Annotated in this window: 53 protein-coding genes (1 of these 53 only partly in view); 32 read left to right on the plus strand and 21 right to left on the minus strand. The window is 63.3% G+C overall.

Going from position 1 to position 56,343, the window contains the following annotated elements:
- The 3 genes from ACLBKT_RS14560 to ACLBKT_RS14570 all read left to right on the plus strand — a co-directional run.
- The coding region (locus tag ACLBKT_RS14560) for a glycoside hydrolase family 2 TIM barrel-domain containing protein (protein WP_410183709.1) at positions 1–643 on the plus strand (643 nt) is incomplete at its 5' end.
- The gene (locus tag ACLBKT_RS14565) at positions 640–1,944 is read left to right on the plus strand and encodes a glycoside hydrolase family 28 protein (protein WP_410183710.1); all 1,305 of its coding nucleotides are present in this window, start codon (positions 640–642) and stop codon (positions 1,942–1,944) included. The genes ACLBKT_RS14560 and ACLBKT_RS14565, both read left to right, overlap by 4 nt.
- Entirely contained in the window at positions 1,941–3,227 is a 1,287-nt protein-coding gene (locus ACLBKT_RS14570) for a mandelate racemase/muconate lactonizing enzyme family protein (protein ID WP_410183711.1), read from the plus strand. The genes ACLBKT_RS14565 and ACLBKT_RS14570 overlap by 4 nt, the downstream gene beginning before the upstream one ends.
- Here the strand turns inward: ACLBKT_RS14570 and ACLBKT_RS14575 are convergent.
- The 4 genes from ACLBKT_RS14575 to ACLBKT_RS14590 all read right to left on the minus strand — a co-directional run bounded on the left by ACLBKT_RS14575 (position 3,194) and on the right by ACLBKT_RS14590 (position 11,003).
- Positions 3,194–4,129 carry a DUF2608 domain-containing protein gene (locus ACLBKT_RS14575; protein WP_410183712.1) on the minus strand — a complete coding sequence of 312 codons (936 nt, stop codon included), beginning with the start codon at positions 4,127–4,129 and terminating at the stop codon, positions 3,194–3,196. The two genes, ACLBKT_RS14570 and ACLBKT_RS14575, sit on opposite strands and share 34 nt — an antisense overlap.
- A gap of 113 nt (positions 4,130–4,242) precedes the next feature.
- Positions 4,243–6,912 (minus strand): TonB-dependent receptor, encoded by a 2,670-nt coding sequence (locus tag ACLBKT_RS14580; protein WP_410183713.1) that lies wholly within the window; start codon positions 6,910–6,912, stop codon positions 4,243–4,245.
- Between the two features lie 138 nt (positions 6,913–7,050).
- On the minus strand, positions 7,051–9,144 hold the full coding sequence (locus tag ACLBKT_RS14585; RefSeq protein WP_410183714.1) for a hypothetical protein: 2,094 nt from the start codon (positions 9,142–9,144) through the stop codon (positions 7,051–7,053).
- Entirely contained in the window at positions 9,141–11,003 is a 1,863-nt protein-coding gene (locus ACLBKT_RS14590) for a glycoside hydrolase family 2 protein (RefSeq protein ID WP_410183715.1), read from the minus strand. Before ACLBKT_RS14590 ends, ACLBKT_RS14585 begins: the two co-directional genes overlap by 4 nt.
- 173 nt (positions 11,004–11,176) lie before the next feature.
- On the opposite strand from ACLBKT_RS14590, the gene manD reads away from it, so the two are divergent.
- From manD to ACLBKT_RS14615, 5 genes are read left to right on the plus strand one after another with little or no spacing between them, the layout of a single operon-like run.
- A complete protein-coding gene (gene manD, locus ACLBKT_RS14595; RefSeq protein WP_410183716.1) occupies positions 11,177–12,385 on the plus strand; it encodes a D-mannonate dehydratase ManD in 1,209 nt (402 codons plus the stop codon).
- A gap of 4 nt (positions 12,386–12,389) precedes the next feature.
- Positions 12,390–13,322, plus strand: a complete 933-nt coding sequence (locus ACLBKT_RS14600) for a sugar kinase (protein WP_410183717.1) — start codon at positions 12,390–12,392, stop codon at positions 13,320–13,322.
- Entirely contained in the window at positions 13,319–15,067 is a 1,749-nt protein-coding gene (locus tag ACLBKT_RS14605; protein ID WP_410183718.1) for a glycoside hydrolase family 2 TIM barrel-domain containing protein, read from the plus strand. The genes ACLBKT_RS14600 and ACLBKT_RS14605 overlap by 4 nt, the downstream gene beginning before the upstream one ends.
- Positions 15,064–16,434 carry an MFS transporter gene (locus ACLBKT_RS14610; RefSeq protein ID WP_410183719.1) on the plus strand — a complete coding sequence of 457 codons (1,371 nt, stop codon included), beginning with the start codon at positions 15,064–15,066 and terminating at the stop codon, positions 16,432–16,434. Before ACLBKT_RS14605 ends, ACLBKT_RS14610 begins: the two co-directional genes overlap by 4 nt.
- Positions 16,418–17,614, plus strand: a complete 1,197-nt coding sequence (locus ACLBKT_RS14615; RefSeq protein WP_410183720.1) for a mandelate racemase/muconate lactonizing enzyme family protein — start codon at positions 16,418–16,420, stop codon at positions 17,612–17,614. The genes ACLBKT_RS14610 and ACLBKT_RS14615 overlap by 17 nt, the downstream gene beginning before the upstream one ends.
- Here ACLBKT_RS14615 and ACLBKT_RS14620 read toward each other — a convergent pair.
- Positions 17,611–18,375, minus strand: a complete 765-nt coding sequence (locus ACLBKT_RS14620; protein WP_410183721.1) for a FadR/GntR family transcriptional regulator — start codon at positions 18,373–18,375, stop codon at positions 17,611–17,613. The genes ACLBKT_RS14615 and ACLBKT_RS14620 overlap by 4 nt on opposite strands.
- A gap of 233 nt (positions 18,376–18,608) precedes the next feature.
- The gene (locus ACLBKT_RS14625; protein WP_410183722.1) at positions 18,609–19,445 is read right to left on the minus strand and encodes a toprim domain-containing protein; all 837 of its coding nucleotides are present in this window, start codon (positions 19,443–19,445) and stop codon (positions 18,609–18,611) included.
- Positions 19,446–19,632: 187 nt separating this feature from the next.
- Here ACLBKT_RS14625 and ACLBKT_RS14630 point away from each other — a divergent pair, with 187 nt between their 5' ends.
- Positions 19,633–20,514 carry a lytic transglycosylase domain-containing protein gene (locus ACLBKT_RS14630; RefSeq protein WP_410183723.1) on the plus strand — a complete coding sequence of 294 codons (882 nt, stop codon included), beginning with the start codon at positions 19,633–19,635 and terminating at the stop codon, positions 20,512–20,514.
- Here ACLBKT_RS14630 and ACLBKT_RS14635 read toward each other — a convergent pair.
- The 5 genes from ACLBKT_RS14635 to ACLBKT_RS14655 form a co-directional block, all read right to left on the minus strand.
- Entirely contained in the window at positions 20,494–20,769 is a 276-nt protein-coding gene (locus ACLBKT_RS14635) for a hypothetical protein (RefSeq protein ID WP_410183724.1), read from the minus strand. The two genes, ACLBKT_RS14630 and ACLBKT_RS14635, sit on opposite strands and share 21 nt — an antisense overlap.
- A 9-nt stretch (positions 20,770–20,778) precedes the next feature.
- Positions 20,779–22,254: a hypothetical protein gene (locus ACLBKT_RS14640; protein WP_410183725.1), complete on the minus strand. Its 1,476-nt coding sequence runs from the start codon at positions 22,252–22,254 to the stop codon at positions 20,779–20,781.
- A gap of 370 nt (positions 22,255–22,624) precedes the next feature.
- Positions 22,625–22,900 carry a hypothetical protein gene (locus ACLBKT_RS14645; protein WP_410183726.1) on the minus strand — a complete coding sequence of 92 codons (276 nt, stop codon included), beginning with the start codon at positions 22,898–22,900 and terminating at the stop codon, positions 22,625–22,627.
- Positions 22,901–22,930: 30 nt separating this feature from the next.
- Positions 22,931–23,368 carry a hypothetical protein gene (locus ACLBKT_RS14650; RefSeq protein ID WP_156444247.1) on the minus strand — a complete coding sequence of 146 codons (438 nt, stop codon included), beginning with the start codon at positions 23,366–23,368 and terminating at the stop codon, positions 22,931–22,933.
- A gap of 85 nt (positions 23,369–23,453) precedes the next feature.
- The gene (locus ACLBKT_RS14655) at positions 23,454–23,843 is read right to left on the minus strand and encodes a hypothetical protein (protein ID WP_410183727.1); all 390 of its coding nucleotides are present in this window, start codon (positions 23,841–23,843) and stop codon (positions 23,454–23,456) included.
- 355 nt (positions 23,844–24,198) lie between these two features.
- On the opposite strand from ACLBKT_RS14655, the gene ACLBKT_RS14660 reads away from it, so the two are divergent.
- The 20 genes from ACLBKT_RS14660 to ACLBKT_RS14755 all read left to right on the plus strand — a co-directional run bounded on the left by ACLBKT_RS14660 (position 24,199) and on the right by ACLBKT_RS14755 (position 44,293).
- Positions 24,199–24,516 (plus strand): hypothetical protein, encoded by a 318-nt coding sequence (locus ACLBKT_RS14660; protein ID WP_066531399.1) that lies wholly within the window; start codon positions 24,199–24,201, stop codon positions 24,514–24,516.
- Between the two features lie 89 nt (positions 24,517–24,605).
- Positions 24,606–24,890 (plus strand): type IV conjugative transfer system protein TraL, encoded by a 285-nt coding sequence (traL, locus tag ACLBKT_RS14665; RefSeq protein ID WP_054136666.1) that lies wholly within the window; start codon positions 24,606–24,608, stop codon positions 24,888–24,890.
- Position 24,891: 1 nt separating this feature from the next.
- Entirely contained in the window at positions 24,892–25,458 is a 567-nt protein-coding gene (locus ACLBKT_RS14670) for a type IV conjugative transfer system protein TraE (protein ID WP_066110835.1), read from the plus strand.
- Complete coding sequence (locus ACLBKT_RS14675) at positions 25,455–26,270, plus strand: type-F conjugative transfer system secretin TraK (RefSeq protein WP_410183728.1); 816 nt, start codon at positions 25,455–25,457, stop codon at positions 26,268–26,270. Before ACLBKT_RS14670 ends, ACLBKT_RS14675 begins: the two co-directional genes overlap by 4 nt.
- Positions 26,271–26,275: 5 nt before the next feature.
- On the plus strand, positions 26,276–27,565 hold the full coding sequence (locus ACLBKT_RS14680) for a TrbI/VirB10 family protein (protein WP_410183729.1): 1,290 nt from the start codon (positions 26,276–26,278) through the stop codon (positions 27,563–27,565).
- 8 nt (positions 27,566–27,573) lie between these two features.
- The gene (locus tag ACLBKT_RS14685; RefSeq protein ID WP_410183730.1) at positions 27,574–28,419 is read left to right on the plus strand and encodes a DsbC family protein; all 846 of its coding nucleotides are present in this window, start codon (positions 27,574–27,576) and stop codon (positions 28,417–28,419) included.
- Positions 28,416–29,126, plus strand: a complete 711-nt coding sequence (locus ACLBKT_RS14690) for a hypothetical protein (RefSeq protein WP_410183731.1) — start codon at positions 28,416–28,418, stop codon at positions 29,124–29,126. Before ACLBKT_RS14685 ends, ACLBKT_RS14690 begins: the two co-directional genes overlap by 4 nt.
- A 6-nt stretch (positions 29,127–29,132) precedes the next feature.
- Positions 29,133–31,706 carry a type IV secretion system protein TraC gene (traC, locus tag ACLBKT_RS14695; protein ID WP_410183732.1) on the plus strand — a complete coding sequence of 858 codons (2,574 nt, stop codon included), beginning with the start codon at positions 29,133–29,135 and terminating at the stop codon, positions 31,704–31,706.
- Positions 31,703–32,068 (plus strand): hypothetical protein, encoded by a 366-nt coding sequence (locus tag ACLBKT_RS14700; RefSeq protein WP_162892720.1) that lies wholly within the window; start codon positions 31,703–31,705, stop codon positions 32,066–32,068. The genes traC and ACLBKT_RS14700 overlap by 4 nt, the downstream gene beginning before the upstream one ends.
- Positions 32,065–32,631 carry a TrbI F-type domain-containing protein gene (locus tag ACLBKT_RS14705; protein ID WP_410183733.1) on the plus strand — a complete coding sequence of 189 codons (567 nt, stop codon included), beginning with the start codon at positions 32,065–32,067 and terminating at the stop codon, positions 32,629–32,631. Before ACLBKT_RS14700 ends, ACLBKT_RS14705 begins: the two co-directional genes overlap by 4 nt.
- A 109-nt stretch (positions 32,632–32,740) precedes the next feature.
- Positions 32,741–33,217 carry a S26 family signal peptidase gene (locus ACLBKT_RS14710; protein WP_410183734.1) on the plus strand — a complete coding sequence of 159 codons (477 nt, stop codon included), beginning with the start codon at positions 32,741–32,743 and terminating at the stop codon, positions 33,215–33,217.
- Between the two features lie 68 nt (positions 33,218–33,285).
- On the plus strand, positions 33,286–34,107 hold the full coding sequence (traW, locus tag ACLBKT_RS14715; protein WP_410183735.1) for a type-F conjugative transfer system protein TraW: 822 nt from the start codon (positions 33,286–33,288) through the stop codon (positions 34,105–34,107).
- A 74-nt stretch (positions 34,108–34,181) separates the two neighbouring features.
- On the plus strand, positions 34,182–35,174 hold the full coding sequence (traU, locus tag ACLBKT_RS14720; protein WP_145923718.1) for a conjugal transfer pilus assembly protein TraU: 993 nt from the start codon (positions 34,182–34,184) through the stop codon (positions 35,172–35,174).
- A gap of 61 nt (positions 35,175–35,235) precedes the next feature.
- Positions 35,236–35,922, plus strand: a complete 687-nt coding sequence (trbC, locus tag ACLBKT_RS14725; protein ID WP_410183736.1) for a type-F conjugative transfer system pilin assembly protein TrbC — start codon at positions 35,236–35,238, stop codon at positions 35,920–35,922.
- A gap of 65 nt (positions 35,923–35,987) precedes the next feature.
- Positions 35,988–37,655: a conjugal transfer protein TraN gene (locus ACLBKT_RS14730; RefSeq protein WP_410183737.1), complete on the plus strand. Its 1,668-nt coding sequence runs from the start codon at positions 35,988–35,990 to the stop codon at positions 37,653–37,655.
- 3 nt (positions 37,656–37,658) lie between these two features.
- Positions 37,659–38,036 carry a hypothetical protein gene (locus tag ACLBKT_RS14735; RefSeq protein ID WP_410183738.1) on the plus strand — a complete coding sequence of 126 codons (378 nt, stop codon included), beginning with the start codon at positions 37,659–37,661 and terminating at the stop codon, positions 38,034–38,036.
- Positions 38,033–38,836 (plus strand): conjugal transfer protein TraF, encoded by an 804-nt coding sequence (locus ACLBKT_RS14740; protein ID WP_410183739.1) that lies wholly within the window; start codon positions 38,033–38,035, stop codon positions 38,834–38,836. Before ACLBKT_RS14735 ends, ACLBKT_RS14740 begins: the two co-directional genes overlap by 4 nt.
- Positions 38,836–40,278 carry a conjugal transfer protein TraH gene (locus ACLBKT_RS14745; protein WP_410183740.1) on the plus strand — a complete coding sequence of 481 codons (1,443 nt, stop codon included), beginning with the start codon at positions 38,836–38,838 and terminating at the stop codon, positions 40,276–40,278. The genes ACLBKT_RS14740 and ACLBKT_RS14745 overlap by 1 nt, the downstream gene beginning before the upstream one ends.
- Positions 40,279–40,290: 12 nt before the next feature.
- A complete protein-coding gene (locus ACLBKT_RS14750) occupies positions 40,291–43,077 on the plus strand; it encodes a conjugal transfer protein TraG N-terminal domain-containing protein (RefSeq protein ID WP_410183741.1) in 2,787 nt (928 codons plus the stop codon).
- Positions 43,078–43,600: 523 nt separating this feature from the next.
- Positions 43,601–44,293, plus strand: coding sequence for a hypothetical protein (locus ACLBKT_RS14755; RefSeq protein ID WP_410183742.1), 693 nt, complete (start codon positions 43,601–43,603; stop codon positions 44,291–44,293).
- A gap of 10 nt (positions 44,294–44,303) precedes the next feature.
- Here the strand turns inward: ACLBKT_RS14755 and ACLBKT_RS14760 are convergent, their stop codons facing one another.
- The 6 genes from ACLBKT_RS14760 to ACLBKT_RS14785 form a co-directional block, all read right to left on the minus strand.
- Positions 44,304–44,963 carry a hypothetical protein gene (locus tag ACLBKT_RS14760; RefSeq protein ID WP_410183743.1) on the minus strand — a complete coding sequence of 220 codons (660 nt, stop codon included), beginning with the start codon at positions 44,961–44,963 and terminating at the stop codon, positions 44,304–44,306.
- A gap of 30 nt (positions 44,964–44,993) precedes the next feature.
- Positions 44,994–45,203, minus strand: a complete 210-nt coding sequence (locus ACLBKT_RS14765) for a hypothetical protein (protein ID WP_410183744.1) — start codon at positions 45,201–45,203, stop codon at positions 44,994–44,996.
- Between the two features lie 172 nt (positions 45,204–45,375).
- On the minus strand, positions 45,376–45,813 hold the full coding sequence (locus ACLBKT_RS14770) for a response regulator (RefSeq protein WP_410183745.1): 438 nt from the start codon (positions 45,811–45,813) through the stop codon (positions 45,376–45,378).
- Entirely contained in the window at positions 45,810–48,149 is a 2,340-nt protein-coding gene (locus ACLBKT_RS14775) for an ATP-binding protein (protein ID WP_410183849.1), read from the minus strand. Before ACLBKT_RS14775 ends, ACLBKT_RS14770 begins: the two co-directional genes overlap by 4 nt.
- Positions 48,149–48,811 (minus strand): response regulator, encoded by a 663-nt coding sequence (locus ACLBKT_RS14780; protein ID WP_410183746.1) that lies wholly within the window; start codon positions 48,809–48,811, stop codon positions 48,149–48,151. Before ACLBKT_RS14780 ends, ACLBKT_RS14775 begins: the two co-directional genes overlap by 1 nt.
- Positions 48,808–49,845, minus strand: coding sequence for a sensor histidine kinase (locus ACLBKT_RS14785; protein ID WP_410183747.1), 1,038 nt, complete (start codon positions 49,843–49,845; stop codon positions 48,808–48,810). Before ACLBKT_RS14785 ends, ACLBKT_RS14780 begins: the two co-directional genes overlap by 4 nt.
- A 146-nt stretch (positions 49,846–49,991) precedes the next feature.
- On the opposite strand from ACLBKT_RS14785, the gene ACLBKT_RS14790 reads away from it, so the two are divergent.
- Positions 49,992–50,579 (plus strand): phosphoribosyl-AMP cyclohydrolase, encoded by a 588-nt coding sequence (locus tag ACLBKT_RS14790; protein WP_410183748.1) that lies wholly within the window; start codon positions 49,992–49,994, stop codon positions 50,577–50,579.
- A gap of 98 nt (positions 50,580–50,677) precedes the next feature.
- Positions 50,678–51,355, plus strand: coding sequence for a DUF2490 domain-containing protein (locus ACLBKT_RS14795; RefSeq protein ID WP_410183749.1), 678 nt, complete (start codon positions 50,678–50,680; stop codon positions 51,353–51,355).
- 99 nt (positions 51,356–51,454) lie between these two features.
- Here ACLBKT_RS14795 and ACLBKT_RS14800 read toward each other — a convergent pair whose 3' ends face one another.
- Genes ACLBKT_RS14800 through ACLBKT_RS14815 form a run of 4 tightly spaced genes read right to left on the minus strand, consistent with a single transcriptional unit; the run spans position 51,455 to position 55,813 of the window.
- Positions 51,455–51,766: a DUF3325 domain-containing protein gene (locus tag ACLBKT_RS14800; RefSeq protein ID WP_410183750.1), complete on the minus strand. Its 312-nt coding sequence runs from the start codon at positions 51,764–51,766 to the stop codon at positions 51,455–51,457.
- Positions 51,763–53,334, minus strand: a complete 1,572-nt coding sequence (locus ACLBKT_RS14805) for a PepSY-associated TM helix domain-containing protein (RefSeq protein WP_410183751.1) — start codon at positions 53,332–53,334, stop codon at positions 51,763–51,765. The genes ACLBKT_RS14800 and ACLBKT_RS14805 overlap by 4 nt, the downstream gene beginning before the upstream one ends.
- A 12-nt stretch (positions 53,335–53,346) precedes the next feature.
- Positions 53,347–53,634: a hypothetical protein gene (locus ACLBKT_RS14810; protein ID WP_410183752.1), complete on the minus strand. Its 288-nt coding sequence runs from the start codon at positions 53,632–53,634 to the stop codon at positions 53,347–53,349.
- A gap of 4 nt (positions 53,635–53,638) precedes the next feature.
- On the minus strand, positions 53,639–55,813 hold the full coding sequence (locus ACLBKT_RS14815; RefSeq protein WP_410183753.1) for a TonB-dependent siderophore receptor: 2,175 nt from the start codon (positions 55,811–55,813) through the stop codon (positions 53,639–53,641).
- Positions 55,814–56,027: 214 nt separating this feature from the next.
- On the opposite strand from ACLBKT_RS14815, the gene ACLBKT_RS14820 reads away from it, so the two are divergent.
- Positions 56,028–56,343, plus strand: the start of a protein-coding gene (locus ACLBKT_RS14820) for a recombinase family protein (protein ID WP_410183754.1). Its footprint extends 338 nt past the window's final position; 316 of the gene's 654 nt are visible here — the first part of the coding sequence; its start codon is at positions 56,028–56,030; its stop codon lies off the right edge, out of view.

The following is a 56,343-nucleotide window of genomic DNA, read 5'->3' on the forward strand; positions in this document are numbered from 1 at the left end:
CGCCCGCCAGATGATGGGCGAACTCTCGCCCCCCCACCCTCCCCCCGCCAGCGTGGTGATGTGGTCGGTCGCCAACGAAACCCCCCAGTCCGAGGCGCGCCTCAGGTTCCTCGAAACCGTGATCGCCGATGTCCGCGCGCTCGATCCCTCCCGCCTCGTCACCGCCGCGCTCAACAAGAATGTCGATGTCGGCGGGGTGAGGGATGGCGAGAGCGTGATCGAAGTGCGCGATCCGCTCGGCGCGAGCTTGGATGTGGTCGCGATCAACCAGTACGAAGGCTGGTACGGCACCCGCACGCCTGCCGAAATCGCCGGGGTCAGCTTCCGCAACACCTATGACAAGCCGCTGATGTTCTCCGAATTCGGCGCCGATGCGCTCTATGGCCAGCGCGGGGCGCGGGAGGAACGCTGGAGCGAGGATTATCAGGCCTGGCTTTACGAGGAGACGCTGAAGGTGATCGAACGCACCCCCGGCTGCGTCGGCCTTGCGCCCTGGGTGCTCAAGGATTTCCGCTCGCCCCGGCGCTGGCACGGGCGGTTTCAGGACATGTGGAACCGCAAGGGACTCCTGTCGCCCGAGGGCCGCCGCAAGGCCGCCTTCTTCGTGTTGCAGGACTATTATCGCAGAAAGGCCGCACCATGAGCATCCTTGCCGCAAGCCTCATGACGCTTGCCACCTCGCCGCTGTGCGACATCCGCGATCATGGCGCGGTGTCGGGCGACGGGGCGCATGATACGGCTGCGATCCAGTCGGCGGTCGATGCCTGCGCGGGCACGGGCGGCACGGTGCTGATCCCGGCGGGCGACTGGTCGACCGGGACGGTGCGGCTCGGGTCGGACATGGTGCTGGAACTGGCCGAGGGCGCGGTGCTGGCGCTCCATCCCGATATCGCGCTGTTCCCGGCGGTCGAGATCGCCCGCGATGCCGATATCACCCCGGCGCGCGCGGCGCTGCTCGCGGACGGGGTCAGCGGCCTCCGCATCACCGGCAAGGGCCGGATCGAGGGCAATGGCGAGGCCTTCTGGGACAGGGATTTCTACGCCTCCGGCTTGGCGCGCCCCACCTTGCCCCGCCCCGGCCCGGCGATTGAACTCGCCAATTGCCGCGACACCCATGTCGAAGGCATCACCCTTGCCAACATGCCCGCCTATGCCCTGCGCTTCCACCGCTGCGACGGGGTGAGCGCGCGCGGCATCACCATCCGCAACGATCCGCGCAGCCCCAACACCGACGGCATCCAGATCCGCGACACCTCGAACGCGGTCATCAGCAGGGTCGACATCCGCACCGGCGACGATGCCATCGTGCTGAAGTCGGGGGATCGCCCGGTCGACAACATCCTCGTCGAGAACAGCTATCTCGAAAGCGACGATGCCGCGCTGAAGTTCGGCACCGGATCGCGGGTGGGCGTGACCAATTCGGTGTTCCGCAATCTCACCATCGCCCATTCGCGCTACGGGATTGCGCTGTTCATGATCGACGGGGGCACGCACCGGAACAATCTGTTCGAGGATATCGCCATCACCACCGGCGGACGACATCCGCGCCAGTTTCCGGTCTTCATCGACATCGACCGGCGCGAGGCGGATCGCACGCTCGGCCGGATCGTCGACACCACCTTCCGCCGCATCGCCATCACCACCTCCGGCGCGAGCCTGATCGCGGGCAATCCCGATGCGCCGATCGAGGGGCTGGTGCTGGAGAATGTCGTCACCGATGTGCGGGGTGCCGTAGACGTCACCCGCCGTTCGGCCAAGCCGCGCGGCAATGTCCAGATCGCGGCGCAGGCGGGCAGCACCGACTATTCGACGCGCCCCGGCCACATGGTGCTGGCCCATGTCCGGGGGCTGGTCATGCAGGACGTAAGCTTTTCCGAGGCCGCCACGACCGATCAGCGGCGGGCGATCATCGGGATCGACGTGACAGAGCGGGAGGGCGAATGATGGAGCGGCGCGATCTGCTGAAAGCGGGCGGGCTGGCCGCCCTGGGTCTCGGCGCGCTGGGCGGGGCTGCGCCGGTTGCGGCGGCGCCCGCCTGCACGCCCTTCGCCCCGCCGCGCGACCTCACCGAGCGCCTGCGCGCCGCCGCCGCCCGCCCGGTATTGCGGACCGACCGGCTGGGGAGCGATCCCGTCATCATCGCCAGCATCGATGTTCTGCGGCGCGATGGGCAATACCTCATCCGGGTGCGCGACCGTGACGGGGCCGAGGGCTGGACGCTCACCAATTCCGAACAGTTCCCGGCAGTCTATCCGCTGATCGGCCTCAAGCTCGCGCCGGTGTTCATCGGCCGCGATGCCCGCGATCTCGAAGCCCTTCAGGCCGAGGCCTATCTCTACGACAGCAATTACAAGTGGCAGGGCCTCGCCCTGTGGGAATGCATGGCGCGGCTGGAGCTGGCGCTGCTCGATCTGCTCGGCAAGCGGGCGGGCCTGCCGATGAACCGCTTGCTGGGCGATCCGGTGCGGGACTCGACCGGCGTCTATTTCGCCAATGGCGACCGCGCCCGCAGCGCCGAATGGGTGGTCGAACGGTTGCAGCGCGATGTCGCCAAGAGCGGGGCCAAGGCGGTCAAGTTCAAGCTCGGCGCGCGCATGGCCGAGACCGAGGCCAGCACTGCGCGCGACCGCAAGCTGATCCCGCTGATGCGGCAGGCCTTCGGCCCCGACATGGTGCTCTATGCCGATGCCAATGGCTCCTTCGGCGTGGACAGCGCGATCGCGATGGGGCGGCTGCTGGAGGAGCATGATTACGGCTTCTTCGAAGAACCCGTGCCCTTCGACCATCTGGCCGAGACCAAACAGGTCGCCGATGCGCTCAGGATCCCGATTGCGGGCGGCGAGCAGGATCCCAGCCTGTGGTCGCTGGAATGGCAGCTGGCCTCGGGCGCGATCCGGATCGTGCAGCCTGACCTCATCTATTTCGGCGGTCTGATCCGGTCGATGCGGGTGGCGCGCATGGCCGAGGTGCTGGAGCGCAACTGCGTGCCGCATATCTCCGGGCGCGGGCTTGGCAGCCTCTATGTCACCCATTTTGCGAGCCTCTTGCCCAACACCACCGACTATCAGGAATACAAGGGCGATCCCGATCCGGTGCCTTACGAGGTGACCGGCAAGGGCGGGCGGTTCGTCGCGGTGGACGGGCGCTTGCCGGTGCCGGAGGGGCCGGGGCTGGGGATCACCTTCGATCCCGATTACCTCGCCTCGCTGGCGCCCGTCCCGGTCTGATCACACCATTCGGGCGCAAGGGCGAGGCATATCGCACCCAGCGCCGCTTCCCAGCGGGCATTGCGTGTCGCTTGCGGCACGGGCGGCTGCGGGCGGCGCATTCGGTAGTGGAACACCGCCACCTGCTGCGGCATCGCGCTGGCGGCTTCGGCGACGTGATCGACATTCTTGCGCGCATCGTCGACGAAGATCACCGCGTCGTATTCCCGCCCGAGGCTGGCGAGCAGCACCCGCAGCATCACGCCCTTGTGCAGACCGGCCGCGTTCATCACCCCGTCGCTGACCCCGACGGGGCGGCCCTTGGCGAAACCGAGGCGCCCGAGTTCCGCCTCGCCCACCACCTCCTGCGCCGCCGCCAGCACCACATCGGGCGGCAATATACCGCGCTTAACGCACAGCGGCGGGCCGCATTCGGGGGCGCGGGGGAAGGCGATCCCGGCGCGGGTCAGCTCCCGCAGGGTCATGTCGCGCATGTCCTCGCCCCGGGCAGTGAGGGCGTAGGTGGCGATCCCGGCCGCATCGAGCCGCGCCAGCTCGCCCGCCAACCCCGGTTCGGTCGGGGCGAGGGATTTGAGCGCCATCAGCGCGCGTTCCACCGAGCGGAACTTTTCCGGCTCGCTGTCTTTCATGTCGCCCAGCTGAGGCCCCCCTAAAGGGTCGTAAAGCAGGGTCGAATCGACATCAAAGACGACCAAGACCCGGTCTGGCCCCACTCTGGAAGCCGTCTGCAAGGCATTGTCAATGGCCGAAGACATTGAATCTATGACAAAAACCTGTCCAGGAGCAGCCTTTTCGGCGATTTCTGCACGCGAAAGGTGAGCCGCCCCGCCATTCGACACGGCGAATCCCAACATCGCAAGTGCCGTGGCCATCGTCCGCCGCCTCGCCTGCTGCCTCGTCATCGCCTCAGCCTTTCCGCCTGTGCATCCCCCAAAAAGGGAAGGACACCCGGGTCGGGGTGTCCTTCGAGAAAGCGCGCCAACCGGAGAGAGACCGCCGCGCCCCCTGGGGAGGATCAGAACGTGATGCGCGCACCCACCTGATAGGTCGCGCCGAAATCCTGCACACGCTCGTAAAGCGGGAAATTGTTGCCGCGATAGAAGCGGATGTCTTTTTCGCCGGTGATGTTGATCGCATCGGCATAGAGCTGCACGCCATCGGCCACATTCACGCGGATGTTGATGTCGAACTGGGTATAGGCCGCGCGGAAGCGATCCTGCGGAAAGCCCTCGACATCGGCGAAGGTGGTGTTGGACAGGCCGGCGAGCGTCTCCCCCCGGTGGTTGACCGAACCGCGCAGCGAGAAGGTCTTGTCTTCATAGCCGAGCGAGAAGTTGCCGGTGATGTCGGCCTGATCGGGGAAGGGCAGATCGATCCCGGGGCGCAGCGAGGTTTCCGCCTTGCTGTCGGCCAGCGTCAGGTTGCCGGTCAGGAACAGGCCCGACAGGATCCCCGGCGCGTTGGGGAAGGTCTGCGAATAGGACAGCTCGATGCCGGTCACTTGCGCGCTCGCCCCGTTGACGACGGTTTCGATGCTGCGGAAGTTGGGATCGATCCCGGGCGGCAGGGTGATCGGCGCCTGGGCCAGCACATTGGTTTCGAAGTCGAGGAAGAAGTTGCGGATTTCCTTGTGGAACACCGCCGCCTGCAGCACCGTGGTCTGGTTCGGATACCACGCCACCGAGACGTCGAAATTGTCGGACGAAAGCGCCGCAAGATTGGGGTTGCCGGCCACCAGATCGCGGGTGTTGTCGGGGTTGGTGGTGTCGAAACCGACCCGCTGGCGATTGGCCGCATCCTCGAAATCGGGGCGGGCGATACCCTTGCCATAGGACGCGCGCACCAGCAGCGTGGGCGTCACGTCCCAGCGCAGCACAAGGCTGGGCAGCACGTCGGTATATTCGCGCTCCGCCGTGCCGAGGAAGATCGGGATCACCGGCCCGCCATCGGCATTGCCCTCGCCATCGGCCTCAAGGAAGAAGCCGGTGCTTTCGAACTTGGTGTTCTCGACGCGCACCCCGGCGATGACCTGGAAATTGCCGGTCAGCTGAAACCGCCCGAGCGCATAGCCCGCCAGCACGTCTTCACCCAAGGTAAAGTCGCTCGCCGCCGAGTTGTCGGCGCGGAAGAAGCCGGGGACGTTCAGCAGCGTGTCGCGCGAATCCAGATAGAGCTGGCGTGCTGCCCGCAGCGACGGGAACGGCCCGAAGGTCTGGAACCGCGGCTGCTGGATCAGCGGATCGACATTGTTGAGCGTGACGTTGATCCCGCCGATCGCCGGATCGCCATTATATTCGATCTTGTCGGCAGACTTGTCGCGCTGGCGCAGCTTGACCCCGGTCTGGAACGAGATGTCGCTGTTCACATCCCAGCGCAGATCGGTGCGCAGGGTCATGATCTCGTCGAGCCGGACTTCCTCGATGAACAGCAGGCTCTGGAAGCGGTATTGGGCAAGGTCGAAAGGATCGGGACGGGTGCGGTCGCGGAACGCCTCGATGAAGGCGCTGTCGCGGCCATAGGTGACGTTGGTGCCGATATCGTCGATCTGGAACCGCCCGCGCACCCCATCACGCTGGGTCCAGCGCGAGCGCGAGAAATCGACCTGCGATGACCAGGTGACGTCGCCGAAAGTGTTGCGATGCCCGCCGGTGATGACGAACTGGCGGTCGGTGGTCGGCTGGAAGAAGGTCTGGTTGCGCTGGCGCACGTCGATATAGCGCCCGCTGCCCTCGGTGATTTCCTGGATCTCGCTGCCGGTGGCGCGTTCGATCTGCCACTGCGACTGGATGCGGATATCCTCATCCTCCAGCCGGGTGATCTGCGTGCGCAGGTAGTATTCGGTGTTGTCGTTCGGGCGGTATTCGATGTTGAGCGTGCCGCCGTAGCGCGTGCGATTGCCGACCTCGAAGCGCTGGTTGACCTCGCGCGGGTAGAGGAAGATCTCGCCATTGCGCGACAGGCGCTGGAAGCCGTCTTCGTTGCGCAGATCGTCGCCTTCGATGAAGCGCTTGAAATAGCTCCCCGTCAGCGCGACACCGAGGGTGTCGTTCAGGAATTTCCGGGCGAGGCTGAAGGACGCCTTGGGGCCGACCGCCTTGGCATATTCGCCCGCCGATCCTTCAAGGCGCACCGCGGTGATGTCGCCCCCGTTGTCGAAGGCGGAGAGCGACTTCAGCTCGACCGCGCCGCCGATGGTGTCGCCGTCCATGTCGGCGGTGTAGGTCTTGGTGACCTCGATGCTGCCGAGCAGGTCGGAGGGGATCACGTCAAGCGCGACGGTGCTCGATCCCGCGTCCGAGGTGCCGATGCGCGCGCCGTTGACGGTGACCTGGGTGAAGCTCGACGGCAGGCCGCGGATCGAAACGAAACGGCCCTCGCCCTCGTCACGCTCGATGGTGACCCCGGGGAGGCGCTGGAGGGCTTCGGCGCTGTTCTGGTCGCCGAACTGGCCGACATCGTCAGCGGTGACGATGTTCTTGAGGGTTTCGGCCCGGCGCTCGGCACGGATCGCTTCGTTGAGCGCGCCGCGCTGGCCCGAGACGATGATCTCCTCTTCCGCCGGAGCGGGGGGCGGGGCCTCTTGTGCGGCGGCGGCGGTAGCCAGCAGATTGCCGATTGCCAGCAGGCTGGCGCCCAGCACCAGACGCACCTGCATCGCGTTTCCGTTCGTGGACGGAGCCTTCATCTCGTTATCTCCCCCAATGCCGGCCGATGATCGCCCCCGGGCGCTCTGCCGATCAATCAGTGAGTACTGATTAGGCCGCAACGACAATATTGGCAAGTATGATTTTAAATTTTGGTCTGTCCAATTGTGCGGCGGTGGCTAGGGCGTGTCCGTGGTCTGCCGCAGATCATAGGCATAGAGCGCGAAACTGTGCGGCCCGGGCAGGGTGAAGGGGAGCGTGCCGGTCGGAGAAACAGTCACTTCCGCTGCGTTGCCGTGCCCGGCGACCGGGGTCAGCCGCAAGGTGCTGCCAGGCGGCAGAAGGGTGGCAAGCTGCGCTGTGCCGCGCGCGTTCGCCTCGCGCAGCACCAGCAGATAGCCGCTGCGCCCGCCCGGCGCGACCGACTGGAAGCCGGTCCAGGCGGTGCCGTCGGGCTGCTCGCCGATCGGCAGGATGTGGCCGGCGTGGATGCGCGCGGCGTGATCGCGGTAGGTGCGGATCAGGCCGGGATCGGCCAAGGCGCCCTCCGGCATCCCGGTCGCCTCCAGCCATGCGAGCGGCTGGGCCATCATGGTGACGGCAAAGGCATAATCCTGCCCCGCGCGCGCCGGGGCGAGCTGGTCGCCGGGCGGGTAGCGGTCAGGGTTGCGGGCGACGTTCAGGAACTCGATCTGGAGAAATTGCGGCGGGACATGGGCGGCCAGCATCCACAGGTTCCGCAAGGTGCGATAGGGGTAGTAATTGCCCCAGTCGGTGTAGCGGTTCTCGACGAACAGGTTGCCATAGGCATTGACGGGATCAAGGTATCCGGGGCGGCGGCCAGCGGTCGCATCGAGGTTGAAGACCGCCCGCCCGCCGGTCGCGGCGTGCACCTTGGCGAACATCCGCTGAAGGTTCGCGGCGGCGGCGCGGGTGGGCTGTTCGATCCCGTCGATCTTGAAGATGCGGATACCGTGCTGGCGGTAAAGGCCGATCAGGATGTCGGCGTCGCGCTCCCACAGGGCGTAGTCTTCGCGCCGGGTGGGGTTGAACCACAAGCCGATCTCCACCCCGAGTTCGCGCCCGCGCGCCACCACCGGGCCAAGCCCGCGCGGGAAGCGCTGCGAGTGGGGCCGCCAGCTCTCCGTCGACCATTCCTCCCACAGCTGCCCCTCCTTGGCCGCCGAATTCTTCGACAGGCCCGCCTGCCAGCCATCGTCGAGTTGCAGGTGGGTGAGGCCGAGCCGCGCCGCCGCCTCCAACTGGGCGAGGGCAAAACTCTCCGACATGGCCGCATCGCGGTTGCGATCGCCCCAGGTGTTCATCAGGATCATGCCGTCGCGGGCGTGATCGTATGTCCGGCGCGTCGCCATGTATTCGCGACGCGCCAGCAGCAGCGCGGCCTCGCCATGAGCCGCGATGCCGAGGGTGACGGTGTGCCCTTCCTGCCAGACGTCGGGCGAGAGGGTTGCCGGGTCGATCCCGCTCCCCTCGATCCGGACATTGCCCGCTTGCAGCACCATGTCGTGCCCCGGAAAGGCGATCTGGTCGGCCCCCAGAGGCGCTTCCTTGATCACGAACACCTGCCCCGGCCCGACCCGGTCGGTCAGCGTCAAGGCGCCGGCGGTCAGTGCCAGAGGCTGGCGGTAGAGTTCGCCCGGCTGATCTGTCACCAACCAGTCGTGATAATCGGTCGCCGCGCGAAAGGCGGTGGCGGTAAAGGCCCAGTGGCCGGGCGGCAGCGCGAGCCGGTCGATCACGTCGCCATCGGGCGCGCAGGCGAGATCGGCGCTCTCGATCACATCGCGCCCGGCCTTCGCGGACTTGTCGGCGGCGCGGGGAGCGCCGCGATAGGCGAGGGTGCAGGGGATTGCGGGCACCCGGGGAAACACCCGGCAGGTGCGTCGGACGTCCAACCCCTGTCCCTCGGTCTCGACCGTCAATTCGAGATGCGCGGGACGGATTGCGGTCGCTTCCACCTGCCGCAAGGACAGGCGCGCGGCGGCGGGCTTGGGCGCTATGCCGAGCGGGGCAAGATCGGGCTCGGCTCCCGCCATCGCCCAGCCCGCATCGCCATCGCGGAACCCCAGCCACACCGTCGCCAGCGCGCCATCGTTCCACGCCATGCGCCGCACGATCCGGCTGTTGGCGAGCACCACTTCGGCCCCGTCGAAAGTGATGCGCGCATCCTGCAGCGCAAGGCTTTGACGTTCCTCGGCAGCAGCGGGTGAGGCCAGCAGCGCCGCCCCCGCCAGCAGGCCCGCCCACATCATTCCGCGCCCTCCACCGGAAGCCCGCGCGTGTCATGATAGTAGTCGCGCAGCACGTCGTATGCCAGCTTGCGCCGACCCTCCGGGTCGATCAGGCCCTTGCGGTTCCAGTATTCCTGAAACCGTCCATGGAACCGTCGGGGCGAGCGGAAGTCCTTCAGGATCCAGGGCGACATCCCCGCATAGTTCGGGATGCGCGCCGTCATGGCGACATATTGGCGGTAGATTTCCGCCTGATAGTCCTCGCTCCAGCGCACCGAGGGATCGGCGCGGTAGCCGTGGAGCGCGTCGGCGCCGAATTCGCTGAGGATGATCGGCTTGTCAAAGCGCGTCTCCCACCTGACGCCTGCCACTTCAGGCGGGGTCAGCGGACCATACCAGCCGTCATAGCGGTTGATCGCCAGCACATCGAGATGCTCGGCCAGCGGATCGTTGACCAGGATCAGGTTCCCGTCGTCCAGCCCGCCCGCCTCGGGCAGCTTGTCCATCGCTGCGGAGATCAGGCGCGAGGGATCGGTGGCGCGCGCCTCGGCAATAAGGCGCGCGAGGAAGCGGTTGCGGGCATCGTTGATCGGAGTCTCGTTGGCGACGCTCCAGATCACCACGCTCGGCCGGTTCATGTCGCGCGCGATCATGGCGCGCAGCATGGCGCTGGCCTCGGCATAGGTCACCTCGCTGTCGAAGGCGATGTCCCAATAGACCGGGATCTCGCTCCACACCAGTAGGCCCATCTCGTCGGCGAGGCGCACCATGGTTTCGGTGTGGGGGTAATGGGCAAGGCGCACGAAGTTCGATCCCAGCGCCTTGGCCTCGGTGAGCAGCGCGCGGGCGGCGGCTTCGTCGAGCACGCGGGTGGGCCTGGTGCCTATCGCCTCCTCGTGGATCGACACGCCGAGCAGGGTCAGCGGCTGGCCGTTGAGGAACAGCGCATTGCCGCGCCGTTCGATGGTGCGAAAGCCGATGCGATCGGTGACGCTGTCCGCCCCTGCCGCGAGGGTGAGGGCGTAGAGGCGCGGGGCCTCGGGGCTCCAGCGGGCAGCCTTGCGGGGCAAGGGGATGGTGCCCGCCACGCGGCCCTCGGCGTCGGCTGTCGCGCTCCAGCTGCGACCGAGTTCCGGCAGGCTGAAGCGCACCTCGGCCCCGGCGCTGGCCGGCCCGTCGAGCGCGGCGGAAAAGGCGATCCGGCCTGCGCTGTCGAGACCCACGTGATAATCGCGGATGAAGGTTGCGGGCAGCTCCACCAGCCGCACCGGACGGGTGATGCCGCCATAGTTCTGCCAGTCGAAATCCTCCGCCGGGATGGTGTCGAGCCCGTGCGCGGCATCGACCGAGACGACCAGCGAATTGCTCCCCGCCAGCAATTTGCCCGTCACTTCGAATTCGAACGGGGTGAACCCGCCGCGATGCCGCCCGAGCAATTCGCCGTTGAGGAACACGCGGGTGTCGTAGTTCGCGGCCTCGAAATGCAGGACGTAGCGCTTGCCCGGCTGCGGGGTGGCGTCGACCTTGCGCCGGAACCACACCATGCCTTCGTACATCGCCATTTCGGTGACCTGGCTGTTCCAGTCGCCCGGCACCGTCATCAGCGGCGAGGTGTCCCAGTCATATTCCAGCAGCGGGTGATTGGTCGCCGGGCGATCCTGCGCGAAGTTGCGCTGCATCCCGCGCTTTCTGATTCCGAGACGCGAGCGATCGACGATGTAGTGCCACTGGCCTGACAGATCAGTGCCGCTGCGGGCGCGGATGTTCTCGATCGTGACGGGGGGCTCCGGAGCAGACTCGGGCGATGGTTCCGCCCACGCGCTCCCGCCGATCAGCGCCAGCAGCAGGCCCAGCAGCGTGCCGTTCCGCAGCTTGATCATCGCGCGTCTCCCCTCATCATCTTCCACTCTGGCGCGGGGTAACAAGCCTGTTAGGCCCGGTCAAGAATTGGTAAGGACAGTTGATCGTTCTTGACAGACCAATATTTCCTGCCGAGATAGCGGGGACATTGCAGGCAGCCCTGTGCGACGGGGTGGGACAGGATTGAGGGGCCATGAAGATCACATCGGCACGCGTTATCGTGACGTGCCCGGGACGCAATTTCGTCACGCTCAAGATCGAGGTCGAAGGCGGGCTCACCGGGATCGGCGATGCGACCCTCAACGGGCGCGAGCTGGCGGTGGTGTCCTACCTTGAGGACCATGTCTGCCCCGCGCTGATCGGCAAGGACGCGCGCCGGATCGAGGATATCTGGCAGTTCCTCTATCGCGGGGCCTATTGGCGGCGCGGGCCGGTGACGATGCGCGCCATCGCGGCGGTCGACGTGGCGCTGTGGGACATCAAGGCCAAGGCCGCCGGAATGCCGCTCTACGATCTGCTCGGCGGCAAGAGCCGGGAGCGAATCATGGTCTATGGCCATGCCAATGGCGCGGATATCGACGCGACGGTGGAGGCGGTGGGCCAGTATATCGCCATGGGCTACAAGGCGATCCGCGCCCAGACCGGGATACCGGGGGTGAAGGATGCATACGGCGTGGGGCGCGGCACGCTGTTCTACGAGCCCGCCGACGCAGCCCTGCCCTCGGTGACGGGGTGGGACACGCGCAAGGCGCTCAACACCGTGCCCCGCCTGTTCGAGAAGCTGCGCGACACCTATGGCTTCGATCACCACCTGCTGCATGACGGCCACCACCGCTACACCCCGCAGGAGGCGGCGCATCTCGGCAAGCTGCTCGAACCCTATCAGCTGTTCTGGTTGGAGGATTGCACCCCGGCGGAAAATCAGGAAGCCTTCAAGCTGGTGCGCCAGCACACCACCACGCCGCTCGCGGTGGGCGAGGTGTTCAATACCATCTGGGACTGCAAGGATCTGATCCAGAACCAGCTGATCGACTATATCCGCACCACCATCGTCGGCGCGGGCGGGGTGACGCATCTGCGCCGCATCGCCGATCTCGCCGCGCTCTATCAGGTGCGCACCGGCTGCCACGGGGCGACCGATCTCTCGCCGGTGACGATGGGCACCGCGCTGCATTTCGACAGCTGGGTGCCCAATTTCGGCATTCAGGAGTATATGCGCCACACGCCCGAGACCGACGCGGTCTTCCCGCACGATTACCGCTTCGAGGACGGCCACATGATCGTCGGCGAGCGCCCCGGCCACGGAGTCGAGATCGACGAGGAACTGGCGGCGAAATATCCCTACAAGCCGATGCAGCTTCCGGTCGCCCGGCTCGAAGACGGCACGATGTGGAACTGGTGAGGCTGTGGCAGAGGGCACGGCCCCGCGCGGCCTGATCTGTTTCGGCGAATGCATGATCGAACTCGCCCGCGCGCCCGGATCGGGCGATTGGCGGATGGGCTTTGCGGGCGACACCGCCAACGTCGCGATCTATGCCGCGCGCGCCGGGGTGGACGTGGCCTATCTCAGCGCTCTGGGAGCTGACCCCTACAGCGAGGAAATGCGAGACTTTCTGACCGGCGAGGGGGTGGACTGCCGCCTTGTCCTCACCCACCCCGCCCGCGTCCCCGGCCTCTACGCCATCCGCACCGACGCGCGGGGCGAGCGCAGCTTCACCTATTGGCGCGAGCAGTCCGCCGCGCGCGATGTCTTCGCGCTGCCCGAAGCGCCCGCCGCGCTGGCCGAGGCCGGGCGGGCGCGGATGCTCTACCTGTCGGGCATCACGCTTTCGCTGTTCGACGATGCAGGCCGCGCGCAGGTGGCCGCGCTGGCCGAGACGGTGCGCGCAGGCGGGGGCGCAGTGGTGTTCGACGGCAATTACCGACCGCGCGGCTGGGCCGATGCTGCCGCCGCCCGCGCCGCCTTTGCTGCCATCGCGCCCCATGTTTCGATCGCCCTGCCCACCTTCGAGGACGAAGCGGCGCTCTATGGCGATGCCGACCCGCTGGATTCCGCCGAGCGCTGGCATGACGCGGGCGCGCGGCTGGTGGCGGTGAAGATGGGCGATGCGGGCGCGCTGCTTTCGGTCGCGGGCGAGCCGCCGCGCCTCGTCCCCTGTCCCGAACGCAAGGCGGCGCGCGACACAACCGGGGCGGGGGATTCGTTCAACGCCGCCTTTCTCGCCGCGCTGCTTGTCGGGGCTGATCCCGAGACTGCTGTTCGCGCCGGACACCGGCTGGCGGGCGCGGTGGTGATGCACCCGGGCGCCATCATCCCGCTGGAGGCCATGCCGCAATGATCCGCCCTGAGTGCAACGCCTGCCGCGCCTTCACCGACCTGTCGGGCGTGTGGCGCATCGCCTTCGACGAGGACGGCACCACCGACTGGTCGCACGGCATCCCTGCCGAGAGCGCCCTCGCCATCGCCGTGCCGGGCAGCTGGAACGAGCAGCTGGCCGAGGCGGGCTTCATGAATTTCTGTGGCGCGGGCTGGCTGGAGACCGAGGTGTTCCTCCCCGCGCTTGCCCCCGGACGCGCCCTGTCGCTGCATTTCGGCTCGGTCGACTACTACGGCGAGGTGTGGCTCGACGGCGAGCATCTCGGCGCCAGTTCTGCGCCGATGCTGCCCTTCGCAGTCGCCGTGCCCCCCCACTTCGCCACGGGCAGGCGCGCGCGGCTGATAGTGCGGGTCGATGCGCAGCTGCACCCGGACGAGGCGACGCAGGGGATCACCCAGGCGACCTATGCCGAGGAACGCCGGCCGCGTGACGAATATCTGCCGGCGGTGCGCTTCGACTTCTTCCCCTATGGCGGGATCAACCGCCCGGTGCTGCTGGCGGAGACCCCCGCGCAGGGCCTCACCGGCTGGCGGGCGACGAGCGACCTTGCGGGCGTCACCCTGGCGGTCGAGGCCAGCGCCGGAGCGATGATCCGTGCGACCCTGTCGGACGACGCAGGCGCAACCCTCACCACCGCGCCCCTTGCCGAAGGCCGCGCCGCCCTGCGCCTCGATCCGCCCGCGCCCCGGCTGTGGAGCCCGGACAGTCCGCATCTCTACCGCCTCGACATCGACGTGCTCGATACAGGCGGTGCGGTGATCGACGCGGGCAGCCAGCCCATCGGCCTCAGAACCTTCGCCATCGACGGAGCCCGCTTCCTGCTGAATGGCGAGCCCATCACCCTCAAGGGCTTCGGCAAGCACGAGGAAAGCCCGCTGCACGGGCGCGGGCTCAACCTGCCGCAGCTGGTCAAGGACTTTCATCTGCTGAAGTGGATCGGCGCCAATTCGGTCCGCACCTCGCACTATCCCTACAGCGAGGAATTCCTCGATCTCGCCGACCGGTTCGGGGTGCTGGTGATCGACGAGGTGTTCTCGATCAACCTCGATTTCCGTCGCACCACGGCCGCAACCCTCGCCTGGCACAAGCGCGCCGTCAGCGAGCTGATCGCCCGTGATGCCAGCCGCACCTGTGTGATCGCATGGTCGCTGGCGAACGAGCCGGGTTATCTGGCGGAACCCACCTACCGCGAGGCCAGCGCCCCCTATTGGCGCGCGTTGTTCGCTCATGCGCGCAGCCTCGATCCCACCCGGCCCATGACTCACGCCAATGTCGGCTATGCGGGCAATGACGATCCGGCCTTCGCGGAGGCCGACTTCATCGGGATGAACCGCTATCACGGCTGGTATTCCAACCCCGGCCAGATCGGCGCGGCGGTCGAAGCGCTGCGGCGCGATCTCGATGCGGTGGCGGTGCATGGCAAGCCGGTGATGCTGCTCGAATTCGGGGCCGATGCGCTCGCCGGGCAGCACGCGACTTACGATCAGCTGTTCACCGAGGAATATCAGGAGCGCCTGATCGCCGCCTATTGGGCCGAGATCGAGCGCCACCCGGCGGTGCAGGGCGGGCATGTCTGGAACTTCGCCGATTTCCGCACCGCGCAGCATGGCCGCCGGGTGGTGCATAACCTCAAGGGCGTGTTCACCCGCACCCGCGAGCCCAAGATGGCCGCCTGGGCGCTCCGCCGCCTGTGGGGGGCGGCATGAGCGAAATTCGTCCTTTGGCCCGGAAAGGCATGATCGGCTGGGCGGCGGGGGATTTCGGCTTCAACATCTTCTGGCAGACGCTCAATCTGCTGCTGCTGCCGTTCTACACCGATGTGCTGGGCCTCGACGCGGCGCTGGCGGGGACAGTGTTCCTGATCGCCAGCCTGTGGGACGGGTTCGCCGACACCATCATCGGCGCGCTGGCTGACCGCACCCGCAGCCGCTGGGGTTCCTACCGCCCCTACCTGATATTCGCCTCGCCGGTGCTGGTCGCCTCGTTCATCCTCGCTTTCCTGACGCCGGAGTGGGAGCAGGGCGGGCTGTTCCTCTATGCCCTGCTCAGCCAGATCTTCCTGCGCACCGCCTATTCCCTGGTGTCGATCCCTTACAGCTCGCTGTCGGCGCGCATCTCGCAAGACGCCGACGAGCGGGCGAGCATGGCGGGGTGGCGGATGTTCTTCGCCTTCTCCGGCGGGGCCTTCGTCACTTTCGTCATGCCGCAGCTGGTGCAATCGCTGGGCGAGGAGACGAGCGCCAACACCTATATCCTTGCCGCCGGGCTGACCGGCCTCATCAGCCTGCCGTTCTTCTGGCTGACCTTCGCCACCACTTCCGAACCCGCAGCCTTGCGCGAGGCCAACCCGCGCGGCTTCTCGGTGGCGGCGAGTCTCGAGGATTTCCGCGACACCCTGCGCATGGCCGCCGCGAACGGCCCCCTGGTGCGGATCTTCGGCTGCATCATCGTCAGCAGCCTCGCCTTCACCATGACCAACAAGTGTCTGGTCTATTACGTCACCTATTATCTGGAGCGCCCGGATCTCGTCCCCCGCATCGTGCCCTTCGCGCTTGCGATCAACCTCGCCTTCGCGCCGCTCTGGGCGATGCTGGCGCGCCGGACGAGCAAGCGGGCGACATGGCTGGCGGCGAACGCGCTGAGCGCGGTCGGCTACTCCGCCTTCTTCCTCAGCCCCTCGCGCGATCCGCTGGTAGCGAGCGCGCTGATCGCGGTGATCTCGGCGGGCAACGTCGCCTATCAGGTGCTGTTCTGGGCGATGCTGCCCGATACGGTGGAATACAATGCGTGGAAGACCGGCCAGCGGCATGACGGCAAGGTGTTCGGCATTGCCTCCTTCGCCAAGCAGCTGGCGCTGGGGCTGAACGGCGGGCTGCTTGGCGTGCTGCTGGTGTGGATCGGCTACACGCCCAACGTGCCTCAGACGGAGGCGACCTTGTGGGGGTTGAAGGCGATCATGGCGCTGGTGCCGCTGACCGGCGTGGCGCTGTCGGCATGGCTGATCTGGGGCTACCCGCTCGACCGGGTGATGCACCGCAGACTGGTGGAGGGTGATTATGACGGCACGCATTGACCGGCGCAGGGTTCTGGCGGGGATGGCGCTGGCGGGAGCGGGCCTCGCCGCGCCCCTGCCATTGCTCGCCGCCAACACGGGCCGCGCGCGCATCGCCAAGGTCGAAGCCTTCGCCGTGCCGCGCGCGGTGTTCGTCAAGCTCACCGCCGACGACGGCACCACCGGCTGGGGCGAGGCCGGGCATTCGGGCGGCAAGCTGGTCGCCGAAGTGATCCGCCGCGAACTCGCCGCGATCTACGAAGGCGCGGACGTGTTCGATGGCGACGGGTTGTGGGCGCGGGCCTATTACGAAATCGACGAGCTCGGCCCCGGCGGTCTGGCCAGTCAGGCGCTCGCGGGCGTGGATTGCGCCTTGTGGGACTTGCGCGGCAAGCTGCTCGGCCTGCCGGTCTGGGCGCTGCTGGGGGGCAAGGAACGGGGGAGCTTCCCGGTCTATGGCAGCTTCAGCCGCGATCTCGGGCAGGGCAAGTATATGACCCCGGACGAGGCCGCGCGCCGCGCCGCCGAGATGCTCGGGGAAGGCTTCACAGCGATCAAGGTGCGCATGGCTATCCGCGAGGAGAACGCCGATCCGGCCGATGATCCCACCCTGCCCACCGCCCGCGCGGTGAGGAAGGCGATCGGGGACGCGGTGCCGCTCTATGTCGATGCCAACAACGGCTACCGCGCCGCGCGCGCGATCGAAGTGGGCCGCGCGCTGCATCAGGAACTGGGCGTTGCGGTGTTCGAGGAACCCTGCGCGATGCACCACTATGCCAGCATGGCGCAGGTTTCAGGCGCGCTCGACATGGCGATTGCGGCGGGCGAGCACGAATACACGCCTTTCGCGTTTCGTGACCTGATCGATCACGGGCGGCCCGATCTGCTCAATCCGGACGTGTCGAAGCTGTCGGGGCTGACAGCGGCGCGCCATGTCGCCTCACTCGCCTGGCTGCGCGATCTGCCGATTTCGGTGCACAATGCCCGGCCCACGCTGCTGTCGGCCGCACACGCGCATTTCGTCGCCTGGGCACCCACCGCCAGCCGTCCGCAGGAACATCCCGGCGCGGTGCGGCTGAAGGAGCTGTGGCGCTATTTCCGCGCGCCGATGCTGCCCAAGGACGGGATCTTCACCGTGCCCGACACCCCGGGCCTGGGGCTGGAGCCGGACGAGCCGGCAATCCGCGCCGACGCCAGTTAAAGCCGTTCGGACACTTTGTAGCGATCCCGCTGCGCCGCCGCCTTGGCGCGGGCTTCCTCGATCGCTTCGATTTCGGTCGAGGCGAGCAGATATTCCAGCACCCGGCCCAGATGCTCGCGCATCGCCGTGCGCGCCGCGACCGGATCGCGCGCCCGCAGCGCCTCGATGATCGCGCGGTGTTCGTCGATCACCGGCTTGTGCCCCTTGCTGCGCGATTTCTCGAAGGTGCGGATGCATTGCGGGGAGCGGTTGCGCACCATCCACAGATGCTCGACCGCCGATTGCATCGCGCTGTTGCGGGTGCACCCGGCGAGGAATTCGTGGAACCTTTTGTCCACCATCTCGCCCGCGCCTGCGCCGGACTGGTTGGCGGCCTCCATCTCGGCGAGCAGGCGTTCCAGTTCGGCCAGTTCATCATCGGTGATGTTCGCGGCGGCGAGCGCCGCAGCCTCGCCCTCGATCAGGATGCGCGCTTCGGTCAGTTCGAAGGCGCCGATATCGCGCTCCACCCCCTCGCGGCTCGGGGTCTGGCTGATGACATAGACGCCCGAGCCAATCCGCACTTCGACCAGCCCTTCGATCTCCAGCGCGATCACCGCCTCGCGCACGGTCGGGCGGCTGACGTTGTACATCGCGGCCAGCTCGCGTTCGGCCGGCAGGCGATCGCCGGGCTTGTATTCGCCCGAGGCAATCAGCCGGGTCAGCTTTTCAGCGAGCGCCTGATAGAGCCGTGTTGTCTGTTTGGTCGGGAGCGATTGCATGGTCTGACACTGTCCTTACCAATTTGACTTGGCAAGTCCGATTATCCTGATTGTGTGTCCGATACCCTTCCGGGAAAGCCGCCATTCGCCAATCCACCCATCTGCGGTCATGAGCGTGACCAATCGGCGATCCCAAAAGCAGCTCGGCTGCTTTTGGCGAAACCAGTCGATCAACGCGGCTGCCGCCAACGACTAGGTTTGGGTCGGCAGCCGACACTCAGCGCGATGTTCATTTAACTGATCTGGCTTTGAACCTGCGCCCAGTCGTGGAATCGCCTTGGCGGTGGATCACGAATGATCTGCCTTTCTGGTATGTTGTGTGATCCAACTGCCGCCATTGCAGCGCATCGGCCTGGATCATCGTTGTCCGAGGCTATGTAAAGGGTGCCAACATGGTCTGGAACCTTGATTAGCGCGAGACGCTCATTCCCGAGTGCTGCCCAGCACGGGACTCCTTTGATCTGAGCATAGCTTGCCGCATCCTCTATGCCCTCAGCAATGGCGAGCACGTTGCCTTCGAACTGTGGAGCCCAAGCGCCCTGTCCGGGTTTGCCGAGCATGAACTTGCCATCATGCCATGTTCCGTCGTCCGTCAGCCTGATCCGCTGGAGAGCCGTCAATTTGTGCCTAGTTCGGACAGCGACCAGCAACGCGGGCCGGAAGGTGGTTTCGGGCTTGCGGCCGAACGGGCACCTTGGATGAAAGCGTAAGTCGGGGAGATCGACTGACAGTCGCCTCGATCGAAGGTAGACTTCGCCGAGCGTTCCGCGGATATCCGTGGCCTGATCCCATATCCTTCTGACGTTTGGCGCAGTTCGTTCTGGCTGATAGCTTGGGGCAGAGGAATTCAGGATTGGCTTGGTCCGAACGATTTCGCGCAGGACATCCTCGCTGCGGCAGCCCGCGAAACAATGAACCAGAAGACCCCGCTCGCCCTGCCGGACAGAAAGGGAAGGGGTTCTGTCTGCGTGCGCGGGGCAGACGCACATCGCGTAGGAACCGTGCCAACGGCCCTTCAGTGCAGCAACGATGTCGATGGTCTCCTGGGTGGGTTTGAGCGCAATCAACATAAACCCGCTCCTCTCAGCTAAGCCTCACCATCTTTCCCCTTTGGATCGACCCGACCTTCTCCTGCACGGCTCGCGATGGCCAACGCCCCTTTCGTCTGTGCGATGCCAGATTGTACGCGATTGCCATGCGGCGCGTGTTCATTTAGAAAAGTAGGGCGATATCCGAACCACGCCGAAAGGTGTGGTCATGAAAAATCTTCTATTTTTCCTGGTTGCTTTGACGCCGACGCCATCGTCGGCGCGCGAAGCCATTCTCGACGTGTTTTCGCCAGAGGCAAAACCGGACTTCGCTGTGCTCGCCCCACAGTTGCGCGGGACGGTCGATCTCGAGCAATCAGTGGAACCGCCTCCGGCTCTAGTGGATGCGTTTTCACCAGAGTTGAACAGCGACTTTGAGTTGGTCCCTCACAGCTTCGCGATTAATCCCTATGCCGCGCGTCCCGCTGTTCCTTCGTGGATGCGGGCAGGTGCATCATTCATGGGCCCTGCTTCTTCACTCTTTCGCCCTTTGCAGGACGACCCACTCTGCCAGTCCCGCAGCTTCTTCCCGCGATATGGTATCAGCAGGGATGCCCAGGCTCGCCGGACAGCCTATTTCAACCTGATCGTCGACGTCGCTTGTGCTGCCGGCGTGCCCGTTGTTCTGTTTGACGCCTTGCTGGCGCAGGAAAGCAGATATCGTCCCTTCGCCCGAAGCAGCGCCGGTGCGATGGGCATGGCGCAGCTGATGCCCGGTACGGCTCAATATCTGCGTGTCAGCGATCCTTGGGATGTTCGGCAAAACCTTGTCGGCGGTGCGCGGTATCTGCGCGAGCAGCTGGATCGCTTCGGGACATGGGAGCTTGCACTGGCTGCTTACAATTCAGGCCCGGGACGTGTGGACCAGTTTGGCGGCATCCCGCCGTTTCGTGAGACCCGCAACTATGTGCGCACGATCATGGGTTCGATCGGCAATCTGAATTCGACCGGCGGCGTGTCGCTTGCCTCGGCAGCACTTCCCGCGCCCAATCCGTTTCGCCGGGTGATGCTTGCCTCTTTCGAAGGACGATCAGACGTTCCAGAACACTGAGAACCCAGTAGCCCAAGCATAGTACACACTGATCGCCAGGATGACGGGCGCGCCCTTGAGGTAGTTGAGCTGCCAGCGCAGCCAGAGCTTCGGGATGACCAGAGCTTTCTGGAGCCCCGTTTGGTGCGTGGGTCGCCATCTGCCACTGCGCCAGTCGTCGGCAGTCACTACTACCGCGAGCACTGCGCAGATCAGCGCCATCATTCCCACGCCGATGTAGAGCGATGTCCAAGCGATAAGGGCTTCCTGCTTCATGAGTCGGACCTAGTGCAGCGATGATCGAAGAGAGATACGCACTTTCGAAGCTCTTGTATCCCCCTGGCCGAATACTGCCTTTCTGCGGCCGAGCAGCGTGTGGCCGAGATTGAGTTCACCGCTGCGGGCGCGCCGCACCAGCGCCTGCATGTATGCATCGGGGGTCTTGCGGATTTGTCCGTTGGTCAGGTGATGCCCGGTGATCAGCGCGCACAGAAGTGCGATTTCTGTGCCCAGTGTCGCACTTGCCCGCGCTGCCGTAGCTTGACCTATCTGGCAGACGCGGGCGACCTCGTGGAGCTCGGTCAGGCCCGGTCGGGTTCCAATTTCGACCATGCCGTCGATAAAGGGGAAGAGGGCAGGGGCTTCGGCCCAAACGAAACCCGATCGATGGACGCCGTAGACATCATTCGCGTCGGCCGAGACCTGCGCGTTCTGAAAAACATCGGCTGTTTCTTGCTTCACCCTGTCGGCATCAGGTGTGGCTGGAATGTTATCAGGTTCTTGGCGACAAGCGCCCTCTGCTAAGCCGTATACGGATTCAAGAGCTTCTTCAGGGTTGTATTGATGGTGGTCATCCCGGCGCACCCTAGTGTCCCCGGAAGGTGTCAGCGACGCAACGTCGTCAACGGATATGCGCTGTGACAACCGATTAAGCAGCCGGGTCGCGACCTCGGCGAGGCGGCCGAGCACTGCGATAGCGTCCATGGATCCTTTCCGCCTCTGGTATGTGCGCCGCGCCGCAGCGATCGCATCGAGCTTCTTTCTGGCTTTGTCAGCCCAAAGGTGGCCCTGCTCGAACGGCCGCAGCAGCCGGTACGCGCTGCTTGTTGCCCTTCGAATTTCATTGGGCAGTATCAGGTTTTGCGCGGCCAGGCCCTTCTCGGTGGCGGCCAGTTGTGTGAGGTAATCCTCAAGGAGGAGCAGCGGCGCCAGTGACCATCCTGATGCGTCGGAGCGATCCTCGCTGTCTCGTGACCCAAGAAATCGCTTGCCGTTGCCGGCGAGGCAATGGGGGATGATCAGGCCGTATTCGGCAAGGCGCCTGATGTTCTTGCGCGCGGCGGTCCATCCGATCCGGCATTTGAGATGGTCGTTCGAGGCGGCAATAAGCGGGCCGCAGCGGCTGTCCCAGTCGATATTCATGGCCGCGATGTTCGCGGCGGCATCGTAAAGATCGCGCCAGACGATTCTCGGAACATCGATCGTCACGGGCGGCATCCTCGCGAAGGTCTCGATGATGTTAAGCAGTCTACGCCGACGCTGCGTGCCTGCGTTTTCGGTCCCGGTATGTCCGAACCCCCGCATCATCTTGCTGACGCGCGCTGCATGTCTAGCCCGATCTGCCGGGTCTTCCATGAAAGTGATCTTGGTCAGCTGGTCGGTCTCGAGCGTCCCCAGGTTTGGCAGACAGGCGCCGATCGCTGCTGGCCCTCCCCGGCGGCTATTCACCTCCGAGGCTGCCTGATTTTTGACAATAGTCACCCCTTCGCTCCCTCAGTCCTGAGGTGCGGCACAGACAAAGAACATTGCCCGCAAAATTTGCGAAAAATGCTTGTAAGTTGTCAGGGAGCAGGTAGCTTGCCGGTGTCTCTCGCCACGCTTTGGCGCGGCAAATTACAGCTTCCTTCGAAAGGCCCGGGCGCTGCCCGGGTTTTTCATGTCTGCGTCGCTGACCTCCCTTTCATATGCACCAGCTGGTGCTGCGATCCCTGGCAGCGTTCGGGCGCACTTCATCGCGCGCAGAAGCGCTTGTTTGCCATTCGGTCTGTTGCTAGAAAGCGAGGTGAACTTGGCGCTCTGGCAACAGGATGCGTTAAAGGGGGTCCCGTTGGCGCGGGGCCCCCTTTCAATTTCAGAGCATCATCGGTTGTCCTTCTGATGGTTCAGGCGATCTGACGCTGAGCGTTGTCGCCACAATCGCTGCGATGACCGCTTCCCTGGACGAAAGATCATCCCTTTTGAGCTCGTCGATCATCTCGATCATGGCTGCTGGCAGCCAGATTTCGAGGGGGTGCAGACCGTCCTTGCGGCGCCTGCGTCTTTGCTCCGCTTTCCGGTTCCGGGCGCCTTCCGTTGCCGGCGCACCGTTAGCGGCTAGGTGTTCGTGACCAGTCACGCGCTCCATCATGAAGCGTTGTCGTCCTTCGTGATGAACGGATCATGCGTAGGCATGTTCAAATCCGCCGCCGTTATGCCGGTTCTCGAGTGACATATGGTGTTTCGCGATGGCGGTGGATGTCTTCTTCGCGATCGTTTCGCACAGGCTTTGACGGATAGTTTCGAATTGCCCCTCGCACGCTGCCAGCTCGCTCGGAAGGCGAGCAGCGAGAGCGACCGCTACCAGGGCAGTCGTCTCGCAGCATGGGTCTTCGTATGAGCTAGCGCTGTTATAGCAGAGCAGAACGAGGCCGGCTCTGATTGGGTCAATCTCGAGGTGAACCAGGACTCTCTGGAATTCGTCGATGGTCAGGCTGCCGGCTTCGAGCCTTTCAAAAAAGCCTGCACGGCGGCTCCGTTTGAGGACTCCTTCGTCGGCCATCTTCCTGAGGCTCGTATGACGCAGCTGCATCTGTTCTTTGATCAGAGCAGCGTACATTCTGTTTACGCTATGGGCCTTTACTCCCAAGACCTCGGGCGTCCCCTTGCACATTCATGCCTCTGCCATGCCACACCATGCAATTTCATAGTGTGATCTTGCCAGCGGGAATTTTGCAAGTGGAAAATTCACCCTGCGCCACAAGCAAGGCACAGAACACAAGGGTTTCTCGTACGCCGCAATGGACTTTCGTCTTGGCGCTCAGCTCCCCTTTTAGGCGTTCGACGGCGGCATTTTCCTTCGAATTGAGCCGCACATAGATGCGGATGGGGCCGTCCACAGGGAGTTGAGCGACCAAGCCAGCTGCATGATCTTCCTTCGGCTCCTGATATCTCGCCAGGGCATAGAGAAGGACGTCTTTGAATTTTACGAAGCGGCTTCGTTCCAGGCTTAGCGAGGCGATGGCCTTTACGATCTGTTCGAAGGCCACATCGCTGACGGCGATTTCGTGCGCCACATGCGTGTCCTGCTCCATGTCCAATCACCTTCCTGTCTTTCCAGAAGGGCTGCCCCCTCATCCGCTTCCGACACGGGTTCGAATCATTTCTTTGGCGGGCGGGAAGCCCCTGGTCGGAATTCCTGACCAGGGTGGTCGGAAATCACGACCGGGGTGGTCAGGAATCTCGACCGCCCTGGTCGGGAATCCGGACCGGGGTGGTTGCATTTTCCGACCGGGCTGGCCGCGAATCGCAACCACCCTGGTTGCCTATTCCGGACCAGTCGCACGAATCGGCGACCAGTTTCGAATCTAATGTTTGAGAAAAGGTGTCCCCCGGGCGGACTTTGGCTGTGGCGGTAGACGCCAGCATCCAACCGAAAGGGAAACCTCAATGACCACACTCGATCTGAAGAATCGCAGCGGCACGCTTGCTGTTGCGATTGCGGCGCTCGCTGCCGCCAGCGTGTTCGGCGCTGATGCCGCGATGGCGGGAGCCGACACGACCTTCAACACCGCTCTCGCCCAGTTCACCGGCTTCCTTGAAGGCTCCGGTGGCCGGATCATCACTGTGCTCTCGCTCGCCGGCGGGATCGTGGCGCTGGCGTCGGGCCGCTTTTCGCTGGGTCAGGTCGCAATCCCGGTGGGCGTCGGCGTCGGCGCCGGGACCGGCATTCCGATCGTAACCGCCTCGGTTACCGGCACGGTCTGAACGCTGCGCCCTCGCTTCATGATGGCAAGGGCACCGCAGTTCACCCTTCGGGCTGCCGCTCCTTGTCCTCCCTATGGCGGAGTTGATCCTTGGACCAGTATTCGATCCCAAAACATCTCGACGATCCAGAACTGATCGGGTTCTGGACCCTCGATGAATTCCTCGTGATGGTCATACCCTTTACCTGGGGAATTCTCGCTCAGCACGTTGTCATCGGGCTTCTTTTGGCCCTTGCTGCGTGGTTCGGCTATCGCAAAGTCAAAGCTGGGCGTTCGATGCATTGGGTCCTGCATTTTGCCTATTGGCATTTGCCGGGAGAATTCTTCGGTCTGAAGGTCGCTCCGCCATCTCATCTTCGTGTGATGGCGGGCTGATATGGAAATCTCTTTTGCTCATGAGGCGTCGCAGCGGACCCTCAAGCAACGCAACCTGCTTGCGCTCATCTGTGTCGTGCTCGGCATTCTCGTGGTGGTCATGTTCACCGCGGCATCGACGCGGGACCGCGAGGTCGTGCTGCAGCCCATCCTGCCCAGCCAGATGACGCTGAGCTCTGCTGCGCTCACGCCCGAATATCTTGAGGCCGTGACGCGCGACACCGCGCAGCTGGCGCTCAACCGCTCGCCCGAAACACTCCAGTACTGGCTTGATGGCATCGTGGCCATTTCCGCTCCGGAGGCGCGCGGGGCTCTCAAGGCCAAGCTCCTGCGGATCGTGGCTGATCAGGAGGGGTCGCAGGTGACCCAGTTTGTCACGATCAACTGGATCCGCACCGATCCGGAAAACCTCACCAGCCAGGTCGGCGGCGTCCTTCATACCATCGTCGGATCCAAGGACGTGCGCCGCGAGCACAAGATCTTCGAATTTCACTGGACCTACACCGGCGTGTCGCTGCGCCTGAAGGGGTTTGGTGTCGTCGTTAAGAAGGAAGGACCGAACCAATGACCTTCTCTGTCTCGACGCTCTGCCTCGCCTCGGGCGCGCCGCTGCTTTTCCGCATCGACAGCCATCTTGTTCGAGGGCTTGGCGCTGCACTTTTCACAGTTGGTTTGGTTCTTGGCGGCTTCGTCATGGCGGCCACGCCAGCTTTTGCTGACGAAAGCATCCTCGCCGTCGATAATGGAGAGGTTCGCTGCCGGGCATCCAAGGCCGACCTGACGCGCATTTCTCTGAAGGATGACCGGTTCGTATCGGTATCCCGCGTGCAAACTGGCGTCGAGGGCCAAGACTTCTCGATCGTCCACGAACCCACCCGCGGCGATATCTACATCTCGGTCCCCGAAGCTTATTCGAAGCCGAACATCTCCTTCTTCGGGACGACGCAAAAGGGCCTTGTCTACAAGTTCGACTGCCAGATTGGCGGCGACAGCGCCGTGCAGGTTTTCGTGGCGAATGCCGATATCGAGAATCCGTCCGCCAAACCTGAGGTCCTTACAGCATCAGGTTCGTTGCAGGATCGCGCTGTCGGGCTTGTCAGGGCGATGTTCGAACAGCGCCCCGTGACCGGCTTTGAGATCCGCGACGCGGCTCGTGCCCCGGTCAATGTCGGGGACATGAAGGTCCAGCTCATCACCGAGTACCGCAGCCCGACGATGACCGGGAAGGTCCTGCGCATCGAGAATACCAGCGCCTCACCGATCGCGCTTCGCGAAGAACTCATCGCCGGGGACGGTGCAATCGCCGTCACTATTTCCAACCCCAACCTCGCAAGCGGGCAGGCGACTGCTGCTTACGTGGTCGTGCCTGCAGGAAGGTAAGCCTCATGGATTTTCTCAAGCGCAAGCCCAAGGATCTGGATGGCGCCGAGGCTGATGGCCGCGATGCGGTCGATGAAACGGGCTCGATCATCGACAATGACAAGGCACAGAAGCGCCAGAGGATGCTGTTCTTCGGGCTCGGTGGTGTCGCGGTCGTGGCTTCGACCATGTATGTCTTGCGGACTGAAACCGTGGTCGAAGAGGCAACCAAGCCTGGGCACGAGACCATGGTCTCGACCGATGCCCTGATGAACCGACAGCGCGTCGATCAGGAATGGATGGCCATCTATGAGGGTCAGGTTAACTCCCAGGATCAGCGTCTCAAGGGCGTCGAAGCGCAGGCTGGCCAGGTTGCGCAATTGCAGAGCGAGATTCAGGCATTGCGCGGTGAAAATGCCGCGATGGCGCGCGACGGGCAGCAGGTGCTCGAGGCTTATGAGCGCGAGAACCAGCAACTGCGTCAGCAGGTCACCAGGGGCAACCCCCGCCCGACTGCCCCCGGGCCGGTCGCGGCTGCCCGTGAGATGGGCGTGCCTTCGCCGGCTGCGTCAGGCGCACCTTCCGCCGCATTGCCCCGCCGCGGCAACGACGTGCAGATGGTGTCTTTCGCGCAAGCGGGCGGGACGGGCTCGCGCATTGATCCGGCCAAGGCCCCTGCGGTTTACACCGACTCCCCCAACTACCTCCCGCCCAACTCGATCGCGAATGCCACCGTGGTGGTCGGCGTTGATGCGACGACCAATACCCGCAGCCAGAGTGACCCTCTGCCAGTTCTTCTGCGTATCACGGGGCCAGCGCGCTCGGTCTATGGTGACGGCAAGCTGCTCGCGACCCGTGTGCAGGGCTGCATGGTCAATGGTGCGGCTTACGGCGATCTCTCCAGCGAGAAGGTCTATGTGAAGCTGCAGCGCATGACCTGTGCGCAGCCCGGCGGGCGCTTTGCGGTGTCCGAGGTCAAGGGCTTCATTGCCTTCGGCGGCAAAGTCGGCGTTCGCGGACGGGTTGTCAGCCGTGAAGGCTCGCTGACCACGCAAGCGTTTCTCGCAGGGCTGGTGAGCGGGGTGGGCAACGCCTTTCAGGGCGCCAACCAGATCCCCCGGATTTCCCAGGATCCCGTGCTCCCGTCAGCTTCCGATGTCGGCATTCAGGCTATTGGCGGCGGCGCGGCCAACGCCGGGAACACGCTCTCCGACTATCTGATCGAACGGGCCGAGCAATATCAGCCGGTCGTCGAGATGCCCACCGGTGCTGCGGTCGAGGTCGTGTTCCTCGACGGCACCTTCATCAGGAATTGAGGCCCGTCATGGAATTCAAATGGACCACATGGAAGGTGGCAGGGGCCGCCCTCGCGCTCACTGGCTCCCTCGCTGCAATTGCAGCAGCCGCTCATGCCGCGGCGGCAGACGACGCTGCGACGATCAAGGCAGCGCTGGTCAAACGTCTCCCCAAGACCGAGATCACCACGATCGACTGCGACAAGATCGAGGGCGTTTGCGAAGTTCAGGCACGTCAGAACCTCTTCTACATCGACCGCTCGGCGCGCTATCTCATAATTGGCCGTGTCTACGACATGGAGACCAAGCAGGATCTCACAGCTGCCCGGTTGCTCGAGATGAACCCGGACATGCTGGTTGGGGCGGGGGGCGCTGGCGAGAGTCAAGACGGCGCGGCCGAACCAACACAGGCACGTCAGGCAGGGGCGGGCGACGCGGGGCCACTGCCACGGATCGATCCTGCAGCGCTCGCAGCTCTGCCCTCGAGCGGTAGCGTCGTGATGGGCAAGGGTGGCCGGACGCTCACCGTCTTCAGCGATTTCCGGTGCGGGTACTGCAAACGCCTCCACGAAACCCTCGCGACACTCGACGTCAAGGTCGTTGAGCGACCGATTTCGGTCCTCGGCACCCGTCCAATCTCAGAGGCGGTGATCTGTGCGACCGACAAGCGCCGCGCGGTGAACGAGGCCTATGACGGAGGCGCGATCACGAGCGGTCGGCGCTGCGACACCTCGGGCCTTGATGCCAATGAGGCCTTTGCGAGGAAGCATGGGTTCACCGGCACCCCGGTCATTGTGCGCGACGATGGCGCTGTCCTTCACGGCTTCCGCCCTCGCGAATTCCTCGAAACCTGGCTGAAGGAGAAGGTGTCATGAACACCAAAGGCGCAATGGCAATCGCGGCGGTGACGTTCTCCCTTTCGGCCTGTACGACGCTCGGTACCAATGTCAGCGGCAAGTTTCGCTGTGAGGCTGCAGACGGTATCTGCGCGCCATCGCTGGTGATCGATGACAGCGCAATTGCGCGGATCGAGGAAACGACCTCGGCGGATCTTCTGAACCCCGCAGGTCCATTCCGGATGGACGACGGGATCTCCGCGCCTGTGCGGGGCCAGTCGCTCGGTTCCGAAGCACTCGTGGCGCGTTCGTCGCCGAGCTACGAGCTGTCTGTCGTGTTTCCGGGCTACACGGATGCAGCAGGCACAGCCCATGCCCGCATCGCGGTGCCAGTTAAGGCGATGCTCCCGGGCCGGGGCGATGCTCTCGAGACAATTGCGCTACGAGGTGCAAAGCCTGCGCGTGCTCAGGGGCTGTTAGCGGCCGCCGAGAGCGCACCGCAATTCATGGCGATTGCCCCCGGCATCTTGGATGACGGTCAGCCGGGTTCTGTGGGCGCTGAGACTGCCATGGCGTCCAATCTTCCAAAGACCCCAGCCCCGATCCAGCAGGCCCCAGCCCAGCAAGCGGCTTCTCAGCCTGCCAACCCGATCGCTGAGATCGAGGCGAAGGTCTCCGAGCGCCTCGCATCACAGCAGCGATTGCCGAGGCGCGAGGCCGCCTCATTCCCTGCAACGCCGGAGTAACGCGCCATGCTGCAGGCCTTCACCAACATCATCGATCTGGTAACCGGCGATGCTCGCAAGCCTGAGCAGAACGCCCGGCCTGCCAGCGTTCCAATGCTCTCACATTTCCTCGGATATCGCTCGTTCGATGAGGAGAAGCGTATCTTTCATCAGGTCCGCTCGAAGGGTTTTATCATCGAGCTCGCACCGCTTGTCGGTGCAAACGACCGGGTCAATGATGTGATCGGGTCGCTTTTCTCCGACATTCTTCTGCCCGGCACGAAGTTCTCGGTCACGAACTATTCGAGCCCGCGCGTTGCCGAGAAACTGCAGACCTGGGCGTTGCCGCGCTACAAGGCTTCGGGGGTTTTCCAGACGCTTGCCCGCCACCGCGTCGACAAGTTGCGCAATGGAGCATGGTCCACGCTTGCCAGCGATGGCCCGTTCTTTGTGCGGAGCTTTCGCGTGTTGCTGGCAGTCGGGATAAGTGATGGTTCGGGCCTTTCGACCGATGACCTCCTGACCATGCGCGAGGGGATCATTTCTGCCCTCGATTCCATCGATGTCCCGGTCAAGGAATTCGCTCCGACCGACCTCATCCGCTTCTTTGATGAGATCCTCGCCCCGTCCACTGGCGCTGGAGATGAAGTGCCGGGATACAACCGGTTCGATCCCATCAATGAGCAATGCATCAGGCGGGATCTCGTCACCCATGTCGGGCGTGACCGCCTCGTCCTTGAGGCACAGTCGTTGCGGCCAACCGGCTCATCAGTCGATGGCGTGCCCGAGTTGAAGGACTACGTGCCTGAGCGCTTCGATGTGCGCACCATGGCGGTGCGCAATTTTCCGGATCGCTGGGCACCCTGGGATAGCCAGAAGGTGATTGGGGACATTTTCAACCCCAAGCTCTCCCTGCCTTGTCCCGTCTTGCAGACGGCTTGTGGAGTGATCCCCAATCAGGAGTCTTCCGAAGCGAAGGCCGGCTACAAGTTCGTGCGCACCAGCTCGCTTGCGGAAGGCAAGGGCGTGAAGCTTGTGCCCAAGTTGCGTACCGAAGCGGCTGAGTGGCAGTTCGTGGCCGACCGGGTCAAGCAGGGCGAGAAGCTCGTGTCCTGCTACTACGCTGTCACGATCATTGCGCCGAAGGGCCGGGGCGAGCCCTGCGAGCGCACGCTGAAGGCTCTCTACAAGGCGAGCGGGTGGGATCTGATTGACGAGACCCATATCCAGCTTCCCGCCTTCATGGCACACTTTCCGCTGCTGCTGGCTGACGGGCTCGACAGCGACCTCAAGCGGATGAAGCGCATGCGCACCATGCGCTCGGCGAACCTTGCCGCGATTGCGCCGATCCAGGGCGAATACATCGGCGGTAACATCCCGCACCTGCTCTTCATAGGACGCCGGGGGCAGCCGCAATTCTGGTCACCCTTCCAGAACAGTGCCGGCAACCACAATGTCGCGATCTCGGGCAAGTCCGGCTCGGGCAAGTCGGTGCTCCTACAGGACCTCACGGCAAGTTTTGCAGGGGTGGGGGCCAAGACCATCGTGATCGATGACGGCCGCAGCTTCGAGCATATGGCCAAGGCGCTGGGCGGGACCTTCACCGAGTTCAAGCTGTCTTCGGGCATTTCGATCAACCCGTTTCGCATGATCGACGAGACCCTTGCCGAAGGGGACGACGACTATCTGGTCGACTGCCTTGCGATGCTCAAATCCATCGTATCGCAGATGGCGCGCAACGAGACCCGGCTCAATGACACCGAACGCGGGCTTATCGACCAGGCGGTCAATCTTGTGTGGGACACCCATGGGCGGCACGGCACAATCGATCACGTGATGCAGGCCCTCAAGGGCCACGAGCATCCCTTTGCCTATGATCTGGCGACCTCGCTGCTGCCGTTCGCGGCCAAGGGCACCTACGGGAAGTTCTTTCTTGGCGATGCCAACCTTGATCTGTCGGCCGATCTTACCGTGTTCGAGCTCTCGGACCTTGCGACCCGGGTGGAGCTGCGCGGCGTCGTTCTGACCTCGATCATGTTCATTGCCTCGCAGGTTATGCGCCGGATGGACCGCGCGATCCCGAAACCGCTGATCATCGATGAGGCCTGGCAGATGCTGAAGGGCGGGGCGATGGCCGACTTCGTCGAGACCTATTCGCGCACCTGCCGCAAATATGGCGGCGCACTGATCACCGCGACGCAGTCGATCCACGATTACTACAAGTCCGAAGGCTCGCGGGCGGCCCTCGAAAACTCCGACTGGTTCCTCATCCTCCAGCAGAAGGGCGAGACCATCTCGGATTTCCGCAATTCGGACCGGTTCGAGATGGACAACATGACCGAGGCTTTGCTGCGGTCGCTGAAGCGCAACGGCACCGACTATTCGGACATATTCATCCGGGGGCCAGAGACCGAATGCGTCGCTCGGCTCGTCCTCGACCGGTTCTCAGGCACGCTCTATTCATCGAGCCCGCATGTCTTCGCTCAGATCGAGGACTATGTGCATCGTGGCTACCGGATGCCCGAAGCGATCGAGGCGGTGGCTTTCCCTGAAGAACATCGAGAGCCTGAAGGACTTCCGATGAGGGAGGCTGCGGAATGAGCACGCCTTCTCGTCCTTTGGTCCGTTCCAGGGCCCGCCGCTCGGCCGCAGCGCGCCGCAAGCAGGCCGCTCAGGATCTTCTCGTTATCGCCCTTCGGCTCAGCGGTTGGCTTGCCACCAGCGCGCTTGCGACCCTCGGCATCGCCACCCTGTTCTTCCTTGTCCTTGGCGGCTTCACTCTCGATGGCCTGATGCTCCAGCTGGACAATCTCGCGTCGCGCTTCGTTGCAGCAGACGCTTCGAGACGCGGCCAGTTCGCGGCCATCAGCTTCGGCGTCATGCTCACAGGCTTTGTGCTGATCGCCTTCTTCCGCCGCGCGAGCCTGATTTCAGCCTTCTTTGTAGCCGGAGATGACCAATGACGGACCTTTTCGACCATATGGCTGCGCCTGCCACACCCGCGTCGGCAAAGGCCTCGCAGGTCAAACCTCGCGGTCGCTTTGCCGCGCTGTCGGCTCGCGAAATACTCCTGTTCGCTGGCGCGGCGATGACCTTTGTCTGGGGGGCCTGGGTCACCAAGAGTGTTGCCGCACAGGGGTCAGGGCAGCAGGAATTCGTCCAGCTTCAGCTGCAGGGCATCATCGGGGAGTATCTCCAGGCACAGGCACGCTCGAATGCCGACGAGCAGACCGCCGCACGGCAAACCGCTGTCTTCATGGCAGCGCTGGATGAGACGGTCTCCGGCCTGTCGAAGTCCGGGAAAGTCGTGCTCGTTCACGAGGCGATCGTAGGGGGCGAAGTTCCCGACGTTACGCAGAGCGTGAAGACTGCCGTTTACGCAAAGGTTCCGCGTCCCCAACCGGCGCAGGCGCAATCTTCCCAGTCGCTGGGGGCTGCTCCTCAGGGGCAGGCGGCCCGCGTTGAACAAGAGATGCAGGCCTTTATGGCTGCCAATCAGGGACGTCAGCGCGATGGCAAACCCTGATCCGCTCCTTCGTTCGGCTCAGCCCAAGGGGTTTGCTCGGCTTTTGTCGGACAGCGAGTCCCCTACGACGACAGGCAGGACCAGACGCCTTTCGACCGGCGGCAGACTCATGGCGATCGCTGCTGTCTGTCTCGTTACAGGTGCCCTCAGCGCAGCTTCGAAGTGGAGCGAGAACCACGCGCTGATGATCAACGTGACGGACTCGCTCCCGAACTGGGCGTTCGTGGTCGAAGCCAGACGTTTTCCGGTGCGCGGGGACTATGTGGTTTTCCATCCCGGTCATGATCCCATTACGGTCAAGTATTTTGGGGCGAAGCCGGCGGCTTTCACCAAGATCGCTCTTGGTCTGCCAGGCGACACGGTGACGCGCATCGGCAATGATGTGCACGTCAACGGGAAGCGCGTGGCGACCATCAAACCGATGACGAAGCGAGGCGATCCTCTTGCTGCAGGCCCGCTTGGAGTTGTGCCGGAAGGCTGCATTTTTGCAGGCACTCCGCACAAGGACGGGTTCGACAGCCGCTATGCGCATATCGGCTTTGTGTGCCGCGACCGGCTTGTCGGCACCGGGCAGCCAATCCTGTGAGGGTCGCCGTCTCCTTCCTCGTTGCTGGCGGACTTGCGGTGTCAGCGACGGCTTCGAGCGGCGGGGTGGTGTCGGGGCAAAGCGTCGACCACGGGCAGATGGGCCAGACCTGGCCCGTTGCTGAGCCCGATCTCCTGAGCGTTATCAAGGCGCGGCTCGACCATGCGGCTGCGACCGGAAAACTCGATCAGATGAATCGCCAGTTCGCCGAGAAGGTGAAGGCGAGGGTGATGCGTCCGGTCCCGGTCGCCGGGATTTCGCCTGCGGAGGAGACCCGGAGTTGGGAGTTCGATCCGTCGATCCGGATCGACAAGGACATCCGTGATCACAAGGGGAACCTGATTGCTGTGGCGGGTCAGCGCGTCAATCCGCTTACCGCCGCTGCGCTTAGCAAGAAACTTCTCTTTGTTGATGGTGACGATCCGGCAGAAGTCGCATGGGCGATGAAGCACGGCGGCGATGCGCGCGCCAAGATCATCTTCGTTGATGGCTCTCCCTTCGAGCTGATGAAGGCTCACCAGCGCCGGTTCTACTTTGATCAGGACGGCCGCCTTACCAGCTATTTCGGGATACGCCGGACCCCGGCGCTGGTCGAGCAGCGCGGCGACATCCTCATAGTCACTGAGCAAGCCATTGCGCGCAAAGGGAGGGGGCATGAACTCCTGGTGCAATCTGGTTCCGGCGCCCCTTGCTGCCCCCGAAACGCGCGCGCTCAAGGCGGCACGTTTGCGCACGATGGCGGCTCTGTTTCTGGTCGCTGCGCTCGTTCTTTCGTTCGGGGCTCTTCGGTCGCTAACCGGCATCTTTGCTCTCGCACTCTTCGCAGGCGCTACGACCTTCGCTCTGGTTCAGGGGGTCCTTTGGGTCCGGGCCAAGAATGCGGCAGATGATGCCTGGTTGATGAGGGAGAGAGACGATGCGCTCTAGGCTCCTTGCGCTCCTCCTGGGCTTTGCGTCTCTGTTCATGGCGGCATCCGTGCTGGCTCCCCCGGTTCTGGCTCAGGGTCTTCCCAGCGGGCCTGGTCGGTGCTCAGGCAGTTTCGTCAATCCGGTGACCGATGTGTGCTGGGGCTGTATGTTCCCCTTGTCGCTGGGCTCGCTCAAGATCTGGCCATCATCGCGTGCCGACACCGACAATCCGGATCTTCCGATCTGCGCCTGCGGCACGCCGGTGCCGCGCATCGGCCTTGCGATCGGGTTCTGGGAACCGGTCCGGCTGATTGATGTCTCGACCAAGCCCTGGTGCTTTCCGAACCTTGGCGGCATCAAGCTCGATCCCGGCTTTCCGATCGGTAACGGTTATGCCTCGGACGGCGCGCAGCTAGGGGGCCAGTCCCAGCGCACCGCCAAATACCACGTGCATTATTACATCTACCCGCTGCTCTACTGGCTCGAAGTGGTGACCGATTTCCTGTGTCTAGAGGCGAGCTCGTTCGACGTTGCCTATATGAGCGAGATCGATCCGCTTTGGCAGGACGACGAGCTGGCATCTCTCCTCAATCCCGAGGCCGCGCTTTTCACCTCAGTCATCGCGCAGGCCGCCTGCTCGGCCGATTGCATCTCAGCCAGCGCAAGACTGCCAATGGACGAGCTGTTCTGGTGCTCTGGTTGCCAGGGTTCGATGTATCCGATGAACGGCAATGTTGGTGCCAATATCGGCATCAAGCAGTCAGCGCGGCTCGCGGCCGAGCGCATGGTCTACAAGCTCCACCGTCAGGGTCTCGCCTGGGGCACCAGCGGATCGAAAGCGCTGTGTTCCAAGTACATCATGCCGATCCTCAAGAAGAGCCAGTACCGGATGCAGCAGGTAAATCCGACGCCCATGGTGAGCGGCCGCGAAGCCTGCTCTCCGATTGGAGCGACTACGATCTTGCCCAAATCTGGGCAGGTCTATCCTGTCAAAGGCGAGGATGTCGGCTTCCTCCTCTGGCGCAAACGCAATTGCTGCATGCTTTGAGGTCGCGCCAATGAATCGCAGAGGACTCTTCCCCGCTCTCGCCGTCAGCCTGCTGCTTGGTATGACCGCCGTCGTTGCTCAGGATTTGACGGACTTCGACCCGAAAGCGATCGAGGAGCGGGCCGATACATTCAAGGCCGACGCCCAAGCGCTCTTCGACTACGCTACCGCCAACGCGCAAACCCAAAGCGAAGAGGCGCAGACGGTTGTCGCGCAAGGCTACGAGGCGGTTGAAGGCCTGGATGTCTCGCAAATCGCCGGGAAAGATGGCCCCGTCGACTTCGACGAAATGGTGGCTGGCGCCAAGGCCGGCATGGCCCGCCCCAAGGGTGCGCCGCTGTTTGTGGCATTCGCCAGCCTGTCGATGCCCGAAGAGGCGCTTGCACAGATGATCGCCGACACGACCAGAGCAGGCGGCGTTGTCGTTTTCCGCGGCTTCTCCACCGGAAATCCGCAGACCTTCATCAGCGGTATCCGCAAGGTTGTCGACCAGTCTGGCGCAAGCAATGTGGCAATCGATCCCCGGCTGTTTCGATCCTTCGGTGTCGACCGAGTTCCCACCTATGTGGCTCTCGCTACCGATTTCGAGCCCTGCGATCAGCTCGATTGTGTGACCGCGCCGCCGCCGCATGATCGCATCTCAGGCAATACCAGTGTGGCTTATGTGCTCGAGACCTTCGCCGGGGCGGGCGGGCCGGGCGCGCCGGTTGCCCGTCTCGCTCTTGCCAATCTGAGGGGTAAAAGGTGAATGGCCTGCGCATCCTTGCTGTCTCCCTTGCGCTTGCGGCTTGCGGTCATCTTGCGCACGCCCAGATGGCGGCCAGTGATGCGAGGGTAGAAGGCGAAGCAATCGCAAAGGATGTCCGTGACACCACGTCATCGGGCATTCTTGGCAATGGTTCGGCAGCAAACGTCCCCGGCTTCCAGGGTACTGATATTCCATCGCGTGATTATGTCGACGATCCTGTTGGGCTGACGGCGGCGGGGGAAGCGCAGCGGTATCGCGATGAGTACCGCGTGATCGTTGATCCCTACAGGACCCGGTTCGATTCCGACACTGTCGACTTGTCTGCCGGTCGCCTGATTGAAGCTGACCCTGACGCCTATCTCGGCGCCGGTGGTGGGCCTGGAGGAACTGCAGGAGCCTGCAATCCCTTGCCTCCGGGAGGGACGGGTACCACGACTTATCTTGAAAGCTGCAATGCCGGCTCGCAGCCCTTTGCGGAGGCGCGCAGCTGTAATGCGTCGTTGCAGATCCAGACCGAGGGACGACGCACCTGGGAGCATTCTTGCGAAACCGAAGAGTTTGCTGATCGCAATGAGATGTGTCCGATGCTTGCCCAAGCGCAGGGCTCCAGCTCATGCACGCTCGAGCGCAGCGCTCGGGTAGGGCAAAGGTGCCTGCAGTGGGTGGAAGAGGAATTCGGTCGCAGGTGGTGTGCTGAGCCAGGCGAGCCAATCTTTCGCCAGGTCTGGCAATGCCCCTCTCGGCTAAGCGGCGTACCGGGCGGGATTGAACGCAACACCTCGCGGATCGTTGGCGAGACCGTCGACGAGGCCGCCTGCCAGAGCGCCACGGATGGTGCCACCTGCACGCTTGCAAGCGAGGTCTGCACTGCGCCTGGAGAGACGCGGGTCATCAATGGTCTTTCGGTGACGCGCAGCTGCTGGGAGTGGCAGCGTACCTATCAGTGTGAAGGGGTGGCTCCTGCCAATGACTGTGGTGCCCTTGAGGCGCGTAGCGATTGCAGGTTCAGCCATGACGAGTGCCTGAGCTTTGACGCAGATGGTGTGACCTGCAACGTCCATGATCGCTGGTATCAGTGCGCCATTCCCGGCGCGGGATCGCAGCCGCCACCAGCCTATGTCTGTGCAGGGGATCTCTATTGCATCAATGGAGAATGCACTCAGGTCGAGCGCGAGGCATCACCTGAGTTCAAGGACGCCATGGTCGCCATGAACGTCATGGGCGAGCTGCGGGACGGGTTTGATCCTGATCGGCTGAAGATCTTCAGCGGCGAGCATTTGCGCTGCACCCGCAAGGTCTTTGGCCTTTCGAACTGCTGCAGCGGCAAGGGCGTGCCGCTTCTCACGCCGTTCCTGTGCGACCGCGAGGACCGTGAAGTCGACAAGCGGGATGATGCAGGTCTGTGCCGCTTTATCGGGACCTATTGCTCATCCCGCGTGCTCGGTGTCTGCGTGACCCGCAAGCAGTCGTACTGCTGCTACGGCAGTAAGCTCGTCCGTATTCTGAATGAACAGGGCAAGGCGCAGCTTGGGATGCGGTGGGGGACGGCGCAGCGCCCTGACTGCGAGGGCTTCCTGATCGCCCAGTTCCAGCAGCTTGACTTGAGCCGCATGGATTTTCGGGAAGTGTATGCCGAGTTCGTTGATGCGGCGAAGCTGCCTGACGAGATCGATATGTCGATCCAGATCCAGCAGAAAATTCAGAACTATTACAACACGAACGGTGGGACCTGACCCATGAGCGGTGCTGATATTCTTGCCTTCCCGGATAGCGAGCCGTTTCCGCCCGCGCAGGTGCTCGATCTCGCGGTCAGTGTCGCCATTGGTCGTGATCTGGCGCGCAGCGAGACAGAGATGTTCGCGCTCATCAAAGACTGGTTCTTGCGGCCTGCGACCGTCGGAGAATTGGCAGCATCCATCCGGCGCCTTCTTGATTGTGGATCGATCAGGCGGGTGAGCGATGGCGAGTTCGACTTTTGCCTCACGCCTGCAGGTGTGGAGGCGACCACCACCCTGTCGGGGGGAATGATCCGGATGATCGACCGTGGCCGCGGTTATTTCAAGACTGCCTTCCTCTTGCAGATGCTCGACCTTGAAAAAGGAAAACGCCCATGACGAAACTAGCGATCCTGAGCCTTGCAGCAGCCCTCGGGTCGGCGGCTGTCCCCTTGCTCGCCCAGCCACCCGCTGATGCCAATCGCGATGCGTTCTACTGCGACGAGCGCAAGCTTGGGAGCTGGTTTTACTGCAACTCGGAGGAAGCCAAGCGCAAGGCACGCGAGCAGGCAAGGCCCGCATCGCCAGCCACTCCTGCGACCGAGCGCATGGCTCAGATTACGGCGCAGCTGGATGAGCTCAAGGCACGGGCCATTCTCGATCCAACGTCCGAAAACATCGTCAGCTATATCCGGTTCCAGCGCGAGCAGCTCGACCGCGCTTCGACATTCGCGGACGTGTGGGGTCGCTCGATCTGGCAGAACCCCGATCTCGACTATACGCTCGAACGGCCTGTTTCGACTCTCGCAAAACAGACTTGGGCAGAGGCTCGCAAAGCCCAGCGTGAGGGCTCAATGGCGGCGCTCACCGAGCGCTACGGCGTCTTCTATTTCTACTCATCGTCATGCTCGGCTTGCCGAACCTTTTCGCCGGTAATGCGGGCGCTGTCCGACACATACGGGCTCGAGGTGCTCGCGGTCTCGATGGATGGCGGGCCCAACGAAGCCTTCCCCAATTATGTCGTCGATAGCGGCCAGTACCAGCGCATGGGTCTGCAGGGCGGAGCTGTGCCGGCGCTGGTCCTTTTCGACACCCAGACACGCAAGCCGATTCCGATCGGTTACGGCGTGATGGCAGCCGACGATGTGATGCAGCGCATTTTCTACCTCACCCAGATTGAGCCCGGGAGTGACTACTGATGGCACGCCAGACCAAGCGCGGCGTTGCCGCCCGCCTCTTCCGCTCGTCGGGGACGGCACTTGCCGTGCTTGCCGCAGCGAGTTTCGCTGCAGCCCCGGCCAGTGCCAATGTCGGCTCGGAGCTCAATAGCTTCTTTGACGATATGGGTGCCGCCGCCAATGCCACCGGCCCCGTCGCCTATCAGGGCCAGTCGGCAGGCTATTACTCGGGCGGCAACATCTGGACCCGCTTTCCGCAAAAGAACGTGAACCCTGTCAATCTCCAGCTGCCCGGGGTCAAGGCTGGATGCGGGGGCATCGACGTCTTCTCCGGCAGCTTCTCCTTCATCAACACCGATGAGATCGTGGCGATGCTCAAAGCGACGGCCAACAACGCGCTGGGCTTTGCCTTCCAGCTCGCGATCAAGTCGATCAGCCCGCAGATCGCCTCGACCATCGAGGAGATGGCACAGAAGGTTCAGCAGATGAACCAGTTCAACATGAACAGCTGCGAGGTGGCGCAGAATCTGGTCGGCGGCTTGTGGGGCAAGTCTGATCGGATGTCCTCCGAGATTTGCAAGTCGGTCGGCAACAGCCAGGGGCTGTTCTCCGACTGGGCCAAGAGCCGCCATGAATGCGGGACAGGTGGGCAGCGTGCCTCGACGATCGCGGCCAACAGCGATCCCAACATTCCCGCACAGAGTTACAACTTCACGTGGGAGATGCTCAAGCAAAGCTACCCCAGTTTCTCGACCGAGTTTCGTGAGTACCTCATGACCTTCGTCGGGACGGTGATCTTCTACCAGGATGGCGATGCCAGTGGCAAACGCGGGTTCCAGTTCGTGGGGCAGGGCGACCGCGCCCTTTTGACCGCGCTTCTGGACGGCACCAGTTCGGTGACGATGCTGAACTGCGATACCAACGACAAGTGCCTCAACCCAACCACGCAGGCCATGTCGATTTCGGCATCACAGGCGTTGAAACCCAGGGTCCGAGCGATGATCGAGAGCATGAACGCGAAGGTTCGCAGCAATGCCGCGCTCACCAGTGACGAGATCGGCTTGCTCGGGGCGACCACGATACCGCTCTACAAGATCATGACGGTCAATGCGGCCGCAACCCTTGGCGGCATGACCAGCAACGATATGAATGACCTTGCCGAAATCGTGGCGATGGATCTCCTCGATGCGCTTGCTCAGCAATATTATGGCTATGCCTCGCGCGGGGTCGGGACCTTCCAGAACGCCAATGAGGAAGCTCTTTCGCAGTGGCGCGATCAGATCAATTCGGTGCGTCAGGTTCTCGACACATACTCGCAAGGCATGAAGCTGCGCCTCGACCGGACTCAGCATGTGGTTCAGCGCGCGGTGTTCCTTGAGGGCACGCTCAGGAACAATCTGTCGCCGCAGATGTCGGCCGCGCTGTCATTCAGCACGTCGCTTTCGCGCCAGGGCATCCAGTAGGGACCGCGTGCCATGATGGAGATCTTCACGATCGGCGGGGGCGAATACATCGTCAACGTCTTCAATGCGGTGTCCGCTTGGACAGGGGGAGGGGGGTTTCGCTCGCTGCTGCGCGTAGTAATGGTCATGGGCTTGATCTACACGCTACTGGTGCTGGCGTTCAGCCTCGATTGGCGTGCCTGGTTCAACTGGTTTCTGGGGGCGACGCTTATGTACGGCGCCCTCATCGTGCCCACGATGACGGTGAGGGTAACCGACCGTCTCAATCCATCCTTGGCACCCGCTACGGTTGCCTACGTCCCTCTGGGGCTGGCAATGATAGCCTCGGTCAGTTCCACCGCTGGCGATTGGCTCACGCGCACGGCTGAGACGGTATTCGTGATGCCGGGTTCGCTGCAGATGTCGAGCAACGGCATGATTTACGGCGCGCGCCTTTGGGACCGCACTCAGGACTTCCGGATTCGCGATCCCCGCATCAGCGCCAATCTTGAAGAGTACATGAAGCAGTGCCTGTTCTACGATATTCTGCTAGGCTTCAAATCCTTCGACACGATCGCGAACTCCAACGATATTCTGACGGAGATGGGGCCGGGATCGCCTGCGCGGGGGATGAAGTTCATCCCTGAAAGCGGCGCTCCTACCATCGTCACGTGTCAGGCCGGTTATACGGCGATCGCCACCGGCGTTACGACCTATTCCGATACGGCACTCGAGGAAGAAGGTCGCAAGATTTTCCCCGGGTTAACCCCAGCGCTCGCGCGCTCGAAGCTGATTGCGGACCTTCCGATTGTCGCCAACCATTTCCATGGCAGTTCGCAGTCCGCCCAGCAGATTTTTCAACAGCGCTCGCTCGTCAACGCCTTCCTGCAGGCGCGTGCCAACCTCGGCGCGGCAGATGGTGACACCTTTGCTGTCCTGCGTGCAGAGGAGCAGGCCCGCAACACCTATACGTCGATAGCGGAGCAGGCCATGACCTGGGTCCCGCTGCTCAACATCGTGCTGACGGTCGTCTTTTATGCGATGTTCCCGGTGATCTTCCCGCTCTTCCTCATCCCGCGCAGCGGCACGCCTGCGTTAAAGGGATACTTTACCGGCTTCTTCTACCTGGCCGCCTGGGGGCCGCTCTACGTGGTCCTGCACATGTTCATCATGGACCGGACGGCTGATGCGATGAACGCGACCTCGCCGGGCGGGGTGACGATGGCCGGGATGGCAGGCATCGATGCCGTCAACACGGATACGGCAACGATTGCAGGCTTCCTGATGATGTCGATCCCGTTTCTGGCGGCGGGCATGGCCAAAGGCGCGATGGCGGTCTCGTCTCAGGCAACGTCGATGTTGGCGCCTGCCCAGTCTGCGGCCGAGGCCGCAGCGGTGGAGCGCACGACCGGCAATTATGCCTACGGCAACGAGAGCTATATGAACCTCTCGAGCTCCAACCGGCAGTCTGACCAGTGGAACACGGCGCCGTCTTTCTCCGGGGGCGCGCCGATCATGTCGAGCGTAGGTGCGAATGCCGCGATAACCCGAACAACATCAGATGGGTCGACGATTTACGACACCTCACCTGCGATGAGCCGCCTCGCGTTTGCATCTTCTGTCAGCCAGTTCGCGAATGCTGAGCGCCAGCAGACGCTCTCCGAACTGGAAACTGCACGTAATACGCTGAGCGAAGAGCGTTCCCGCGCGCTATCATTGGCTGATCGAACGTCGAGCCGGCAAACAACCGGCACCCGTAATTCCAGCGGGTCAGAGAGTTCTGCAGGGTTCCGGTCGGGCGAGAACCTGCAGCGGTTTGACAACCAGTCGCTTGAGGCTCGCGACACGGTCTCGGAGAGTGATCGTGTGAATTCGTCGCAGGGAGCCCAGCAAAGCAATACGGATCGTCTCGAAACAACCAAAGGTGGCTCGCTTAGCGTTGGTGGTTCAGCGGGACGCGGCGGCAATCGCGCTGCCAATGGCGAGGGCGGCAGTGGCGCCAATGGTGCCATTGGAGGCAATGTTCAAACCGGCATCAGCGGCGGACGGTCGAGATTTGACACCGTAAGCCGTGGAACCGATGCCAACCAGAGCCAAGGCTTCGATTCTTCTACATCGGATAATCGGTCGAATGGATCCAACGCGACGCAGGACAGCGGCAGCTATGCGCAGAGTGGCAGCTTCAGCCGGAGCGAGGGGTATTCGGAGACGGCCTTTTCCCGCGAACAGGCGCTTGAGGACGTTCGGCGGATAGATAAGCGCATTGCGGCGATCGATGAGGTCTCGAAATCCCTCAGTAGCAACACTTCGAGCAGGGATGGGTATGGGTCCAATCTCTCCTTTGACCTCAGCCAGATTATCGCAAGCCGGTACCAGGAAAAGGCGGCTGAACTGGGGCTGACGGCACCGAGTCTGGCACGCACAGATCTCAGCCCCCAAGAGCAGGCGACTGCTGAAGTGGTCGCGCGGGCCATCATCGCCGACTACTATGATCAGCGCGTGGCGCCATTCAATGATCTGATCCCGCAGCCCGGTTCGCTTGTTGGCAATGTCTCGGGCCCGGGCGCATTTACGGAGACAGACTTACACGGACTGGGGCCTCGCCGCTCAGTCGGATCACCGAGCAATCTTGTCGAGGGGGCGTCAGACAGCGCGATCAGCGATCGAATCGATGAAGGCGGTCAGTCTCTCGGACAGCGCTATGAGACCAATGTCACTCGATCCGGCCAGCGCCGTCAGGAATTTCAGCAGGACCGGAAAGGTGAGGGCGGTGCCGACGAACGCTTCAATCAACGCTTCTATGACAAGGATCAGCGTTGATTGTCTGAGCGCTCGATCAACCCAATAGGCTACCAGCTGAGAAAAGCGACCACGAGAAAGGCAATCGACAGTAGCAGGGCAATGATTGAACTGGTGCGTGTTGTGGATCCGCCATGATTCAGAGGGCCGGTCGATGCGTCTAACTCACCGAGGCGGGTAAGATGGTCACTGGGCGGGTAACCGCGAGATGGGTCACCCGTTCTGTAGTAGTGCTCTATCGGTCCATCGTTGCCATGCGGGTTTAGGAATCCCATCGCCGTTCTCCTAGCCTTTCCGTAGCGTTTTTACGCCAGAAAGACAATCATAGGTTCAACGCTGCGAGGGGTTAGGAGGCGATTGCCGATTCGATTTGTATGCGCGATTGCGCTGGCTGCCGGAATCATACCAGAAGGGGAGCGGTTACGCTGAATTCAAGCGAGCCGTTGAGAGCATGTTATCGAAGACTGACGCGACATATCTCGATCTTCGAGAGCGCATTCTATTTGGCGAGCTCAAGGCTGGAGCACCTTACTCTGCCCCGGACATGGCTGCGCACTATGGGCTTCATATCAATAGGGCGCGCAGGCTGCTGGTCGCCTTGAAGGTTGGTGGCTATCTTACCCGCTCGGGCACGTCCTATGTCATCTCAACATTCTCGCAGAGCCAAGTTGAGGAATGGCGCCTTTCGTTGGGCGCCATTGTCGAGATCGGGGCAGTCCGATTGGCGCAGTCCGGGGTTGGAAATCTTGGCCCTCTCGCGGCATTCATTGACGAACGCATTCGAAACGTCCCTGTGAACCACGAGGACTTCTTTCTCGGTGCAATGGGGCTCACCCATATCGTCCTGGGTGGCAAGGAAAGTACCTTGGCCAACCTAGTTTCGCAGTTCATCCCCCAAGCGTTTTTCCGCCTTCTTTGGATGGCAGACTCTTATGCTGTCCGCACAGGGTTTCTGGTTGAGGCAAGCGACCGGTTCCTTGATGCAGCGAGGTCAGGCGACCTTGCGGGCGTTCGAGCGGCTAGCCGGATATTCTTCGATGGCATCGCCCCTTCGCTGCAAACGCTCATCGAAAAGATGGGCGAGGGCATCTATCCGGTCAATGACCGCCAGAATGGATTCCAGACGATCGAGGATAACATCGCGGGCTATCCAACCTATGCGGGCAGCTCCCGTACATTCACGCCGATTATCGAGCCTCTGGAGGAGGTCGGTCAGGCAGCCTTGCCGCTTTGCTGAGTGGTATGCCTCACGCGTTCACGGGCTCTCTCGGGTGGAGCCGCATGGCCACAGCTTCGGCTGCGCAGTCCCGCGGTTCGGTCGTCCCGATAAGGTCCACAATGACTTTAGCTGAACGTTTCATGCCCTCGAGGTCGGCAGCCTCAAGTCGAGCCGCAACTGCATAGGCGACCGCCACACTGGCGTGTTTGACGTAATCTTCCATGAGGCGAAGCTCGCCGGTGGCGCTGACGATCGCCAGCATCATCCTGTTATGAGCGAGGCTCGCTGCGATCGTGTCCCCTCCATCCGCTTCTTCGAGGAAGTTCTCAGCCAAGGCGCGGATAGCAGGTAGTGCCGGCACGCAGTCCATGGACGACAGCCTGATGATTGCCGCAGCTTCGATTGCCGCTAGCTCGGCTATCTTATCATCGAGTTCCTTGCCGCTGGGCTGGTACCATTTGAAACGGGCCCAGTCCGTCTTGATGAAACCGGTACTCCGCAGTTCCGCAAATGCGGCGGCACCCCAGTCTGCGTGCATTTCCACGATCGCGGCAAGCGACGCCGGGTCAGCGCTCTCATATCCGAATTTTGAACTGATGCTGCAGCGCCGAATGCGCTCCATGCAAGCGTCGGGGCTGATTGCCATGCGCTTGGACGCTTCCTGGTAGAGATCGATCCGTTTCGCCATGCAAGGATAGTAGCATGGCGGCAAATCTCATCAATCGGCCTTTGGCCAATCGCCTCCGTGGACCTCACGCTCGTAATTCGAAATGCGTTTCCACTCGATGGCCACTTCGTCAAACCCATCGTCCGAGAACAATCGCTCGCAGAGGCGGTCGATTTCGTGCGGGTCGTCGGGCAAACTCTCGTCTTCACGGTACTTAGCGACCGCGTCCATTACTCTCAGGGCGTCGTCGTAGTTTGCCATTAGGTTCTCGTTTCGACCACTAGTTCGGTCGCATTGCTACGGGCTCGGTGTCAAGACCGTATCACTGGGTACCAATGGTCTTTGAACCTTTGAATTGAGGCGATTTTGCCAACACGGCGATCGTCTGTCGCAGCGTGCAAGGCGAGGGTTCTTAGACGTGCCAAGCTCTTTCTTAGGGCTGGGGAATGCCTTCAGCCAATCTCTGAAACATTATGCGCAGTTCGATCAAATTTGCCACCCGCAGCGCGAATTCGAACACGTCGAACGGCTTGGTCACAATATCGCGCGCACCGAGCGCCAGCGCGCGGCGCTTGGCTTCTATCGAGGTGTCCGCCGTCAGCACCATGATGGGGACGAGATCGCCCTCACCAGTAAGCCGCCCGAGGCTGTCGAGCAGGGCATAGCCGTCAATGCTCGGCATCATCAGATCCAGCAGCACCAAGTCGGGCTTGAAGGCGAGGTGGCGTTCGGCTGCGAGGCGCGGTTCTGTGAGTGCCTCGAAGTGCCGATAGCCCTCGCGCGTCAGCACCGCCTCGACCAATGCGAGATTGGCGGGTTCGTCGTCGATCGCAAGGATGCGGGCATCCTGCAACTTGCGCGGCGTGGTCATGACGTTCGCTCCATGAGCGCCTGTTCGACCGCCTCAAGCAGGGCCGGGACGTCGATTGGCTTGGTCAGCACCGCTGCGGCCCCGCGCGAAATCCAGTCGGATTGCGCGGCGATGGCGTCGGCAGTGAGCAGGATCACCGGCAGATCGGGGAAGGACGCGCCGAGTTCGCGCAACACCCAATCCCCATCCATGTCGGGCAGGTGCAGGTCCAACAGCACCAGATCGGGGCTATGGCGCAGCGCCAGATCGAGCCCGAGCCGGGCCTGCATGGCATGAACAATCCGCGCCTCGGGCCAATGGCGGGCCGCGACCGCCTCGATCAGCTGCGCATTGGCGAGATTGTCCTCGACCACCAGGATTGTCAGGTGATTGGGGGCCGTGTGGTTCGGCAGCGGGGGCCGGGCGGGCTGCAAATCGGGCATCTGGGACTGAGCGGTCAAGGGCAGTTCGAACCAGAAGCACGCCCCGTCGCTGCCGTCGGGGCGCGGCGCATAGCCGATCGCCCCGCCCATCGCCTCGATCAGCGCGCGCGAAAGCGACAGGCCCAGACCCGTGCCTTCGGTGCGCGCCGCTCCAGCGGCAAGCCGGGTGAAGGGCTGGAACAGATCGTCAGCCTGTCCCGGATCGACCCCGATGCCGCTGTCGACCACCTCGACCCGCACCCGTTCCCCTGCGACCTGCGTGGTGATCACCACCTCGCCGCCGGGCCGGTTGTACTTGATCGCATTGCTGAGCAGGTTGAGCAGCACTTGCAGCAAGCGCCGCCGGTCCGCCGCCACCGGGGCGAGGGTGCCGGTGGCGTGCTTGATCGCAATGCCGTCGCTTTCCGCCTCGGGCAGTGAAAGTCCGACAGCCTCGCTAATAGTATCGCCAAGCGCCACCGGTACGATCTCCATGCCCAACTTGCCAGCCTCGATCCGTGCGATGTCGAGCACCTCGTCAATCAATGCCAGCAGATGGCGGCCTGCCCGCAAAATCTGGTCGATGCTCGCCGCGTCGGTCTTGCCGCGCCCGGAATGATCGAGCTCCAGCAGCTGGGCAAAGCCCAGAATAGCATTGAGCGGCGTGCGCAATTCGTGGCTCATCCGCGACAGGAACAGGCTTTTGGCGGTGCTTGCCTGCTCTGCTTCCTGCCGGGCGTGCTCAAGCGCTTCCTGCGCGCGGCGGCGTTCGGTGATGTCGCGCGTCACCTTGGAAAAGCCGCGCAGCTCGCCCGCTTCGTCGCGCAGGGCAGTGATGACGACATTGGCCCAGAACAGGGTGCCGTCTTTCCGGATGCGCCAGCCTTCATCCTCCATCCGGCCATCGCGCACCGCTTCTGCAAGGTTGCGCATGGACCGGTCGTGCGCATCATCACCCGGATAGAAGGTTGAGAAGTGGCGGCCGAGGATTTCGTCGCTCGTCCAGCCTTTGATGCGCTCGGCACCGGTGTTCCAACTGACCACCTTGCCCTGCGGATCGAGCGCGAAAATGCCGTAATCGCGCACACCCTCGATCACCAGTCGGAAGCGTTCCTCGCCCTCGCGCAGGGCCTGTTCGCGCGCCCGCAGAAGCGCGCTTGCCTCGGTCATGCGCACGGCCAGCAGGCCGATCTCGTCACGCCCGGCCTCGCGTTCGTCCAGCGCTTCGCCCTGCGCCAGCAGCACCGCATCGCGTTCGAGCCGCTGCACCCGCCGCACGATCCCGCTGGAGAAAAGGAATACGGCAAACAGGCTGCCTACCAGCCCAGCCAGGGTGAGGAGGCCGGTAATGACAAGGCCGTTGAAGCGAACATAATCAAGCCGGTTCTGACGCGCCGCGAGCAGCTCGCGCTCGCGTTCCTGCATCCCCTCGATCTCGCCGCGCAGGGCGTCGAGCACCTGCTTGTTGGCAGCAAGACCCGCAGTGATCGTGGGATTGCTGACGACGTCCGCACCGGTTCGCCTGCGCGCCGCCACCAGCTGCGATAGCCCCTCACGCTTCTGGCTGGCCAGTGCCTCGATCCGGGCGAGATGGACCGATGCCTCGGCATCGCGGATCGACCCGCGCAGGCGCTGCGTGACTTGCGGGACCAGTTGCTCAGCCCGGTCATAGGGTTCGAGAAAGCGCGGCTCGCCGGTCAGCAGATAGCCGCGCACGCCGCTCGATGCCTCGGCTAGCAGTGCGTGGACCTCGTTCACATCGTTCTGGATCGCTATGGTGAGCCGGACATCCTGCTCGGCCCGCGATTCCATCCGGCTGATACTGTAAAGCGCCGCGACCGAGCCGAGGAAGATCAGCAGCGGGACAGCCACCACCACCAGACCCTTGGTAGCCAATGGCCGATTGGCCCACCAGTTCGACACGGACTGCACCATCACGCCCCCCGCCCGATGCCATGTCGGGTGGCCAGGATCGCAGCCTGGGTCCGGTCGCGCACGCCGAGTTTACCGATCAGGCGCTCCACATGGGTCTTGACAGTGCCCGGCGTGATGCTGAGCGCAATCGCGATTTCCTTGTTGGTGCTGCCACCAGCCAGCGCGGTGAGCACTTCGCGCTCACGCGGGGTCAGGCGCTTGATTGCCGCGAGCGCGGGACCAGCCTGATCTTCAGAGACGGCCCGGCGCATCAGGGCGGGCGGGAAGGCAACGCCGCCCGCTGCGACCTGCGCCAGAGCGGCGAGCACCTCGTTCCGGGCGGCGTCCTTGGCCAGAAACCCGCGCGCTCCGGCTGCAATTGCGGCCCGCAGATAGTCGGCGCTGTCGTGCATGGTGAACAGCACGACGCCAAGAGTTGGCATGGCGTCTGCCAAGCGCCGCGCAACCTCCAGCCCGTCGATCCCTCCGCCGGCATAGCGGATGTCAAGCAGGGCCAGATCGGGGCTGTGCTCGGCGGCAAGGGCGAGGGCTTCTTCGCCGGTGCTTGCCTCTGCCACGATCAGATAGCCCCCGGCGCGTTCGAGCAGCGCGCGCAGCCCCTCGCGTGCCAGATCATGATCGTCGGCGATCAGCACGCGGAGTGGGCTGCGCTCGCCGATCATCGGGCAGGGATCTCAGCGATGATCCGGCAGCCCTCGCCAGGGGCGCTGCTGATGTCGAGCGTGCCGCCAAGGCGATTGATCCGCTCGCGCATGTAGGACAAGCCGAGCCCACGCCCGGTGGTGCTAGCGAGGCGTGACCGGAGATCGAAGCCCGCGCCGTTGTCGCCCACTTCGACACGGTAGTGACCATCAGTCTCACCGACGCGGATGGTCACGTGCGCTCCTGCGCCAGCATGCGCCCAGGCATTGTTCAAACCTTCCTGCACAATGCGGAACATCGCCGTTTCAACCAGCGTCGGCGGACGGGCGCCAAGCTTCACATCAAACGTTACATCCTGCGCTGCCCCGGCGTCATCGATCAGCTGGCGAAGAGCTGCGGCTAGTCCCAGATCATCCAGCACCGGGGGGCGCATTCCTGAAATCACTTGCCGCAATTCGCGAACCAAGCCGCGTGCCTGTTGCGCAGCCATGATGAGGTCCGCAGGATCGCCATCGGTCGCAAGGTCAAGCCGCCGCGCCATTGCGGCGGCGGTTTGCGCAACGCCGTCGTGGAGTTCGTGCGCAACCCTGGTGCGTTCAGCCTCCTGCGCGCCGAGCAATTCTGCCAGAAGCGTAGCGAGCCGCGCTTCGCGGGCGTGGGCTGCCAGCGCCCCACCGACCAGCTGGCCTAGAATGCCCAGCGCCTCGCGGTCATCAGCCGTGGGCGTTCCGATACGCTGTTCGAGCACCAACATGCCCACACGGTCCTGCCCGCTCCCCGGTGCTTCAAGCGGAATGACAAGGCTGTCCTCGCCGGCCATGGGCAAATCATCGATGCTCGCAATGGTGCCTCGCGCATAACCGGCCAGGTGCGCAGCCTCGGCAGCGATTATCTGTGCGGCAGTATCGAGTTCGCCGGGGGCGCTCGCCGCGAGCGTCCTGCTCGCCTCGACGAGCACCCGCAGCCGTGCCGCGCGCGCTTCCGCGGCGCGGTAAAGCGCGCGCAGGTCGGATGCTGTTTCGGTGGACAGTGCAGGGGAGGGACGAGGCAACATGACCGACAGGCTAAACCTTTGCGGAGTCTTTGTCATATGCCGAACGGCATAGGGCAATCGGCCTGCCATTCGGCGGACGCCGCAATGTCCAAGACATGCCAAATCTCCAGCCATCGCAATCATGCCATGCCAATGTGGAGATACCAATGAAGACCGGACCTCTTGCCCTTGCCACAGCCGCCGTACTTACCGTCGCCTGCACGCCGGGTTACGCCAAGGAACGCCCCCGCGCCGCTGCGGCGCCGGTGGAGCAGACCGTCAACTGCATCACCGAAAAGGAAGTCATCGCTGCGCAAAAGGCGTGGGGCGAGGGTATCGTCAGGATCGGCAAGGTCTATCAGGAGGGCGGCGACTACACGGCTGCTGCTGCTGCGGTTATTGACCAATTCTATGCGTATGATCTGAGCCTTGTGCTGTTCAAGCCGACGCTCGCATCGGTCGACCAGTTCCGCACCTCGTTCGATTCGGCGCTGTCTTACTTTGTCGGCGGCAACCCGACCTATCCCGAAGACAAGGGCTTCGCGATCAAGCCGTGGAGCAAGGTACGCTGGAAGAATGTCGGCATCACCAACAATGCGTGCAGCATGGCGGTGGCGATGGGCAATTACTACTTCACGCCCGTGGGCGGCGGCGAGGAGACCAAGGTGGAATACACCTTGGGCTATATCCGCGGGAACGACGGCGCGCTGAAGATCGTCGTGCACCAGTCGTCCGTTCCCTATAACGGGGGGTAATTCTCCCCCCTTTACCCCACCCCTTGTAGGGACGGAGCGCGGGCCCGATGCGACAGGGTCGCAGGGGCCGCGCTTTTTATTTTTCAAAGCGAGTGATCATGAACCTACGCCCCATCGCTCCCACCGCTGCCGCCGCCCTTTTTGTTACGTCAGCTCCTGCCATCGCCACCGAGGAGGATGGCAACATCTGGCTTGGCCAGTTTGCTACCATCAATGCCACCGACAAGGTGTTCGTGAGGCTAGAGGCACAGGAGCGCTTCACTAACGATGCCGAACGGCTCGGGCAATTGCTGCTGCGCTCCTATGTCGGCTACCGCATCAACAAGGACGTCAACATTGGCGGAGGCTACGCCTTTGTATTGACCGATCCCGTGGGACCGGTCGAGTTGAACGAGCACCGCTTCTACCAGGAACTGAATGTGCGCCTGCTGACCACGCCGGGCGGCACCACGCTGGATTCGCGCACGCGGCTTGAGCAGCGCATCTTCGAGGAGCAGGAAGACACCCAGTGGCGGCTGCGTCAATTCGTGCAGCTGCGCGTGCCTATCAGCGAGAAGGGGCACCGGATCGTTGCCTATAGCGAGCCCTTCGTCGACCTCGACGAAGGCAGCGTGCAGCGCGGCGGGTTGTCGATCTGGCGCAACTTCGTGGGCGTTTCGATCCCGCTCGCCAAGGGCATCGAGGTGGTGCCGGGCTATCTCAACCAGCACGTGTTCCGTGACGGGCAGGACCGCTCTGATCATACGGCGAACGTCAATCTGTTTATGACGTTTTGACCGGCGGGCAATTACGACGCCTGCCTAGCTCTGTGCTTACGACTGATAGAAAGGCACCTTCCGCGACCCGCCAAGCCGGTTCCGATGCTTGCCATGGCATCAACGCCGACCTGTGCACCACTTCGAGAGCGGGCTCAGCAATGTCGGTTTCCACGAGAGCAATCCGGCGGTGACGAGCGCGCCCGCCCCGATCAGCAGCGGCCAGAACAGCATGGCGAAGCTGGCCCCATCGCGCATGATCAACAACCCGAGGCTCGCCGCGATGAGATTCCATCCTAACCGGCGAGCCCATCGCGGTGGCAGCGAGCTGCTGCGCATTGCCGCCTGCCAGTGACGGTGCTGCGAGAGCGCCAGCGCGAGGCACCCGCCAAGCCCGGCGAGCCCTGCGGCGATCAGGAGGACCATGCTCATTCTGCGGGCAGGGCCTTCAGGTCAGAAGACCGAGGTTCGGCCTTTTGCGCGAGACGCAAACCCGCCCAGAGGGCGAGGCCAGCACCGGCGATCAGCACGATGTCCATAATTGCTACGGCCCAGTGCCCTCCGGAAAGCGCCGCAATGATGTGGTGCGGTGTTGTCGCTTCGTTCAATATCACAGCCGCCATGCCGGACACTGCAATGGCCCAGCATTGCTGGCCCCATGCCCGTTCGCGCAGGACCGCAGCGTGAAGGAAGGTTCCGAGCCACATCAGCCAGAACACCCGGACCTCAAGCCCCGCCCGGTCGATCCCAGCGAGGGCTGCATCGCTCGGCAGCAGCCTGTTGGCAACGAGGAAGGCCGCGGTTGCAAGAACGATCCCGCTGACGCCGCCGATGATCAGCGCCTCGACCACGCGGTAGCCGAGCGATGTGTTCGCCAGCTTGCTCTCGCGGCTTCGCAGCCAGAACAACATACCCGTGGCGATCATCACGCACCCGCCGAGACCGCCGAAAAAATAGAGCCAGCGCAGCGGCCAGTGGCCAAACTGCACGAAATGCGCGCCCTGTATCCATGCCGAAGCCTCGCCCAGCGGGGGCAGGATGAAATTGCGGATCAGCCTGCCGCTCGCGCCATCGAACACCGCGACATATTCGCTCAGCACCACCCGGTCTTCGGGGAAGGTGTTGCGGAAATAGACCACCGCTGTTTCATCACCATGGTTGAGCACGCGCACGAGGTTGGTCTTGACCGGCACGCCCTCCTCGGCCGACCACAGCGCCTCGGCCCCGCGCTTCATGGCATCAACCGAGGCGAGCGGGGCGGGGCGGCCGCTGCGTTCGGGCGCGGCGTAATCGCCGCTCATTTCAGCATAGGCTGCGTCCATGTCGCCATCGAAGGCTTCGCCAATCCCCCACGGCAGGTACAGGAAGGCGAAGATCAGCAACCCCGAAAAGGGCATCAGGAAATAGAACGGCAGGCCGATCAGAGAAGACAGGTTGTGCAGATCGAGCGTTGCGCGCCGGGCCTTGCGCCGGGGACGGAAGACGAAGAATTCAGCGATGATCTTGCGGTGCACGAATAGCCCAGACACCAGCAGGATCAGCATTGCCAGCGCGGCGAGGCCGACGATCCAATAGCCGAGGTTCTGCCACTCGATCATCAGCGACAGATGAAAGGGGTAGAAGAAGCCGCTCGCCGCCAGACTGTCCGTCAGCGTCAGCGGCTGACCCGTGACGGGATCGAGGACCCTTTCATGGAAACTGCCGTCTGCGCCTTGATAGAAGAACCCGATCGCCGGATGCCGCTCGGTCGGGACGACGAAATTGATGTAGTCGCTCGACTGAGCCTCCGGCGGCAATTGCGCCAGCAGGCGGTCATAGGAAATGTCACGCTTCTGATGAACGATGCGGGTTTCGGGGATCATCCACTGATCGATCTCGGGCGCGAAGATGGTCAGCGTGCCCATCCAGAATACCGCGAACATGATGATGCCCAGCACCACGCCCAGCCAGCTGTGCGCCCAGTGCATTGCGTGGCGGAACTCTGCGCTGATCCTCGTCATGCCCGCTTCCCCTCAGATCGCCCGCGCCAGCAGCATCAGCGCCGCCGCCGTTGCCACCACAGCCAGCCCGTCCCGCCACGGCCGCGGCGTGGCGATCATCAGCAGGCACACCGGCACATAGATGAACAAGGCCAGCATCAGCGCAAGAGCAACCGCTTCTCCGCGCGCCACGCCGATCAGCGGGAGCACCTGACCGATCATCGCGACAAAGCTGCTCACCAGTGCATAGCCGCCGCCGAACGCTGCCAGCAGCCGCCATGCGATCCGCCCCGGGCCATCCTGCTGGATCGCGCCCGCCACAGGGTCAGAACTCGGCAGCGAGCGAGAAGAAGGCCGCGCGCGGTGCGCCGAACAGGAAGCTGCCGAAGGCGGTGCCCTCGACAAAGTTCTCGTCGGTGACGTTGCGAACATTGACCCGCGCAGTCAGGCGCTGATCGCCCAGATCAAAGGCATAGCGCACACCCAGATCGACCCGCACATAGCCATCGATGGTGAAGGTATTGAGCTCATCAGCAAACCGCTCACCGGTCAGGAACACGCCGCCATTCAGGGCAAGGCCGGGCACAGCGGCGACCTCGTAATCGGCAAACAGGTTGATCTGGTACTCGGGCACCCCACTCGGACGTTTGCCATCAAGCACCGGATCATTGGGGTTGTCGATCTGCGCGTCAAGATAAAGCCCGCCCGCGATCAGCCGCAAGCCGGGTGCCACCTCACCGTTCAGCGTCACTTCAAGCCCGCGATGCACCTGATCGCCGAGATAGCCGAAGATGTCATCCGCATCGAAGGTGGCAAGCGGTTGGCTGATATCGAAATAGGCAGCGGTCAGGATCGCGCCGGTGAATATCTCCGCTTTCACTCCGGCCTCGATCTGGCTGGTGGCGGCGGGCGGCAGGAAGGCTTCGGTGCCGAAATTGGCAGCCTCGATTGGGATTTGCTCGCCCTGCGTTACGCCCTCGGCGAAACTGGCATAGAAGGTCAGCCGCTCGGTCGGGGTGTAGAGCACGCCGACATTGGGTACGAAATCGTTGTCCTCGTAGGTGGTCTCCAGCGTTTCGGCATCGTTGAAGCGGTCAAGGTTCTCCTGCCGCGACCAGCGCAGTGCGCCGAACAGCTTAAACTCATCGGTGATGGTGATGAGGTCTGAGACGAACAGCGCATCCTGATTGAAGCGGATCGCATCAACGTCAGGGGTCTCGTTGACCGGCGGGCGGGGCAGGGCGACAGGATTGAAAATGTTCGATGCGCCCGCGACCAGACAGCAATCTCCGCCGAGCGAGAAACGCAAGGGATTGCGGCTGATCGCGCCGCCGAAGGCGATGTCATGAGTGATGCCCAAGGTGTCGAATTGCCCGGTGACGAAGATTTCCGCCGAGAAGGGATCGCGCACCTGATCAGCGTCGAAGAAGATGTCCTGTTCGAAATCACCATTGGCCTGCAAGGTGCCAAAAGCGATCCCGGCGGCCTGCTGGTCGCGCTCAAGCCGCATCTGCTGCGCGCGGGCCTGGACGGTCCATTTCTCCGAAATTTCATAACGAGCGCCAATCGAGCCGACGAAATTGGAAGTGGGGTAGGTGCCCCATTCCTGCCCGAGGAATGTGGTGCGGTCGAAGCTTTCGATCAGCGCACGCCGCTGCTGGGGTGTGACATCATCGGCGAAGTCACCGATCGAAAGGTTGGCCTGCTGCTCCAGCTCGCGATACTGGTATTCGCCTTCGACATCGATCGTCAGCCGGTCGGTCGGGCGCCATTCAAACAGCGCGCTGATCATGTAGCGCGGGCCCGCTACCCCTTCGACAAAGGTCGCCTCCTGCGCGGCGACGGCGTTGATGCGGTAGCCGACCGTGTCGCTGAACCGTCCACCGACATCGGCATGAACGCCGACCGAACCAAAGCTGTCGCCGAACGCCTGCACGAAGCGATAGGGTGTATCGGTCGGCCGCTTGAGCACATAGTTGATAACCCCGCCCGGCGGCGTGAAACCATAGCGCACCGAAGCCGGCCCCTTGATAATCTCGACCGCCGCCTTGTTCTCGAACGGGCTTTGCACCTGGTTCTGGAAGATCAGCCCTTCACGTCGATAGCTGGTCGAATTGTCGAGATTGAAGCCGCGCAGATTGACCGTGTCATTGAACCCCGGAGGGGTACTGACCGTGGTGGAAGGATCGTTTCGGGCAATATCGCCCAAGGCGCGCACCTGCTGATCGAGCAGCACTTCCTGCGGGATGGTCGTCACTGAGAACGGCGTATCGAAGATGCTTTGCTCGCCAAAGGTGGCGCCCGACTGGGTGTCCGAAGTGTAGCCGCTCTCGCGCTTGCCCACCACCAGGATGCCTTCAGCGGTTTTGCCCTGGTCGGCACGGGTCTCTGTGGTGGCCTGCTCCTCGTCGCTGGACTGTGCCATTGCGGCTTGTGGGAGACAGGCTGCGCTGGCGATCGCGATGGCAAACACGGAAGTGGCGGGACGATAGGCTTTCATGGATGCTCCGGGGACAGTTCTCACCCAAGCCTCTATGCAAATGCGAATCAATGTCAATTGATAACGACGCTCTTGGCGCACTTCAGCGCTAAGCCGATTACATGCACGCCAGCAGTTATTTATGCATCTGCCGTATCGGCTCGGCTTGAAGCCCCAGCACATTTCTGGGCGCCTTGGCGTCGAGAGCCGGACTGGCTCAGGAAGGAGGGCCTGCATGGCCGAGAAAGTCTCCATGATCGGATACAGCCGCGTATCAAAGTCCGATGGCAGTCAGCTTCATCACCTGCAGCACGATGCGCTGATCGCCGCAGGCGTTGATCCCAAGCGGATCTATCAGGACAGCATTTCGGGTGCCCGCGACAGCAGGCCGGGGCTGGATGCATGCCTCGCCGCCTTGGCCTCCGGGGATACGCTGGTGATCTGGAAGCTCGACCGGCTCGGCCGCAGCCTTCGCCATCTGGTCAACACCGTCGGCGAGCTGACCGCCCGTGGGATCGGTCTCAAAGTCCTCACCGGCGAAGGGGCCATGA

Origin of the sequence: Erythrobacter sp. W302b (assembly GCF_046452395.1) — a bacterium.
In the GTDB taxonomy this organism is placed as follows: Bacteria; Pseudomonadota; Alphaproteobacteria; order Sphingomonadales; family Sphingomonadaceae; genus Erythrobacter.

Coding starts and splice junctions, on each gene's coding strand:
- ACLBKT_RS14675 (WP_410183728.1), top strand. CDS start 25,455: ATGACCTTCTCTGTCTCGACGCTCTGCCTCGCCTCGGGCGCGCCGCTG.
- ACLBKT_RS14790 (WP_410183748.1), top strand. CDS start 49,992: ATGAAGACCGGACCTCTTGCCCTTGCCACAGCCGCCGTACTTACCGTC.
- ACLBKT_RS14570 (WP_410183711.1), top strand. CDS start 1,941: ATGATGGAGCGGCGCGATCTGCTGAAAGCGGGCGGGCTGGCCGCCCTG.
- ACLBKT_RS14815 (WP_410183753.1), bottom strand. CDS start 55,813: ATGAAAGCCTATCGTCCCGCCACTTCCGTGTTTGCCATCGCGATCGCC.
- ACLBKT_RS14625 (WP_410183722.1), bottom strand. CDS start 19,445: ATGTTGATTGCGCTCAAACCCACCCAGGAGACCATCGACATCGTTGCT.
- ACLBKT_RS14690 (WP_410183731.1), top strand. CDS start 28,416: ATGAACACCAAAGGCGCAATGGCAATCGCGGCGGTGACGTTCTCCCTT.
- ACLBKT_RS14620 (WP_410183721.1), bottom strand. CDS start 18,375: ATGCAATCGCTCCCGACCAAACAGACAACACGGCTCTATCAGGCGCTC.
- ACLBKT_RS14575 (WP_410183712.1), bottom strand. CDS start 4,129: ATGACGAGGCAGCAGGCGAGGCGGCGGACGATGGCCACGGCACTTGCG.
- trbC (WP_410183736.1), top strand. CDS start 35,236: ATGACCGCCGTCGTTGCTCAGGATTTGACGGACTTCGACCCGAAAGCG.
- ACLBKT_RS14735 (WP_410183738.1), top strand. CDS start 37,659: ATGAGCGGTGCTGATATTCTTGCCTTCCCGGATAGCGAGCCGTTTCCG.
- ACLBKT_RS14755 (WP_410183742.1), top strand. CDS start 43,601: ATGGCTGCGCACTATGGGCTTCATATCAATAGGGCGCGCAGGCTGCTG.
- ACLBKT_RS14705 (WP_410183733.1), top strand. CDS start 32,065: ATGACGGACCTTTTCGACCATATGGCTGCGCCTGCCACACCCGCGTCG.
- ACLBKT_RS14580 (WP_410183713.1), bottom strand. CDS start 6,912: ATGAAGGCTCCGTCCACGAACGGAAACGCGATGCAGGTGCGTCTGGTG.
- ACLBKT_RS14710 (WP_410183734.1), top strand. CDS start 32,741: ATGGCGATCGCTGCTGTCTGTCTCGTTACAGGTGCCCTCAGCGCAGCT.
- ACLBKT_RS14630 (WP_410183723.1), top strand. CDS start 19,633: ATGAAAAATCTTCTATTTTTCCTGGTTGCTTTGACGCCGACGCCATCG.
- ACLBKT_RS14685 (WP_410183730.1), top strand. CDS start 27,574: ATGGAATTCAAATGGACCACATGGAAGGTGGCAGGGGCCGCCCTCGCG.
- ACLBKT_RS14745 (WP_410183740.1), top strand. CDS start 38,836: ATGGCACGCCAGACCAAGCGCGGCGTTGCCGCCCGCCTCTTCCGCTCG.
- ACLBKT_RS14700 (WP_162892720.1), top strand. CDS start 31,703: ATGAGCACGCCTTCTCGTCCTTTGGTCCGTTCCAGGGCCCGCCGCTCG.
- traC (WP_410183732.1), top strand. CDS start 29,133: ATGCTGCAGGCCTTCACCAACATCATCGATCTGGTAACCGGCGATGCT.
- ACLBKT_RS14585 (WP_410183714.1), bottom strand. CDS start 9,144: ATGATGTGGGCGGGCCTGCTGGCGGGGGCGGCGCTGCTGGCCTCACCC.
- ACLBKT_RS14740 (WP_410183739.1), top strand. CDS start 38,033: ATGACGAAACTAGCGATCCTGAGCCTTGCAGCAGCCCTCGGGTCGGCG.
- ACLBKT_RS14785 (WP_410183747.1), bottom strand. CDS start 49,845: ATGTTGCCTCGTCCCTCCCCTGCACTGTCCACCGAAACAGCATCCGAC.
- ACLBKT_RS14805 (WP_410183751.1), bottom strand. CDS start 53,334: ATGACGAGGATCAGCGCAGAGTTCCGCCACGCAATGCACTGGGCGCAC.
- ACLBKT_RS14775 (WP_410183849.1), bottom strand. CDS start 48,149: ATGGTGCAGTCCGTGTCGAACTGGTGGGCCAATCGGCCATTGGCTACC.
- ACLBKT_RS14680 (WP_410183729.1), top strand. CDS start 26,276: ATGGATTTTCTCAAGCGCAAGCCCAAGGATCTGGATGGCGCCGAGGCT.
- ACLBKT_RS14795 (WP_410183749.1), top strand. CDS start 50,678: ATGAACCTACGCCCCATCGCTCCCACCGCTGCCGCCGCCCTTTTTGTT.
- ACLBKT_RS14780 (WP_410183746.1), bottom strand. CDS start 48,811: ATGATCGGCGAGCGCAGCCCACTCCGCGTGCTGATCGCCGACGATCAT.
- manD (WP_410183716.1), top strand. CDS start 11,177: ATGAAGATCACATCGGCACGCGTTATCGTGACGTGCCCGGGACGCAAT.
- ACLBKT_RS14660 (WP_066531399.1), top strand. CDS start 24,199: ATGACCACACTCGATCTGAAGAATCGCAGCGGCACGCTTGCTGTTGCG.
- ACLBKT_RS14765 (WP_410183744.1), bottom strand. CDS start 45,203: ATGGCAAACTACGACGACGCCCTGAGAGTAATGGACGCGGTCGCTAAG.
- ACLBKT_RS14730 (WP_410183737.1), top strand. CDS start 35,988: ATGGCGGCCAGTGATGCGAGGGTAGAAGGCGAAGCAATCGCAAAGGAT.
- ACLBKT_RS14635 (WP_410183724.1), bottom strand. CDS start 20,769: ATGAAGCAGGAAGCCCTTATCGCTTGGACATCGCTCTACATCGGCGTG.
- ACLBKT_RS14610 (WP_410183719.1), top strand. CDS start 15,064: ATGAGCGAAATTCGTCCTTTGGCCCGGAAAGGCATGATCGGCTGGGCG.
- ACLBKT_RS14670 (WP_066110835.1), top strand. CDS start 24,892: ATGGAAATCTCTTTTGCTCATGAGGCGTCGCAGCGGACCCTCAAGCAA.
- traU (WP_145923718.1), top strand. CDS start 34,182: ATGGCGGCATCCGTGCTGGCTCCCCCGGTTCTGGCTCAGGGTCTTCCC.
- ACLBKT_RS14760 (WP_410183743.1), bottom strand. CDS start 44,963: ATGGCGAAACGGATCGATCTCTACCAGGAAGCGTCCAAGCGCATGGCA.
- ACLBKT_RS14750 (WP_410183741.1), top strand. CDS start 40,291: ATGATGGAGATCTTCACGATCGGCGGGGGCGAATACATCGTCAACGTC.
- ACLBKT_RS14800 (WP_410183750.1), bottom strand. CDS start 51,766: ATGAGCATGGTCCTCCTGATCGCCGCAGGGCTCGCCGGGCTTGGCGGG.
- ACLBKT_RS14645 (WP_410183726.1), bottom strand. CDS start 22,900: ATGATGGAGCGCGTGACTGGTCACGAACACCTAGCCGCTAACGGTGCG.
- ACLBKT_RS14650 (WP_156444247.1), bottom strand. CDS start 23,368: ATGTACGCTGCTCTGATCAAAGAACAGATGCAGCTGCGTCATACGAGC.
- ACLBKT_RS14565 (WP_410183710.1), top strand. CDS start 640: ATGAGCATCCTTGCCGCAAGCCTCATGACGCTTGCCACCTCGCCGCTG.
- ACLBKT_RS14770 (WP_410183745.1), bottom strand. CDS start 45,813: ATGACCACGCCGCGCAAGTTGCAGGATGCCCGCATCCTTGCGATCGAC.
- ACLBKT_RS14590 (WP_410183715.1), bottom strand. CDS start 11,003: ATGATCAAGCTGCGGAACGGCACGCTGCTGGGCCTGCTGCTGGCGCTG.
- ACLBKT_RS14605 (WP_410183718.1), top strand. CDS start 13,319: ATGATCCGCCCTGAGTGCAACGCCTGCCGCGCCTTCACCGACCTGTCG.
- ACLBKT_RS14615 (WP_410183720.1), top strand. CDS start 16,418: ATGACGGCACGCATTGACCGGCGCAGGGTTCTGGCGGGGATGGCGCTG.
- ACLBKT_RS14655 (WP_410183727.1), bottom strand. CDS start 23,843: ATGGAGCAGGACACGCATGTGGCGCACGAAATCGCCGTCAGCGATGTG.